53 protein-coding genes (2 of these 53 running past the window's edge) are annotated in these 57671 nt (G+C 38.8%); 16 read left to right on the top strand and 37 right to left on the bottom strand.

Annotation, left to right across the window (positions count from 1 at the left end; translation table 11 throughout):
- Positions 1-962: the 5' portion of a sigma-54 dependent transcriptional regulator gene (locus ND2E_RS10195; RefSeq protein ID WP_052056550.1), read on the bottom strand. The gene continues 559 nt to the left of window position 1, outside the view; 962 of the gene's 1521 nt are visible here — the first part of the coding sequence; the start codon lies at positions 960-962; the stop codon falls past the left edge of the window.
- A gap of 389 nt (positions 963-1351) precedes the next feature.
- On the opposite strand from ND2E_RS10195, the gene ND2E_RS10190 reads away from it, so the two are divergent.
- From ND2E_RS10190 to ND2E_RS10180, 3 genes are all read left to right on the top strand, one after another.
- Positions 1352-1636: a hypothetical protein gene (locus ND2E_RS10190; RefSeq protein ID WP_033094014.1), complete on the top strand. Its 285-nt coding sequence runs from the start codon at positions 1352-1354 to the stop codon at positions 1634-1636.
- Between the two features lie 97 nt (positions 1637-1733).
- Positions 1734-2132 carry a flagellar export chaperone FliS gene (gene fliS / locus ND2E_RS10185; RefSeq protein WP_033094015.1) on the top strand — a complete coding sequence of 133 codons (399 nt, stop codon included), beginning with the start codon at positions 1734-1736 and terminating at the stop codon, positions 2130-2132.
- Positions 2132-2515: a hypothetical protein gene (locus ND2E_RS10180; protein ID WP_033094016.1), complete on the top strand. Its 384-nt coding sequence runs from the start codon at positions 2132-2134 to the stop codon at positions 2513-2515. Before fliS ends, ND2E_RS10180 begins: the two co-directional genes overlap by 1 nt.
- Before the next feature lie 56 nt (positions 2516-2571).
- On the opposite strand, the gene fliD is transcribed toward ND2E_RS10180, so the two are convergent.
- The 17 genes from fliD to ND2E_RS10095 all read right to left on the bottom strand — a co-directional run bounded on the left by fliD (position 2572) and on the right by ND2E_RS10095 (position 22465).
- Entirely contained in the window at positions 2572-4017 is a 1446-nt protein-coding gene (gene fliD / locus ND2E_RS10175) for a flagellar filament capping protein FliD (RefSeq protein ID WP_033094017.1), read from the bottom strand.
- Between the two features lie 68 nt (positions 4018-4085).
- A complete protein-coding gene (locus ND2E_RS10170; RefSeq protein ID WP_033094018.1) occupies positions 4086-4490 on the bottom strand; it encodes a flagellar protein FlaG in 405 nt (134 codons plus the stop codon).
- 189 nt (positions 4491-4679) lie between these two features.
- Complete coding sequence (locus ND2E_RS10165) at positions 4680-6200, bottom strand: flagellin (RefSeq protein ID WP_033094019.1); 1521 nt, start codon at positions 6198-6200, stop codon at positions 4680-4682.
- Between the two features lie 429 nt (positions 6201-6629).
- Positions 6630-8153, bottom strand: a complete 1524-nt coding sequence (locus ND2E_RS10160; protein WP_033094020.1) for a flagellin — start codon at positions 8151-8153, stop codon at positions 6630-6632.
- Positions 8154-8353: 200 nt separating this feature from the next.
- Positions 8354-9592, bottom strand: a complete 1239-nt coding sequence (gene flgL / locus ND2E_RS10155) for a flagellar hook-associated protein FlgL (RefSeq protein ID WP_033094021.1) — start codon at positions 9590-9592, stop codon at positions 8354-8356.
- 9 nt (positions 9593-9601) lie between these two features.
- On the bottom strand, positions 9602-11593 hold the full coding sequence (flgK, locus tag ND2E_RS10150) for a flagellar hook-associated protein FlgK (RefSeq protein WP_033094022.1): 1992 nt from the start codon (positions 11591-11593) through the stop codon (positions 9602-9604).
- Positions 11594-11793: 200 nt separating this feature from the next.
- Complete coding sequence (gene flgJ, locus ND2E_RS10145; protein ID WP_033094023.1) at positions 11794-12933, bottom strand: flagellar assembly peptidoglycan hydrolase FlgJ; 1140 nt, start codon at positions 12931-12933, stop codon at positions 11794-11796.
- Between the two features lie 371 nt (positions 12934-13304).
- Complete coding sequence (locus ND2E_RS10140; RefSeq protein WP_033094024.1) at positions 13305-14396, bottom strand: flagellar basal body P-ring protein FlgI; 1092 nt, start codon at positions 14394-14396, stop codon at positions 13305-13307.
- A gap of 87 nt (positions 14397-14483) precedes the next feature.
- A complete protein-coding gene (gene flgH / locus ND2E_RS10135; RefSeq protein ID WP_081962043.1) occupies positions 14484-15194 on the bottom strand; it encodes a flagellar basal body L-ring protein FlgH in 711 nt (236 codons plus the stop codon).
- Positions 15195-15229: 35 nt separating this feature from the next.
- Positions 15230-16018 (bottom strand): flagellar basal-body rod protein FlgG, encoded by a 789-nt coding sequence (gene flgG / locus ND2E_RS10130; protein ID WP_033094025.1) that lies wholly within the window; start codon positions 16016-16018, stop codon positions 15230-15232.
- Between the two features lie 75 nt (positions 16019-16093).
- On the bottom strand, positions 16094-16837 hold the full coding sequence (gene flgF, locus ND2E_RS10125; RefSeq protein WP_033094026.1) for a flagellar basal-body rod protein FlgF: 744 nt from the start codon (positions 16835-16837) through the stop codon (positions 16094-16096).
- A gap of 219 nt (positions 16838-17056) precedes the next feature.
- On the bottom strand, positions 17057-18550 hold the full coding sequence (locus ND2E_RS10120) for a flagellar hook protein FlgE (protein WP_033094027.1): 1494 nt from the start codon (positions 18548-18550) through the stop codon (positions 17057-17059).
- Positions 18551-18657: 107 nt separating this feature from the next.
- Positions 18658-19383 (bottom strand): flagellar hook assembly protein FlgD, encoded by a 726-nt coding sequence (locus ND2E_RS10115; RefSeq protein ID WP_052056553.1) that lies wholly within the window; start codon positions 19381-19383, stop codon positions 18658-18660.
- 69 nt (positions 19384-19452) lie between these two features.
- A complete protein-coding gene (gene flgC, locus ND2E_RS10110) occupies positions 19453-19884 on the bottom strand; it encodes a flagellar basal body rod protein FlgC (protein ID WP_033094028.1) in 432 nt (143 codons plus the stop codon).
- Positions 19885-19886: 2 nt separating this feature from the next.
- Positions 19887-20285, bottom strand: coding sequence for a flagellar basal body rod protein FlgB (gene flgB, locus ND2E_RS10105; protein ID WP_033094029.1), 399 nt, complete (start codon positions 20283-20285; stop codon positions 19887-19889).
- A 150-nt stretch (positions 20286-20435) separates the two neighbouring features.
- Positions 20436-21266 carry a CheR family methyltransferase gene (locus tag ND2E_RS10100; RefSeq protein WP_033094030.1) on the bottom strand — a complete coding sequence of 277 codons (831 nt, stop codon included), beginning with the start codon at positions 21264-21266 and terminating at the stop codon, positions 20436-20438.
- 269 nt (positions 21267-21535) lie between these two features.
- On the bottom strand, positions 21536-22465 hold the full coding sequence (locus ND2E_RS10095) for a chemotaxis protein (RefSeq protein ID WP_033094031.1): 930 nt from the start codon (positions 22463-22465) through the stop codon (positions 21536-21538).
- 201 nt (positions 22466-22666) lie between these two features.
- Between ND2E_RS10095 and flgA the strand changes: the two genes are divergently transcribed.
- From flgA to flgN, 3 genes are all read left to right on the top strand, one after another.
- Entirely contained in the window at positions 22667-23362 is a 696-nt protein-coding gene (flgA, locus tag ND2E_RS10090; RefSeq protein ID WP_033094032.1) for a flagellar basal body P-ring formation chaperone FlgA, read from the top strand.
- Between the two features lie 160 nt (positions 23363-23522).
- A complete protein-coding gene (gene flgM, locus ND2E_RS10085) occupies positions 23523-23831 on the top strand; it encodes a flagellar biosynthesis anti-sigma factor FlgM (RefSeq protein ID WP_052056555.1) in 309 nt (102 codons plus the stop codon).
- A 47-nt stretch (positions 23832-23878) separates the two neighbouring features.
- The gene (gene flgN / locus ND2E_RS10080) at positions 23879-24325 is read left to right on the top strand and encodes a flagellar export chaperone FlgN (protein ID WP_033094033.1); all 447 of its coding nucleotides are present in this window, start codon (positions 23879-23881) and stop codon (positions 24323-24325) included.
- A gap of 100 nt (positions 24326-24425) precedes the next feature.
- Here the strand turns inward: flgN and ND2E_RS10075 are convergent, their stop codons facing one another.
- Both ND2E_RS10075 and ND2E_RS10070 read right to left on the bottom strand, forming a co-directional pair.
- Positions 24426-24893, bottom strand: a complete 468-nt coding sequence (locus ND2E_RS10075; protein ID WP_052056558.1) for an LPP20 family lipoprotein — start codon at positions 24891-24893, stop codon at positions 24426-24428.
- Between the two features lie 83 nt (positions 24894-24976).
- Positions 24977-25621, bottom strand: coding sequence for a FlgO family outer membrane protein (locus ND2E_RS10070; RefSeq protein WP_033094035.1), 645 nt, complete (start codon positions 25619-25621; stop codon positions 24977-24979).
- A gap of 271 nt (positions 25622-25892) precedes the next feature.
- Here ND2E_RS10070 and ND2E_RS10065 point away from each other — a divergent pair, with 271 nt between their 5' ends.
- Positions 25893-27065 carry a flagellar assembly protein T N-terminal domain-containing protein gene (locus ND2E_RS10065; protein ID WP_033094036.1) on the top strand — a complete coding sequence of 391 codons (1173 nt, stop codon included), beginning with the start codon at positions 25893-25895 and terminating at the stop codon, positions 27063-27065.
- Between the two features lie 107 nt (positions 27066-27172).
- Here ND2E_RS10065 and ND2E_RS10060 read toward each other — a convergent pair whose 3' ends face one another.
- From ND2E_RS10060 to ND2E_RS23095, 3 genes are all read right to left on the bottom strand, one after another.
- A complete protein-coding gene (locus ND2E_RS10060) occupies positions 27173-28078 on the bottom strand; it encodes a M14 family metallopeptidase (RefSeq protein ID WP_033094037.1) in 906 nt (301 codons plus the stop codon).
- A gap of 131 nt (positions 28079-28209) precedes the next feature.
- Positions 28210-28785: an elongation factor P-like protein EfpL gene (efpL, locus tag ND2E_RS10055; RefSeq protein ID WP_033094038.1), complete on the bottom strand. Its 576-nt coding sequence runs from the start codon at positions 28783-28785 to the stop codon at positions 28210-28212.
- Positions 28786-29101: 316 nt separating this feature from the next.
- Positions 29102-29239 (bottom strand): hypothetical protein, encoded by a 138-nt coding sequence (locus ND2E_RS23095; protein WP_190277834.1) that lies wholly within the window; start codon positions 29237-29239, stop codon positions 29102-29104.
- 280 nt (positions 29240-29519) lie between these two features.
- On the opposite strand from ND2E_RS23095, the gene ND2E_RS10050 reads away from it, so the two are divergent.
- Positions 29520-30554, top strand: a complete 1035-nt coding sequence (locus ND2E_RS10050; RefSeq protein WP_033094039.1) for a lipid A deacylase LpxR family protein — start codon at positions 29520-29522, stop codon at positions 30552-30554.
- Positions 30555-30607: 53 nt separating this feature from the next.
- Here ND2E_RS10050 and ND2E_RS10045 read toward each other — a convergent pair whose 3' ends face one another.
- Complete coding sequence (locus ND2E_RS10045; RefSeq protein WP_033094040.1) at positions 30608-31165, bottom strand: pyridoxamine 5'-phosphate oxidase family protein; 558 nt, start codon at positions 31163-31165, stop codon at positions 30608-30610.
- 175 nt (positions 31166-31340) lie between these two features.
- Here ND2E_RS10045 and ND2E_RS10040 point away from each other — a divergent pair, with 175 nt between their 5' ends.
- The 4 genes from ND2E_RS10040 to ND2E_RS23100 all read left to right on the top strand — a co-directional run bounded on the left by ND2E_RS10040 (position 31341) and on the right by ND2E_RS23100 (position 35605).
- Complete coding sequence (locus ND2E_RS10040; RefSeq protein ID WP_033094041.1) at positions 31341-32705, top strand: NAD(P)/FAD-dependent oxidoreductase; 1365 nt, start codon at positions 31341-31343, stop codon at positions 32703-32705.
- Between the two features lie 192 nt (positions 32706-32897).
- Positions 32898-34127, top strand: a complete 1230-nt coding sequence (locus tag ND2E_RS10035; RefSeq protein WP_033094042.1) for a M24 family metallopeptidase — start codon at positions 32898-32900, stop codon at positions 34125-34127.
- A 128-nt stretch (positions 34128-34255) separates the two neighbouring features.
- Positions 34256-35185: a collagenase gene (locus ND2E_RS10030; protein WP_052056560.1), complete on the top strand. Its 930-nt coding sequence runs from the start codon at positions 34256-34258 to the stop codon at positions 35183-35185.
- Positions 35186-35437: 252 nt separating this feature from the next.
- Positions 35438-35605: a hypothetical protein gene (locus ND2E_RS23100; protein WP_190277828.1), complete on the top strand. Its 168-nt coding sequence runs from the start codon at positions 35438-35440 to the stop codon at positions 35603-35605.
- A gap of 51 nt (positions 35606-35656) precedes the next feature.
- Here ND2E_RS23100 and lhpI read toward each other — a convergent pair whose 3' ends face one another.
- The 7 genes from lhpI to ND2E_RS09995 all read right to left on the bottom strand — a co-directional run bounded on the left by lhpI (position 35657) and on the right by ND2E_RS09995 (position 44866).
- Complete coding sequence (gene lhpI / locus ND2E_RS10025; protein WP_033094043.1) at positions 35657-36607, bottom strand: bifunctional Delta(1)-pyrroline-2-carboxylate/Delta(1)-piperideine-2-carboxylate reductase; 951 nt, start codon at positions 36605-36607, stop codon at positions 35657-35659.
- Between the two features lie 53 nt (positions 36608-36660).
- Positions 36661-37743, bottom strand: a complete 1083-nt coding sequence (locus ND2E_RS10020) for a M24 family metallopeptidase (RefSeq protein WP_033094044.1) — start codon at positions 37741-37743, stop codon at positions 36661-36663.
- A 55-nt stretch (positions 37744-37798) separates the two neighbouring features.
- On the bottom strand, positions 37799-38866 hold the full coding sequence (locus tag ND2E_RS10015) for a proline racemase family protein (RefSeq protein WP_033094045.1): 1068 nt from the start codon (positions 38864-38866) through the stop codon (positions 37799-37801).
- 121 nt (positions 38867-38987) lie between these two features.
- Positions 38988-40805 (bottom strand): MFS transporter, encoded by a 1818-nt coding sequence (locus tag ND2E_RS10010; RefSeq protein WP_033094172.1) that lies wholly within the window; start codon positions 40803-40805, stop codon positions 38988-38990.
- Positions 40806-40959: 154 nt separating this feature from the next.
- On the bottom strand, positions 40960-42492 hold the full coding sequence (locus ND2E_RS10005) for an aldehyde dehydrogenase (NADP(+)) (protein WP_033094046.1): 1533 nt from the start codon (positions 42490-42492) through the stop codon (positions 40960-40962).
- Positions 42493-42578: 86 nt separating this feature from the next.
- Positions 42579-43592 (bottom strand): 4-hydroxyproline epimerase, encoded by a 1014-nt coding sequence (locus ND2E_RS10000; RefSeq protein ID WP_033094173.1) that lies wholly within the window; start codon positions 43590-43592, stop codon positions 42579-42581.
- Positions 43593-43951: 359 nt separating this feature from the next.
- Positions 43952-44866 carry a dihydrodipicolinate synthase family protein gene (locus ND2E_RS09995; protein ID WP_033094047.1) on the bottom strand — a complete coding sequence of 305 codons (915 nt, stop codon included), beginning with the start codon at positions 44864-44866 and terminating at the stop codon, positions 43952-43954.
- Between the two features lie 192 nt (positions 44867-45058).
- Here ND2E_RS09995 and ND2E_RS09990 point away from each other — a divergent pair, with 192 nt between their 5' ends.
- Positions 45059-46342, top strand: coding sequence for an NAD(P)/FAD-dependent oxidoreductase (locus tag ND2E_RS09990; RefSeq protein WP_033094048.1), 1284 nt, complete (start codon positions 45059-45061; stop codon positions 46340-46342).
- Positions 46343-46479: 137 nt separating this feature from the next.
- On the opposite strand, the gene ND2E_RS09985 is transcribed toward ND2E_RS09990, so the two are convergent.
- The 3 genes from ND2E_RS09985 to ND2E_RS09975 form a co-directional block, all read right to left on the bottom strand.
- The gene (locus ND2E_RS09985; RefSeq protein WP_033094049.1) at positions 46480-47448 is read right to left on the bottom strand and encodes a DUF438 domain-containing protein; all 969 of its coding nucleotides are present in this window, start codon (positions 47446-47448) and stop codon (positions 46480-46482) included.
- Positions 47449-47582: 134 nt separating this feature from the next.
- Positions 47583-47897 carry a DUF2956 domain-containing protein gene (locus tag ND2E_RS09980; protein ID WP_033094050.1) on the bottom strand — a complete coding sequence of 105 codons (315 nt, stop codon included), beginning with the start codon at positions 47895-47897 and terminating at the stop codon, positions 47583-47585.
- Positions 47898-47929: 32 nt separating this feature from the next.
- Positions 47930-48454 carry a phosphatase PAP2 family protein gene (locus ND2E_RS09975; RefSeq protein ID WP_033094051.1) on the bottom strand — a complete coding sequence of 175 codons (525 nt, stop codon included), beginning with the start codon at positions 48452-48454 and terminating at the stop codon, positions 47930-47932.
- A gap of 397 nt (positions 48455-48851) precedes the next feature.
- Between ND2E_RS09975 and ND2E_RS09970 the strand changes: the two genes are divergently transcribed.
- Positions 48852-50915, top strand: coding sequence for a M13 family metallopeptidase (locus ND2E_RS09970; RefSeq protein ID WP_033094052.1), 2064 nt, complete (start codon positions 48852-48854; stop codon positions 50913-50915).
- Between the two features lie 141 nt (positions 50916-51056).
- Here the strand turns inward: ND2E_RS09970 and ND2E_RS09965 are convergent, their stop codons facing one another.
- Together ND2E_RS09965 and ND2E_RS09960 are read right to left on the bottom strand one after the other, a co-directional pair.
- The gene (locus ND2E_RS09965; RefSeq protein WP_033094053.1) at positions 51057-52982 is read right to left on the bottom strand and encodes a methyl-accepting chemotaxis protein; all 1926 of its coding nucleotides are present in this window, start codon (positions 52980-52982) and stop codon (positions 51057-51059) included.
- A 352-nt stretch (positions 52983-53334) separates the two neighbouring features.
- Positions 53335-55413, bottom strand: a complete 2079-nt coding sequence (locus tag ND2E_RS09960) for a S9 family peptidase (protein ID WP_033094054.1) — start codon at positions 55411-55413, stop codon at positions 53335-53337.
- Between the two features lie 242 nt (positions 55414-55655).
- Between ND2E_RS09960 and ND2E_RS09955 the strand changes: the two genes are divergently transcribed.
- Together ND2E_RS09955 and ND2E_RS09950 are read left to right on the top strand one after the other, a co-directional pair.
- Complete coding sequence (locus ND2E_RS09955) at positions 55656-56135, top strand: CreA family protein (RefSeq protein ID WP_033094055.1); 480 nt, start codon at positions 55656-55658, stop codon at positions 56133-56135.
- A gap of 544 nt (positions 56136-56679) precedes the next feature.
- Positions 56680-57408, top strand: a complete 729-nt coding sequence (locus ND2E_RS09950) for a PEP-CTERM sorting domain-containing protein (RefSeq protein WP_033094056.1) — start codon at positions 56680-56682, stop codon at positions 57406-57408.
- A gap of 78 nt (positions 57409-57486) precedes the next feature.
- On the opposite strand, the gene ND2E_RS09945 is transcribed toward ND2E_RS09950, so the two are convergent.
- Positions 57487-57671 carry the 3' portion of a S8 family serine peptidase gene (locus tag ND2E_RS09945; RefSeq protein ID WP_033094057.1) on the bottom strand. Its footprint extends 1630 nt past the window's final position, so the window shows 185 of its 1815 coding nt (coding positions 1631-1815); its start codon lies off the right edge, out of view; it ends in the stop codon at positions 57487-57489.

Genomic DNA, 57671 nt, shown 5'->3' on the forward strand with positions numbered 1-57671 from the left:
TCTTCTTTTCGATCACGTAATGCTGGCGAGTCAATCGGGAACACATTCAAGCGATAGAATAAATCTTCTCTAAAACTGCCCTCTTTGATCATTTCTTCTAAATCTTGATGTGTAGCAGCAACAATCCGAACATTAGCCTTAATACTTTTACTACCACCGACCCGTTCAAAAGTGCGTTCTTGCAAAACACGAAGTAGTTTTACTTGCATGGGTTGCGGCATATCACCAATTTCATCTAAAAAGAGTGTGCCACCTTCAGCTAATTCAAAACGACCTTTGCGAGTAGAAATAGCACCAGTAAAAGCACCTTTCTCATGGCCAAATAATTCACTCTCAAGTAGTTCAGCTGGAATAGCCCCACAATTAACCGGGACAAAAGCTTCGTTCGAGCGCTCAGACAAGTTATGAATATTTCGTGCAATCACTTCTTTACCTGTACCTGACTCTCCCAGTACTAAAACACTAGCGGGTGTCTTCGCTACTTGTTCAATCAAAAATCGCACTTGCGCCATTGGCTCACTAATTCCAACCAATGAACGAAATAATGCACTGGAATTAAGCTTGGTACCTTTTCGTGGTAACTTGTTGTGATATTGATGACAGTGATGAATTTGCTCGGTAAGCTGAGCATAATTTAGGGGGGCAGAAAGAGTACCTATGACATTAACATTGATAATAAGGTCGTTGGCGTCAAGTACATCATGCAAAATAAACGGAACACTCGGGTTAACTCTAATTAAAGTAGCACACTCGGCGCTTACATTGCCTGTTAAAATTACCGTAAGAATGTGACTACAATTGGTGAATTTTTCGATGGCTTGCTCTTGCGAGCAATGAATAAAGTGCTCTCCAACAAAAGCCAGTACAGTACTGAGTTGCTGGCTTCTCCCTTCGTCGTTATCAACGACTAATATTTGTTTATGACCTGTTACTACAGAGGTAGCTACTGAATTATCACTCATACTTAAGTCTTCACGGTTATTGCTAACGTGCTATTTTTAATCTTGTTTTATAGCGGTTAGGCAATTCTAGTCATTAATTAATTTTAAGCAACAAAAACTTGACGCACAGTCGTCATTATATTGTCATATATCAAGATGCGAGAATATCTAAAATGGTCAATTATATAAAATCGATAACGTTTTTTTAATGTAGCTGTATTTGCTCGAACTAATACTGTCAAAAAGTTGATAAATAGAAAAAATAGCGCTTTCCCTTCTGTTTCCTATAAAACTAAACAGCTAAAAATCAATAACTTAAACATAAAAGCAAATAACCATAAAACTGGCATAAAAAAAGCATATGTATATTTTGAATACTAACAACCATTTTTTGAAAATAGGATAATCAGATGTTGATCATAAACGGTACTGCTGAATTAATGCACGATAATGAAGAGTTTACTAAAGGAACTCGTCATGAATTCAATATGTTCTCACGAGATATGCCTTTCGAGCAGCAACTCAGCCAAATTGAAGAGTATTTAGTTAATCGTGGTTGGGATAATATCGAAGTGTTGGATAACGGCGTTATTACGAATGAAGAAGATATAACACATAGCGTCTTACAACAAGCTTATAAAAAAGCCAAAGATGAAGGTCTTGCGGTAACTGTAAATAACCAACCTTTAAACTAGTTTAACCTAACTTATTTTAGCCTAGTTAGGCCCCAAAGCTATTGTTTCAATTATATAAGTTTTCTATACTCAAGTTATAGTAAACTAGGAGGTGTCTATGACACACGCGTCACTTAAGAAGTATCAACAAACCACTAAAAGCACGGCACAGCAAGCATCACCTTATCAGTTAGTAGCAATGTTATTCCAAAAATTATTAGGTAATATTGCGACTGCGAAAGGCGCTATCTCACAAAATAATTTTGAAAAAAAAGGTACAGAGCTGTCTAATGCCATTGCTATTATTGGCGTTTTAGAAGGCTCTCTCGACTTTAAAGAAGGCGGTGAAGTCTCAGAAAACTTAGCATCGTTATATAAATTTTGTTCCGAACAATTATTAGTTGCCAGCACCAACAATGATTCTGATAAATTAGAGGAAGTAATCCAAATTCTATTGCCAATAAAAGCAGGTTGGGACTCTATTCCTCTAGAAAATCAAACTCAGGTTAGCTTTTAGTGACTAATGATATCAAAAGTTCACTTGAACAAATAAATGAAGTATCGCGACAACTATTGTCGCGAATGCTTAGCCTGTACAATCAAAGCCAAGTATCACCAGAAAGTAGTAATGAATTATTAAGCGATGAGTCAACTAGTAATAGTGAAATACTAGAAAATAAACTAACTGACTTGATGGCCAACAGAGATAGTTTGGTACGCAGTTTATTTGAGAAAAATACCCACGAAGAAATAACAAAAGAACTTAATTTATTGAACGAAATGATTTCACTTGATAGCGAGTTATCAAAGCAATCTAAAGCTTACAAACAGTTATTAGCAGAACAGGTCATTAAGCTTAAAAAAAGTAAAAAAGTTTCTAAATCTTACCAAAAATATTAACCAAAGCTTCAGTTGGTCTTCCTTGTCACCTTTTTAATATAGTAGTTCTTTGAAGATTAACTTTCCTTCCTTACTACACCTGGCATATTATCTAATTGAGCAGTAATATAACTTCCTGTTGCGGTTAAATTAGCAACGATCAAATCCATCGCATTATACTGAGCATACAACCGAGCTTCCAACGATTCCATTCTTAGACCAAACGCAACGCGATCGTCATCTAATCGATCTAATTGAGCTGTTCGACTATCAATACGCGTTTGAATAAGACCATCTGCATCAGTATAGAAACTAGTCAACTCTTTAATTGAGCTAGCAAAACCATCAGCTGAGTCAGTACCAACAAAAAGTTGTTGAACACCACTAATATCACTTTCAATTGCTTTATCCAGCTTTTCAGTGTCTAAACTCAACACACCGTAACGGTCACTTTCTAATCCAATCTCAGCTAAAGATAAGGTATTGCCATTTCCTGTATCAAAACTATTACTAAGCTCCTGTCGCAATTTGCCCATTACACCGCGTAACAACGAATCACCAGCCAAGGGGCCATTACCCGATTCTCCTGCTACACCCAGTTGCTTATTTAATTTTTGTAATTCATTATAACTTTCAACAAATTTTTCTAAACCGGGTTGGATATTACTGTTATTTTCACTGACATTAATGCTACTAATATCATCATCAACGTCATGCTGTTTTTTGACGGTAATATCGACTCCATCAATAGCATCTTTAAACTCATTAGTACCGTTAGTAACTACAAGCGTGCCATCGATAGTGATTTGAGCATCTAACGCTTTGGTAACTTCAGATAAATTTTTGATATGATTGAGGGAATCTGGGTCTGAAACATCATAAGCAAGTCTAGATAAGCCAGCATTATCAGTATTATTGCCATCACCATCTTGTACCGTGACTTTAATAGCATTTGAAAGTCCTGTTTCTTTACTCGTTAACACTAAGTGTTGGCCATCATCACCTGTTATAATCGTCGCTATAACAGAGTCATTTTTATCACTACCGACTAATGGACCATTATTTATTTGGTCTCTTAAATCTTCAAGGGTATTAGTTGGCGATAACATAGTAGAAAAACTATTTGATCCTACTTCAATAGTTACCATACCAATACCATCACTGATGTGCTCATCTGCGGCAAATGCCCCTGATGATAACTTATGAGCTTGTGCTAAGGCATCGACTTTTACCGAATAATTACCTATTTGTGCATCTTTACTTGCACTTAAGCTAACAAAGCCGTCTGAGCCCTGTGCTGTTCTCAACTGAAAGTTATCGGCATCCGCTAAATCACTAATGGATTCAGTTAAATTTTCCAAGGCTGACTTTAGTGCACCAACAGCGGATATATCAGTGGTTATTTCTGCTTGCTGTTTATTCGATCGAGAAACATAAGGAGCGGTTTCAGCGCCAACAATAGCACTAACAATTTCACTAACCTGTAAACCAGAACCTATTCCTGTAAACGTTAAATCAGGCATAAGCCCCCCTTAAAATTTTAGATATAAAAATCTATTATGACTAGACAAACAAACGATAAAGCAAAAAATTAGACTTTCGCGTCAACAAAACCACCGACCATATCTGATAGCTTAGCCACTAAGGTCAAGACTTCTTCTGATGGATATTGCTTGACGAGGTCACCACTACTTTTATCGATCACTTTAATGACATCACGGCCAGAGTCTTTATCGACTGAAAACTCTAAACCACGGTTCATTTCACCAACAAAATCCTGCAATTGTTGCGCCACTTTTTCAAGTTGTTGTGGTGTTAATACCGCTTGATTTGCAGCTAAATCCTTTTCATTCTTATTATCGACTTGATCTTTTTCGTTTACTAAGTGCTGTTCAATTTTAATATTATTCACTGGTACCGTTGAATCAGCAGTTTTTTGAAATTCTGAAGTTAAGTTAGCCAAATTAACATCAGCTCTATTTTCTATAACACTCATCATAGACTCCTTATGTCATTTCAACAGCTGATTTAGACTAATGAGAGGTATTATCTAAACATGAAATAACTAATATTAATAAACAATTAATTAAACACAAAAAGGAAGAGGTTTAATAGCCCCTTCCTTTTATTTGTTTTAGGCTGGACCTAAGCTACTTTATTTTAGCATTAAGCCTAAACCTCGTAATTAACCAATTAAACTTAATGCAGCTTGTGGTAACTGATTTGCTTGCGCTAAAATTGACGTACCGGCTTGTTGCAATATTTGGTTTTTCGTCATTTGCGCTGTTTCCACTGCGAAATCAGTATCTTGAATACGACTACGTGACGCTGATACGTTTTCTGCGATATTTGCTAAGTTAGTAATGGTGTGACCAAAACGGTTTTGCAAAGCACCTAAGTCTGCACGACTGTTATCAATTTGCGCTAACGCACTATCAATAATAGCTAATGCATCTTGTGAGCCATCAATCGTAGATAAATCAACAGTATCAACATTAATAAGCGCTGAAGTATTCGTATTTGTATCTGCGGCTAAGGTTGTGCCACTTGCAGTAGCAGAGAATGTTGCATCAGAAGACAGTCTTACTGTACCTGCGAAAGTAGCAGATACCGCTTCACCTGCAGCTGCATTATCAGCACCAGTATCATCTTCTAATGTCATACCTGTTGTTTCGGCAACGCCTGACGCATCAAGTGCATACGCCTCAATAGTTCCGCCATCAACACCGCCATTAATTGCCACATTAGTAATTTTAATATCATCACCATCTGAGTCAGACATTATTAAATCACCAGCATCATCAATGGTTGCCGTTACACCAGTTGAAGAAGACTTGTCATTAATCGCTGCAGCCATTGATGTCATATCTGTAGAGCTAGCATTAGCTGAAACAGTTTGACCATTTAAATCAAAAGAAAATGTACCTCCAGCACTTAATGTACTTGTGTCTAATTTAACACCTGTTTTAGCCGTGGCAGTAACACCTGTTGCACTTTTCTCTGCATTTATTGATTCTGCTGCAGTTTTAGCACTGTCGTTAGCGTTAACGGTAATTGTTTTAGGTACTAAACCATTAATATCAATAGTACCTGTAGCACCATTACCCGGTGCAGCCGCACCAGCTGTTGCAGCACCAACACTTTGACCAAAACCTCCAGGTACACCCTCTGCAGCTTTTAAGTCAATCTGTCTAGCACCTATTTGGTCAGCACTAATGTCACCAAGTGACATAGAGATACTTTCATTGGAATTAGATCCAACCTGAAATGCTTTGGTACCAAAAGAACCATCAAGTAATTTTTGGCCACCAAAAGAGGTAGTTTCAGCGATACGTGTTAACTCAGTTTGTAATGCAGAAACTTCTTTTTGTAGAGCTTGACGATCTGAATCAGCATTTGAACCATTGGCAGATTGTAATGCTAATTCACGCATACGTTGTAATATATCGGTAGAAGACTGCATTGCACCCTCTGCCGTTTGTGCCATTGAAATGCCATCATTAGCATTTCGCTGTGCAACGCCTAAGCCATTTATTTGTGAGGTCATACGGTTAGCTATTTGTAAGCCCGCCGCATCATCTTTAGCGCTGTTAATACGCATACCTGATGATAAACGTTGCATAGACTCTTGTAAGCCAGCACCGGATTTAGTTAAATTACGTTGTGCATTTAAAGACGCGGTATTTGTTACTACTGATATAGCCATGTTAAAACTCCTGCTTACAAAAAAATGTAATGTTAATTAGTTAGTAGATTTTGGAACTATCAGTAGCGCATCAAGTTCCCGTTCTACACACCTTAACGGCAGCAAAAAAATTAACTTTAATCTTTTTTACAAAAAACTTTTAAAAGAATTTAAAATAACAAATTAAAGCGGCACCAGCCTTAACTCAACTATAAATGCAACGAATTCAATAACTCATTTAGTCTCGAGTTTTTCCAACGTAAAGACATCCCCTTGACTAAGCAAGCAACTAACTAGACATTTGACATATTTGGGTAATTTTAGCAGGTAAGTGACACCCAAATAAAAAGGCTGAATGATTACTCATCCAGCCTTTTACTATTTTGTCTTCTGTTTCAAACCTTTATTTTTTAATTTGACTTTCTTTTATAGAAAGGATTAGCACTAAAACTAACCACCAATTAAACTAATAGCTGCTTGTGGTATTTGGTTTGCTTGCGCTAAAATTGAAGTACCGGCTTGTTGCAATATTTGGTTTTTCGTCATTTGTGCTGTTTCTACCGCAAAATCAGTATCTTGAATTCGGCTACGTGACGCTGATACGTTTTCTGAGATATTCGCTAAGTTATTAATGGTATGACTAAAGCGGTTTTGTATTGCACCTAAGCTTGCTCGACTGTTATCAATTTGCGCTAACGCACTATCAATAATAGCTAATGCATCTTGTGAGCCATCAATCGTAGATAAATCAACAGTATCAACATTAATAAGCGCTGAAGTATTCGTATTTGTATCTGCGGCTAAGGTTGTACCACTTGCAGTAGCAGAGAATGTTGCATCAGAAGACAGTCTTACTGTACCTGCGAAAGTAGCAGATACCGCTTCACCTGCAGCTGCATTATCAGCACCAGTATCATCTTCTAATGTCATACCTGTTGTTTCGGCAACGCCTGACGCATCAAGTGCATACGCCTCAATAGTTCCGCCATCAACACCGCCATTAATTGCCACATTAGTAATTTTAATATCATCACCATCTGAGTCAGACATTATTAAATCACCAGCATCATCAATGGTTGCCGTTACACCAGTTGAAGAAGACTTGTCATTAATCGCTGCAGCCATTGATGTCATATCTGTAGAGCTAGCATTAGCTGAAACAGTTTGACCATTTAAATCAAAAGAAAATGTACCTCCAGCACTTAATGTACTTGTGTCTAATTTAACACCTGTTTTAGCCGTGGCAGTAACACCTGTTGCACTTTTCTCTGCATTTATTGATTCTGCTGCAGTTTTAGCACTGTCGTTAGCGTTAACGGTAATTGTTTTAGGTACTAAACCATTAATATCAATAGTACCTGTAGCACCATTACCCGGTGCAGCCGCACCAGCTGTTGCAGCACCAACACTTTGACCAAAACCTCCAGGTACACCCTCTGCAGCTTTTAAGTCAATCTGTCTAGCACCTATTTGGTCAGCACTAATGTCACCAAGTGACATAGAGATACTTTCATTGGAATTAGATCCAACCTGAAATGCTTTGGTACCAAAAGAACCATCAAGTAATTTTTGGCCACCAAAAGAGGTAGTTTCAGCGATACGTGTTAACTCAGTTTGTAATGCAGAAACTTCTTTTTGTAGAGCTTGACGATCTGAATCAGCATTTGAACCATTGGCAGATTGTAATGCTAATTCACGCATACGTTGTAATATATCGGTAGAAGACTGCATTGCACCCTCTGCCGTTTGTGCCATTGAAATGCCATCATTAGCATTTCGCTGTGCAACGCCTAAGCCGTTTATCTGCGAGGTCATACGATTTGAAATCTGTAAACCTGCAGCATCATCTTTTGCGCTGTTAATGCGCATACCTGATGACAATCGCTGCATTGACGTAGATAAACCTTCGCCCGATTTAGTTAAATTACGTTGCGCATTTAACGACGCGGTATTGGTTATTACTGATAAAGCCATAATAGTGCTCCTAATGCTTACATTTACTTGTGTTATTAGAAGCTTGTTAAAGCAAGCCTCTTCTCTTTACGATTAAAAAATGCCATGGATAGTTTTCTTAATTTCTAGTGACATTTTTTTGTTGTTTGGTTTATTACTTTGTTCTCAAATATTAACAAAGCATAAAAGGTGCCATGTTTTAAAATGACAACAGCTCTTATTTATATATAATTAAATAAAGTCAAGCCTTGCACTTTGCTAAATGCTTGTTGTGAGGCCTGTAAAGCGATTTTCGATTGCTCAAACTGTGATATTGCTTTAGCAAAGTCGAGATCTTCAATATTTGCTTTTCCTGTCGAAATACTCAGCTCAGAATCTAGGTGTCGACTCTCTTGACTCTCAAGTACTTGCAGGCGAACACCCGCATCTACCTGTCTTGAAGTCATATGAGATGTGGCAGTACTAAGTTGATCTAATATGGAGTTATAATTTACTTGGTGTTGCTCAGTATTGGTTGAAACAACCCCTTGCTCCATCCAGGAAATGGCATCACTAACAACATCAAAAATACTAATCTCAGCTTGCTCATTTATAGTAAAACTTTCACCCGGCAATGGATTGCCGCTTAAGGTAACATCAATACCGTCAAAGGAAATGGTTTGCCCTGCTACATATGGGGCAGGAAGTGTTGGCAGTACAGGGAATACCGTAGCACCTCCGCCGTCGGTAACTGTCAAATCATTTGTTATTGGATCGGTGGTAAAAGTGTGTGGACCTGTGCTTGTGTTATAGGCACCTCTGTCAATTATGTTGGCACTTTCAACAGCGACGCCAGAGGTATTAGCATTAAGGGCTGTAGCGTTTGGTGGATAACTCACACTAAAATCGCCTATGGCATTATCTACTTTCATAAAAGCAGCGTCGCCCGTTTGATTGGTTGGTATTTTTATATTTTTTGCTATTTGTAACTCTCTAACGCCAGAGTCGCCACTATAGGTAACACTACCGTCAACTTGTTGACTAAAAGGCTGTTGTTCAGTTTGATAACCAGAGAAAATATAGTCACCATTTTCATTTTGACTGTTTGCTAAATCGAATAATTGATCTAAGTTATTTCTAGTTTCTTTGGCTATAGCTTGTAAATCTTCACTAGACATGGCGCCATTATTTGCTTTTAACATCTGCTCTTTTATTTTATTGAAAATATCCTCAGCATTAGAAAAAGCAACCTCTTGCAAGCTATTGTGGCTTTCTGCTTGAGTGATATTACGCTTATATTTTTCAATATTCGCTAAATCATCTTTATAGCCAGCCAATGTGCCATAAGATACCGCATCATCTTTAGCCGTTAAGACACGCTTACCACTGGTTAAATAGGCCATTTGCTCATTAACATCTGAGGTTTTGCTGCTCATTTGTTGAGAGCTTTGTAAGTAAAACTGTGCTGTCGATACGCGCATAAAAATTCCTTACCTTACTGCTGATAAGATAGTGTCAAAAAGTGTATTAGCGGTAGATATAATTTGTGAAGCTGCCTGATATGCTTGTTGATATTTCAATAAATTGGCAGCCTCTTCATCAAGATTAACGCCGGAAGTTGCTTGGTTACGATTGTACGCTTGCGTAAATAGTGCCTGTGCTGTATCAGCTGTTAAATTTGCATTACTCGCTTTTGAACCAACAACAGAGGTTGAAACTGCTAAACTTTTACTAAAGGTCTCCTTACCACCATTAGTCACACCTTCTTCCTGTGTTTTAGCCATTGCAACTGCATGATTACCATTACCAACACCAAAAGCATTGCCTAATGTGAAGGTTTCTCTCGCATTTGTACCTGCTCCCGAAAGATCACCTTTGATTTCAATTTGAAAATCAGGGGTGCCTGATGGGATATCGATAACAGCACTTGAGCCAGCTGCATAACTACCTGTGGCAATCGATGGTGCTGGAGGGGGGGTCGCCGTATTAAAAACGCGATAGCTGAAAGTACCTGGTGCACTTTCATATACATCAACTGTCACATCATAAGCTTTAGCTGCTTCAGGATTAGTAACATTAGTTATCTCTACTTTTCCATCACTGACGTTATTACTTGATGGGGTAACTCCAATTGCGGTGCTGGCAGCAATAGCATTACCATCAGTTAACGTGGTCTCCATTAAGGCTGCACTATTTTTGGTTGGTACAATGGAGAAGGTATCACCCGCCTGAAGTGGTCCGGTGCTTGTTTCGACAAATGAAAAACCTAGATCAGGCGAAGGTGTATGGGTACCGCTAGGCGCACCTGGAGGCCCTAGGTTTTCACTGGTACCTGACGTTAGGTTGTTCAACATAAAGTTTGTACCATCGAAACGGATTTCATACTCATCAGTTGTTAACTTAGAGACATCTGTAATAGTAATTTGTGCTTGTGTATTACCGCTATTATCTGAGTGCTGTAATACCCTGCCTTGTTGTAGCTGCGTACTATTAATATCAGTAAAGATATTGGCACCTTGAAGTGCATTCAAATCTAAGCCGCTCGCTTGACTGTCATTCAAGGTAGAGGATATCGCCATAGCTAAACGGTCTATTTCAGTACGAGTTTGGCTTAAGTGCTCATCTCTAAATTCGAAACTTGCAGCCAATGATCCACCTAAAGCTGAACCATTAAGTGCAACACTACTACTACCACTGACTAATCTTAATTCGGTTTGTTGGGCGTCAGGATCACCTGCATCAACTTGCAGTGTCATAGGGGTTATACCAGCAACAAGTGTTGTACCTTGACCAATCATAACCGTCATAACGTTATTGGCATCTTTTACCGTGGTTACCCGAGTATATTCACTTAACTCACCTACGAGTTGATCACGTTTATCAAGTAAATCATTAGGTTGCCCTGCTTGCGTCGGGCTTTGTGACTGCATTATAGTTTCATTAATTTTGGCAAGCTCTTTTGATATTTCAGAAACTCTATTAGCTACTTGTTCGATTTCCCCATTAATTGACTTGTTCATATTGTCAAAGTTTTTAGCTAACTCATTAAAATCATTGCTCAGCACATTAGCTTGATTAAGTACTATGCTCCGAAGCCCTGAGTCATTAGGATTATCAGCAACACCATTAAGTGCTTGGTAAAACTTATCTAATGAACCAACAACGGCATTGCCTGAAGTAGACATTACTTGATCAAGTTGCGTTAAACGCGCATGAAGTGAGTCAGCATTACCTAAGTTACTTTGATTCATCAATTGCTCTTTATGAGAAAATTGATCATAAAGACGCGTGATGTCTTGAATATAAGTACCACCACCAATATAGTTATTGCCATTATTAAGACCGACCGCCGCATTTTGGTCTGCACGTTGGCGGTTATAACCGTCAGTATTTACATTGGAGATATTGTTACCGGTTGTCGCCAGCTGTTGTTGAGCAGCTAATAGGCCACTAACACCGGTTTGGTACAAACTCACTGACATAATATTCTCTCCGATAACAAAGCATACGGGTAAGCAGTCAACCAATATTTAGTTGTATGCTTGCTATAAATAATGTTTCATGAAAGGTTGTAGCTATAAAACTTTATGCCCGCCTAATGGCGCAACCCTTCCCTAAAATACTCAAATAACTTACTAAATTAGTTTACTGAGCCGGTTTACATAGCCTAGTTAATGGCTATTTATTTAACTAAAAGGTTTGTAACAGTTTTCAACGTGCCTAAAATTTTATCAGCGTATTGAGGATCTGTTGCGTAACCTGCTTTTTGTAAACCTTGCAGGAAGTGTTCCACATTGCCTGAATCTTGCAATGCGTCTTGATAGCGTTCGCTAGTGGAAAGGAAATTTATGTAATCATCAACACTATCGCTGAGTGATTGATAAGTTCTAAAAGGCTCTGATTTCTTGATCATAGCACCTTGTTCAAACTCTAAAGTATCTTTAGTAATTTTATCGCCAGCCCAACGGGAGTCGGCTTTAATGTTGAAAAGGTTATTCGAACTGTCGCCATCTTGCTTTTTAATCATTTTTTGTCCCCAACCCGTTTCAAGAGCGGCTTGGGCAATAACAACTTCAAATGGAACACCTAAGGTTTTTTGTACTTTTTGAGCAGGTTCAATTAATGCAGTCACGAAGTCTTTCGGTTCAGTAAAGTTGTGACTTGACAAAGCTGTTGAATTATTGACGCTTTCTGATTGGCCACTAGTTTGTTTCGTTCTTTTTTCAAGCTCTCGGATAGCAAATTGACTTACAGTACTATTCAATTGACCGTTAGATATATGTTGAGCTTGATAGCTACCCGCAAAAGGAATATCTATATCAGGTTTAATTTGATTTTTATCCGCCAGCATTTTTTCTATCAAGGAGTTATGTTGGTTATCTGTACGACTTTGGGTGGCTTTATCATCAGGAGAATTAGCATTGTTAGATACCGCCAAATTTCCATCATTACGTAACACAGAGCTCGGTTTAAAACTCCCATCATCGCCACCGAGTTGCCTAACAATTAGGTCAGTCAAACCTAATGATCCATTAGAAGATAGCTCTACCGCCATTTGTTGGTCATGCATATCGCGATAGAACTTGGTTGATTGAGAGTTAAAGGGACTATCCGACTCCAATACTTCTTGCGCTTTACGCATACTCGACAACAGCATTTTCATAAAAATGCCTTCAAATTGCTGAGCTGCTTCTGTTAAAGCTTCCTTTTTGGCCGCGCCATTTCCAGCTCGTGATTGTTGGCGAATATCATTTAAACCATTGAGATCAAGGGCATTTCGTGCCTGATCATAATTTTGTTTTTGGCTTGAATTGATATCCATTATTTCACTTACCTAAAAATATAATTAATTACTGTTTATACAAGTATCATGCCTATATTATTAATTCAGGTTTTTGCGTGACCGTAACCTTCGAAGTATCTAGTCAAAACCAATCAATTTTTGAAACTGCCCCCCGATTAACACAACTTGAATGACACTCCTCAAGCCTATGTATAAGCACGTAAAACAGTAACTTTGACTTTGACTTTAACTTTAACTTTTGAACGATTAACAATTGTCAGTTCAGTTATTAACGATTTAACTTTAAGTTGTATGACTCAATTTAAAGGAAAAAGCACGGAGTTGACGCTAGTCAATGAGTACTTTTGTCGCCTAAATAGGGTTATACAACGACAAGGTAAATCGTTAATTTAAATAATGACTAACTCACCTCGTATAGCACCAGCTTGATCCAGTGCTTCTAATATAGCCATCACATCACCAGGGCCCGCACCAACTTCATTAATTGCACGAACTAAAGTTTCTAAAGTAACACCTGGTTTGAAGACAAACATTCGAGCATCAGAGTTACTGATGTTTATATCAGACTGGTTGGTCACAACCGTTTCGCCTTCTGCAAACGCATTAGGTTGAGAAACATCTTGAACTTCATTGATGGTGACTGTAATTCCACCATGAGTAATCGCAGCAGCAAGCAAGGTTACTTCTGAGCCAATAACAATAGTCCCGGTACGTGAATTAACTATGATTTTTGCCGCGGGAGATGCAGGTTCAAATTCAAGGTTTTCAAGTACTGACAAAAAACTGACTCGGTCACTAATATCTCGAGGGGCTCTTACTTGTACAGAAGTTGAATCGATTGCTTTGGCCGAGCCTTCAATAAGTTCATTAATAGTGTCAGACAAAAGTTTCGCTGTAGTAAAGTCAGAGTGACGTAAATTGAAGGTAATATGATCGCCAGTAGCAAAGGGAGACTTAACTTCCCGCTCGACAATGCCGCCGTTAGCAATACGACCCACGGTTGGAATATTCACCAAAACTTGGGAGCCATCTAAACCTTGTGCTCCTAGACCACTTACAACTAAAGACCCTTGAGCTACCGCGTAGGCATTGCCATCAATCCCCATTAAAATGGTTTGTAATAACGTACCACCACGTAAACTTTGTGCACTCCCCATACTAGAAACAGTAACATCAATTGTTTGGCCAGGCTTGGTGAAGGCACTTAACTCGGCATGAACAGCAACTGCGGCAACGTTTTTAATTTTAGGTTTTAATTTATCTGGCATAGTAATACCAAAGTTACTTAGCATAGTTTTAAAACTTTGCTCGGTAAACGGGCTTTGTTCACCTGTTCCAGGCAAACCAACCACCAAACCATAACCAATTAATTGGTTTGAGCGTACACCAGCTACATCAGCGAGATCTTTGATACGCTGAGCATTGACTGACAATGAAGTAAAAAAGGAAAAGATGATGAATATATTTATGACAGTTTTCATACTTTAGTACCTTAAACAATACCTTAAACTAAGATCTTTCTTTCAGATCTTAAAACAACAGAAGTCAAAATTTACCGTGTGGTTTAACTAAAATGGCCACCAAGTGCTATTGAAAAACTTAACCAACCAACCTTGTTCATTGGTATCAGCAAAACTACCCGTTCCTGCATATTGAATACGTGCATTAGCGACTTTGTTAGATAAAATAGTATTATTAGAATTAATATCTTTTGAACGAATGACTCCGGTTAAACGAATATACTCATCGCCATTGTTTAGCGTTAACCATTTTTCACCGCGAATCATTAAATTACCATTAGGTAAAACTTTTAGTACGTGCACTGAAATGTTACCGCTTAAACTATTCCCTTGATCAGCTTTAGAGTCACCTTTAAAGTTCGAATCTTGGCTAATGCCAAACTGTAATGACTCACCATTAATGGTAACAGGGGCACCGCCTAAGCCGGTTACCGCATCTAATTTAGTTTCATTTTCTTTTTTCAATTCTGTTTTAGCATTTTTCTTTGCTTGAGTTTTCTCACTCAAAATAACCGAAATGATATCGCCAACGCGGTGTGCTTTAGAGTCAGAATAAATATTATTAACATAATGTGGCTTAAATAATGAACCTGAAGGAACAATACGCTCTTCTTCTTCCTCGGGCATTATTGGCGCAAAGTCAGGATCATTAGGTAGAGCTTTACTTAATTCGACGGTATTACTACAAGCGGTAGTAACAGCAATTAATAAGCTGATTGAAAGTAATTTAATTGTGTTTAGCCTATTGTTATTTTTCATCACTGCCTTCCATTTTTTAGATTACGAAAATAATGCTACATTTGTTGGTTGATATAACTCAGCATTTCATCAACAGCTGATATCACTTTCGAATTCATTTCATAAACACGCTGACTTTCAATTAAATTAACCAACTCTTCCGTGGTATTTACATTAGATGTTTCTAAGGCGCCCTGAACTAAAAGGCCATATCCTTCTAAGCCCGGAACCCCTTCTTGAGGAGCACCACTAACCGCAGTTTCGGTATATAAGTTTTGTCCAATTGATTGAAGCCCTGTCGGGTTAACAAAGTTAGTTAAGTTGATTTGGCCAACAACCGCTGGATCAGGTTGTCCTTGCAGTGTCACTGACACTTCACCATCTTGGGAAACAATAATACTCAAAGCATCTTCTGGAATTGTCACTTGTGGCTGAATCATGTAACCAGCACCAGGAGTGACCATGTTACCTTCATCATCCATAGTAAATTGACCATTACGGCTATACGCTGAACTACCGTCTGGCATCAGTATTTCAAAAAAACCCTCACCTTGAATCATTAAATCAAGGGCGTTATCTGAAGTAATCATGTCACCTTGGGTATGAATTTTTTGAGTAGCAACTACTTTGGTACCAGCACCTAGCATTAAACCGGAAGGTGCTTCCGTATCTTGCGCCGTTCTGCCGCCGGGTTGATTGATATTTTGATAAAGTAAATCTTCAAATACTGCTCGGCTTTTCTTAAAACCAATAGTACTGGCATTTGCTAAATTGTTAGAGATTACCGCAATATCTTTGGTTTGCGCATCTAAGCCTGTTTTACTTATCCATAATGCTGCGTTCATACATCACCTTTAATTGAGTAGTAGCGTTTAGCTAAATTTTTATTTAGGCTAAACATGACTAATAGATTGCTATGCTTAGAAAGCACGTAATAATGAAGAAGCACTTGAATCAATTTCTTCCGCTGTTTTCATCATTTTTAGTTGCATTTCAAACTGACGCTGTAAGGCAATCATGTCTGTCATTTCATTAATAGGGTTTACATTACTCGACTCGAGTGCGCCACCAAGAACATTGACATTAACATCGGCAAATAATTGCCCACCATTTTTCGCACGGAAAAGGCCATCGTTGCCTTTATCAATAAGTCGTGTATCAGGGTTAACCAGCTTTATTCGACCAACTTCCTCTTGAACACTACTAGGTGCACCTTCTGGCTGTACCATAATAGTACCGTCACGAGAAATTTGAATATTGTTAACCGGTAATGGCAAAGTAATCGGTCCGTTCTCACCTATCACTAATTCGCCATCATTAGTCTCTAAAGCACCCGTTTCAGTTAATCGAAAGTGGCCACCTCGCGTATAAGCCTCTTGACCATCTTCTGCTTGAACCGCAAAAAAACCCTCTCCTTCGATAGCCATATCTAAAGAGCGGCCCGTATGGAGGATAGAGCCAGAGTCAAAATTTTGGCTAGCACGTTCTGTCATTGAAAAAACACGAGAAGGTTGTCCTTCGCCAAATGCTTGCATACTTCTAGCTTGTGCTAAATCGGCTTTAAAGCCTGTCGTTTTAGCATTCGCCAAGTTGTTGGCATTAACTGATAAGGCTTGCATGTTTTGTTTAGCGCCACTCATAGCGATATAAAGCAACTTATCCATAGTGTATTTCCAAAAAAGTAAAAGGTTATACCAGGTAAATGCAAATAGAGTGCCAGCTATTATAAATTTTATAGAATGGACAAAGTGTATAAAGATTTTTGAAATTCATGGGCTATCACAACAAAAAAACTGCTAGATAAGTACATTATACTTAACTAGCAGCTTGAATATTTAGAGTAAAATCAGCATTAGCTTGCTAATAAATAACTTATTTTGCTATTACCTAATTTGTAGAATAGTTTGGTTTAGTTGGTTATCAACTTCTAACGCTCTTGAGTTAGCTTGGAAATTTCGCTGAGCCGAAATCAAATCAATTAACTCTGTTGTTAAGTTAACATTCGATTGCTCTAGCGCAGAAGAATTTATAGTACCAAAAGTACCTGAGCCTGCTTCACCAGCAAGTGCTTCACCTGAAACAATACTCTCTTTCCAACTGGTACTACCTATTTGTGACAAACCTTGCTCATTAGCAAAATTTACCATAGCAATGCGAGATAATGGTTGTGAAGTACCATTACTGTATGTTGCTCTTACAAGTCCATCAGCACCGATATCAATACCAGTTAACCTGCCTACCGCTAAACCATCTTGATTTAACGCTGTTACTTCAAAATTTGACGCGAACTGAGTAGGCTCATTTGGGTTAGGGGCCGCGGGGTCTAAATTAAAATCAATTTTCACGGTTTGGGTCGAATCAGCACCGTTTGGTAAGTGGTTGGAAAAATCAACAGTTCTGATGCCACCATTAGCAGGTGATGGTGACTGAGAAATAAAATCACCCGAGGTGTTATAGGTTAAACGCGCCCCTTTAATTCCACTACCACTTTCAGGCGTTGTTGCTGCAATAGCATCGGCCAGCGCTGTTTTTGTTGCATTAAGTGTCGCCAAGTCTGCTGCAGATGGCGCAGGAATGGCATCATAGACACCTTGTGCAGTTGCTACATCAGCAGTTCTAGTAACAACTAAAGCATCAGCTGTTGCCTGAATAGCAGGGTCATCAGCTAAATCAATAGGTTTACCGTCAACAGAGGCAAACATCATCCACTGATTTGGAGCGGTTGCTGGATTATCTTTAACAAAAAAGTAAGTCATTATATGACTATCACCTAATGAATCGAAAATAGTGACTGAGGTAGAGTTATTGAAGGTTAATGGATCTTCCGGATCAAAATTAGTAGGAGCATCAGTAATATAACTATCACCCGCAGGCAAGTTCATTCTCACATCAACTTCACTCGTTTTGGTCGGTGCACCTGATGCAGTAGGTATACGAATAGGCTCTGCAGTACTTAAACTTACTGAAGCAGATGAGCCATCAGGATTGACTGGAAAACCTAAAAGATGACCACCCTGTGAATTCACAACAAAATTATCTGAATTTAGTTGAAACTGACCCGCGCGTGTATAGGAAGTTTCTAAAGAGCCAAGCTCTGGTACGGTCGCAAAAAAGCCATTACCAGTAATCGCTAAATCCAATGCATTATTAGTAAATTGAATACTACCTTGAGAAAATTGCTGGGCAACTTCTGCAGTTAAAACACCATCGCCTACTTTAGTTTTACCCGATGCTAATAAAGATGCCGCATAAACATCAACAAATTCTGCACGAGACTCTTTAAAACCAACGGTATTGACATTAGCAATGTTATTTGATGAAACGTCTAAATCTTTTTGTGCGGCATTTAGCCCGCTTAATGCAATATTAAATGACATAATTTAATCCTCTTAAAATTTGCTATTTGACTTAACACCTGAAACGCTCAAGTCTTGTGCTGTCAGGTAAAGTGTATAATTTTTGCTTAATTTCTTTTATAAAATACTTAAATGTCGCCTTCAGATACTTCAACTACATCTTCTAATGCCATCGCACTGCCACCATTCAGGTTAAGTACTATTTTTCCACCAGTACCAGCTAAGGTAACACTATCAACTTTACGGTAGGTTTGAGCTTCTAACTCAGATGCTTCGCCTTCAACCAAGCCGACAATTCGAAAGCGGTAAGCGCCAGCCTCAGCAGGCTCACCTTTTGCCGTTTGCCCATCCCAATTAAAGGTAAAGCCGCCAGCAGCAACACTACCAACGGGGACAGTTTGAATAACTTCACCGGCCACATTCTCAACATAAATATTCACATTACTGGCAGGTTTATCAGAGACCAACTTGCCTTTTACTGTTTCACCCTCTGCCATACCAAAGACATTGTCTTCAACGAGCACACTCCTTCCCACAAGAGAAGATGCTTGTAATGCTTGACTAGAGGTCATCGACGTAGCAAAACTATCAAATGAAGAATTAAGCTGCTGAACGCCATCTGTTGTTGAGAAGGCAGTCATTTGAGAGATCATCTCATTGTTATCAACGGGTTTAGTTGGATCTTGATTAGCTAATTCTTTAGTTAACAAGGCAAAAAAATCTGCTTGCGTTAACATACCTTGCGAGCCATCAGACTCTTTAATGTCTTGCTTCGCTAAATTTTCTTTTATTTGTTTTTGTTTTTCTTCTAAAGTTAAAGGCGTGAATGAACTCGTACCACTTACTGATTGCATTTTCTTCCCTCCCTTCTAATTCTTTGCCAGGTAACAGCATTTTTTAAGCATGCTTTAGCTAACTTCATATTATCTTTGCCCTAACTGTAAGGTTTTATTCAACATATTCTTGGCTGATTCAGCTAACTGGACGTTGGTTTGATAGGAACGAGATGCTGAAATCATATTGGTCATCTCTTCGATAACATTAACATTTGGCTTGTAGATATAACCGTCTTTATCAGCCATAGGGTGACTCGGTGAATATTCCACATTCAGCGGTTTATCACTTTCAACAATGCCCAATACATTAACACCAACGCCGCTTTCATCATTTTTTGCCTGCCCTGTGGCAGCTTCTTGCATAGCTGCGGCAAAAACAGGGTGCCTAGCACGGTAAGCCTTATCGGCACTGCTACTAACACTATCAGCATTGGCAATATTACTCGCTGTAGTATTAAGGCGAACTGATTGTGCGCTCATACCACTACCGGTAATATCAAATACGTTAAAAAGACTCATAATTATTGACCTCCGCTGATAACTTTCTTCATGGCTTTAATTTTTCCATTTAGAAATTGAATACTTGCTTGATATTCCATTGAGTTTTTTAAATACAAGTTTCGTTCCACTTGTACATCAACAGTATTACCGTCACCCGTATCAGGTTGATTAGGTACACGATAATCGACAGAATTATTTAACTCTGTTCGTATATCAAAGTGTTTATCATTAGTGCGAGACATGCCCATTTGCTGCTGAGTTGATGCTTTCGCTAGCGCTTGCTTAAAGTCTAGCCCTTTAGCTTTGTAGCCAGGCGTATCTGCATTGGCAATATTGCTGGCAATAACCTCCGCACGTTGAGAGCGAATAAGCATGCCCTGTGTATGCAATTGAAAGCCTTTATCAAATCCTATAGCCATATTAGCCTCACAATGATTAACGTTTAGCTAAAAGGAATACAAAATTTATGCCAACAAAAATTTGAGCAGAAGGAGAAATGTAAAAATGAGAGTAGAATAAAATGGCTAACAACAAGGAAGGATAGCTGTTAGCGAGGAGTCTAAGCTATGCTATTTTTTCTGATAAACAATGCCGGGATTACAACGAAGCATAGTAAAATCTTGATTAATGCCGGATAAAGACTCCGAAGCCCCTAAGAATAAATAACCATCATTATTTAACACGCCATGAATTTGACTAATTATTTGCGCTTTTATTTTCGGAGAAAAATAAATTAAAACGTTACGGCAAAAAACAATATCAAATCGGCCTATTAGGTTATAACTATTGAGTAAATTAAGTGGCCTGAAACTAACCATTTTTTTTACTTCATCCTTGATTTTCAACATACCATTGTCACCCGGCTCGAAGAAACGTTTTTTTCGCTCTGCTGATAAGCCACGCGCAAGTGCTAGGCTGTCATAGTGACCATACTTGCAGTGTTCTAACATAGTCGTTGATATATCAGTACCAATAACTTGCACACCCCGTGGGAATGAACCAGGATTCTTTTGTTGATACTCTAGCACAGACATAGCAATAGAATAGGCTTCTTGACCAGAAGAGCTTGCCGCAGACCAAATTTTAACAGGTGTTTTACGATCTGAAAAATCAGGTAATAATTTGCTTTGAAGTAACTTGAAAGGATAATCATCACGAAACCATAGCGTTTCGTTGGTGGTCATAGCATCAATAACAGCGGCACGCATTTGCCGCTCAACTGGCGTTAATGTACGATTAACTAATTCGGTCAGTGAACTGAGTTCAAATTTAGCCATTAATGGTGCTAATCTACTTTTGACTAAATACTGCTTATTTTCACCGAGCACTATGCCACATTGCTGCTCTAAAAAGGTTCTAAACTGGTTGTAACTTTTCTCGTCGAGTTCTCTTGCTGACACTATTGCTTCCTACTTATATCTTATTTTCCTACCCCCTCGACAAACAGAGGGTCGTCGTTAGCTCTCGGAAACGACTATTCAGCTATATACCCGCTCCAGTTGAATATGAGTAATCCAACTGGAATTAGAAACGCCTAAAGGCTAGGTAAATTATACTCTGCTTTACATTTATTTTTAAGGAAATAACTTTAAATAAAAATTTGCCTTAATTATAAATCGCTCAGAGCTCCAGAAGCGAGCATTTTCAAGTAGAGCGAACATCGTCAGAGTTAATCTTCTATTTTTAACCATTTCTTCACAGCTGTGGCTAGCTCATCAGGGTGAAATTTCGGAATAAAATCTTCTGCCCCCACTTTTTCCACCATCGCATTATTAAACACGCCACTTAACGATGTATGCAAAATAATTGGCATTTTCGACATACGATCATTACCTTTTACCTCTGCAGTTAAAGTATAGCCATCCATCTCTGGCATTTCGATATCAGAGATCATTAGCGCTACTTTTTCTGTGATACTATTTTCACAAGTCGCTTCAATGGTTAATAATTGCTCCAGAGCATCACGACCATTCTTGGCTAAAATCATATTAATGCCTAAGGGCTCTAATGCTCTTCTTACTTGATTTCGTGCAACGGTTGAATCATCCGCAATCATCACCAACTTGTCACCTAAATCTTCCCCAATCGACACATCAATGATCTCGTCACTCACATCTGTGGAAACAGGACTAATTTCATTTAAAATTTTCTCAACATCAAGTATAGAGACCATCTGGCCATCGATCTCTGTCACAGCAGTTAGGTAGCTAGATTTACCGGCACCTTCTGGTGGCGGCATCACATCAGCCCAACTCAGCGTAACAATACGCTCGACACCAGCGACAAGAAACCCCTGTACACTACGATTATATTCGGCAATGATAATATAGCTTTCTGCTGTTTGCTCAATTGCCCTACCTCCCGTTGATTTACTTAAATCGATGACAGAAATAGTTTGTCCCCGGATATGTGCAACCCCTTTGATAAAACCATCTTGCTTAGGTAACAGAGTCAACCGTGGACAAGGCATAACCTCACGCACTTTAAAAACATTAATACCAAATCGTTGCATTCCGTTGAGTTTGAAAAGTAACAATTCCAACCTATTTTCACCAACAAGTTGAGTACGTTGGTTTACTGAATCGAGTATGCCTGCCATATGAACCTCATGTAAGACTGCATTACTTATTATGTTTAATCGAATAAACACATAAGGCACAGTTCTTGAATTGTATTATTATATAGAGTTGTTAATCACACTAAGCGTCTGAAATTTGACGTGTGATCGAACCTTATTTCACACTGCTGACCCAGGTTAAGCATAGACGACTATTTGCATTTACTTAAGATAGAAAAAAATATGCGCCTTACCAAAATCATTTTTACTTTTATATTTTTATTGCTAATTAAACAAACAACAATTTTTGCAACTGAACTAGATAGTGCTTTTATCGAACGGTTTGCAAAAAATTATTTGATAGAGCAGTTTCCTTCTACTGAGGACGAAAAAGTCCTTATTTCTGTTGCTCATTTAGACCCAAGAATTACGATTAAGCCTTGTAAAATTCCTTTAACTGCAAATATACCTGAAAAAAATCGTGCTATAAATGTAAATGTTAAAATTAGTTGTGATGAATCAATACAACAGTGGAAAATATATTTATCGGCAAAAGTAGAAATAACTAAAGCGGTTTTAATTGCAAAAAATACAATTAGCAAAGGCGATGAACTTGATGAGAGTAATGTTGAACTCGCCTTTATACCTATTAATAAAATTCGCGGTAACAAACTAACTGATACAAAAGTTGTTTTTGGCGCTAAAGCAAAAAAGCGAATTGCCAAAGGCAGAGCCATTAGTAAAAGAAGTATCTGCTTAATATGTAAAGGTGATGCTGTAACTATTATTGCCTCATCTGATAACTTTAGTATCAAAACTCAGGGAGTCGCGTTAAGTTCAGGTAATATTAATGAGCAAATAAGAGTTAAAAACACGCGTTCAAAGAAAGTGATTACCCCTCGCATCAAAGGTATTAACCAAGTGATAATTAATCTATAATCAAAATATATAGGTTGGGTTAGCAAAAGATTTAACGGTTGACCTACTCAAGATATTATTTATATTTTAATCTATTTTAGCTAAAGTTATTCAGCCTATGGCCGATAACAATTTAACAGAACTCTATTAAAATATCATTTCATTGTTAAAGGATGAAATTATGGCCATAAATATCAACAACTTGAATGCTAGCAATCAAGTTCAGCAAGCTCAGCAAAATAAAGTAAAACAGCAATCTACGCAAACAGCATCGAGCAATGCTCAAGTAAAAAGTTCAGGGCAAGATTCGGTGTCGATTACTCCGCAAGCCAAACAACTTAATGAATTACAAAAAAAAGCAGGGGATGCCCCCGTGATTAACCAAAAAAAAATTGATGAACTTAAAAAAGCCATTAGCTCTGGTGACTATAAAATAAACCCAGAGAAATTAGCTGCTAGCATTGCGAACTTTGAATTTAAACTTGTTTAAGGATAGACTGTAAATAAATCATTTATAGTCAAATCAAAGGCAAATTTATGTCCGCAGGGCCAGATCCTCAAGGATTAACATCCAATGAACTGCTAGCGCAACAACATCAGCAGTTAACCACACTTGCCCAAATCATTGCTAACGAAAAGCATATTTTGCAGCAGCATGATCCTCATGCGCTGCTGACCATCAGCCAAGAAAAAAATGCATTGTTAATTGCCATTCAACAGCTTGATCAAACAATTGGTCAAAACCAGCGCTTTGCTCAAGATAAAGCCGCAGGAAAGTTAACGCAAGAACTTGCTGAAATTACAGAGTTATTAACCCATTGCCAACAACAAAACTTAATCAATGGTCAAATTATTCAACAGTCTCAACTGGCTGTAGAACGTATGAAAACCAGTTTATTAGAAAATCATAATAAAACCGCCATCACTTATGATAACAAGGGTAAAAAGAGTGCTGGACTCTCAAGCCTAGGGTTAAAAGCATAGAGTTAAAAGATTAGAAATGCTTATTAATCACTGATCAAAACTAAAAAGGCGTTAACTCTAAGGTTAACGCCTTTTTAGATACTTTATTTAAAGTGAGAAATTAAAAGTGTGTCACGTCTTTGATTTCTTTTCTATTCTGGTTTGCTTGGTAAATATTATAAACGTCTGCAAAATTAAGCTGCAGCTCTGTAGTATACACATCCCCTACAGGGTAACTTTTCACCACTTTGGCACCGCGAATAACTCCTTGTATCGACGCACTAAGCTGCTGATCTTCAATGAGCAAGTCTGCCATAGTTACTTTACTAGAAACTTGTTGCCCGTATACTTGTTCCGCTAGCTCTGCATAGGCGGCAATTTTTGACGCCTTAATGGCCATCAACATCCGCTGAGTTTCATTAGTCGATTTTTGCATGCTGATAGGAGCAAATCCTGTAGCATAGAGAATAGGAAAAACCTCAGGCTCAACCGTTTGCCACTGTACATGCTTATCATAAATAAGGGAGCATGCACTGGTCAACATAAGCGCACTCAGAATAAGGATGGCTCTAATTAGTGAGCTTCTCATAGATACCCCTTTAATAAAAATAGCTGGTAAAACAACATTATAATGTCACTCTTTTGATAAATAGTTGAAAAAGTAAAGTGATACTAATTTTGTATAACTACTGCGCGTTCATCGTTATGCAACATGGCATTATCACGAATAATCATACCGTCTTTCATTTTTACTTTTTCGCTATGACTCATTTCATCACCCAGCACCCAACTAGGGATAAATGACTGTGCAGTAGCAACAACAACTTTAGATTGAATACCTATCATACGGGCATTTACTAAAATTCCATCTTCCTGCTCAACCATAGTGCCTGAGACTACGTAGTCAATTATCTGACGTTCAGGCAACTCTTGCCAATCTCTGCTAAAAACATAATCACCTTTTTTAGTGACGCGAATATGCCCTGTCGTTTTATAATCGATTACAACTAAACCATGGCGTTGTAACTCATGTACAAAGCTTTCTGCAAGCTGATTACCAAGCCAATTTGTGGTTTCAAGATCTTTAAGATCAACAAAAGAAGCTACTGCTACAGGAGTCTTCGCATTCACAAAACTACTACTAGTTAACATTTGATATGCCAAGCCCTTTACTACGTCATTAATGGCATGTCGTGGTAATTCATAACTATTAATTTCACCTTTTTCAATATGAGTAGTTTGATAAAACCCCTCATCAGGAGTGGACTCACACGAGAGTAAAGCTGGCAGAATCAATGGTATAAGCCATTTTTTCATGATATTCCCCTTTAAAACTAAATACTATTTTGTTAGTCGCAGTAACTGTATGTTGATTTACACATTTATATACGCATATATAATTCAATGCACATTTTAAGCCAATTATCTCTACCATCATAAAACCAACATAATATCTGCAACATAAAAATATAAGGCATGAAATATGCAAGAGAATACACATATAGTTATCATACTGTATTAATGAGTGCTAGTGCGACTGACGAACAATTGATATGACTAAAACCACGTTAGGAAAAGAACCAATCTTATGTATAAATTCATCACAACATTAGCTCTAACCATCTGCCTTTTAGGTAGTTTTACTGCCAGTAGCCAATGGTATGAGACACAAGGTCATGCTAGAACCAATGATATTAGTGTTGAACTTGCACGGACCAAAGCAATGGAAAATGCGCTTAAGAAAGCACTGCTTGTATCAGGTGCTAGTGTGTCGAGTGTTCAACAAGTAGTCAACGGCTTGTTAACGCAAGATCAAATCAGCATAAGATCAAGTGGCAGTGTTAATTCTATTGAGTTAGTTGATGAAATACACAGTGATAATTTAATTACGGTAACAATTCGAGCTGATATATTCCCGCAAGAGAAAAAATGTTTTGCGGTAAATTTTAAAAAGTCATTACTTATCACTCGAAGCCACTTGTTGCAAAGGGAACAAGCTAATATAGGTGAAATTTACCGCATAGATAAAGCAGCTATGCGTAAACTTGCTGCGCAACTTAACCAACAAAGCACCTTTACTAAATCAAGCAGTATACTCAACAACAAAACTGAGTTTTCACGCCTTAACAATAGCTTAGCAAGTGATGAAATATCTTTATTAACTCGATCTTTGAGTGATAGTACCGATAGTCAATACATAATGTTCAGTGAAATTTCTAATATATCATTTGATAAGCAAGCGACTAATAGCTGGTCATTCTGGCAACAAGGTATATACCCAAGAAATTTTGGCATTACTTTCTATCTATATAATGGTGTTAATGGCGAGTTGCTTTGGCAACAGCATTATCAAAACTCTGCACCTTGGACCTTTACTAAACGGATAAAAGTTGATGTTGACGGCAATGCTTTTTGGCAAAGTGAATATGGTGTGATGGTCGAGAACATTCTCGATGAAGTAATTAAAGATATCGATGAAAATATTATGTGTGAGCCTAGTCGAGGTAAAATCATTCAAGTCGAAGGTAATAAAATCATGATAAATATTGGTCGGGATCATGGCTTAAAAATTGGTGATGAATTTAGCTTGCTGCACTTAACCAATTTTACCAGCAACTCAGGTAAAGCTTACGCAGGCTATAACGTAAGTCCTTACAAGGTGAAAGTGACTAAACTTTCAAGACAAACCGCTACAGCATCAACTCCAGATGGTCGCTTATTTGGTAATATTCAAGTAGAAGATTTAGCTGTTCGTTATTAAAACGACTAAACGTTTACTTATAAGAGGTAAACTGATTAAGATAGTAAAAGGCGACTAAGTTATACTTGCTCGCCCTTTGATATCTGTCTATTTGCATTCAAACACCATTAAATAAAGTTAATTGCCGCCGTTATTGCAGCAACTTGTGCCTTGATACAATTTTCATCATCAACTAAAGGACTATCAGGGTAAACTTCGGTTGTCGTTACATAAGGCGCATCAGTTAGCCCCATGCATAACCCTAACTCTCTTGCGGCATAATTGATAACGCCAAATTGTTCTATATCAACACCGATTAATTTACCATTTTTATCTTCTGGTGCAATATGAGTGACTTTTGCAACGGCTTGATTAATTGCACGTTGAAAAGCAGGTTCAGGTTTAGTTGAATCCCCTACCAAATAGAAACCATCAGGAATATTCCAGTTCTTTTGTTCAATAGCATCACGTGCAGCAAGTGCTGGTCTAAACTCACTATTATCAGTATCAGTGGTTTCATGTAAATCAATATGCATAGCGATATCAACATCAAGGTCATTAATAAAAGAAATTAATGCCGCAGACTCTTGCGCTGGACTATTTGGGTAGAATGAACGGTTTGGATCAATTGTCTTATTATTCCAACGATTTATGGTTTCATATCCCCAAGGGCTAACACACGGTACCACCACAATATTGAACTGTTCACTGAGCTCTTTGGCGCTTGTTTCTAAAAAGCGGATAGCACCTTGAACACCACTAGTTTCATAACCATGAACACCGCCGGTAACTAACACCGTTTTGTGATCAGTTTGCCAGTTTTTACTTTGCATGACATATAGCGGGTATCTACTTTCATCAATCGTTAGACTGCCATACTGAGTCATTGTAAAAAAAGAGGTTACTGACTCAAGTTTAGACAGCACTTCATCTTGATAACAACGTTTAATAACTTGCTTGCTAAGCCACAAATCTTTATCTTCGCCTGTCCAGGGCTGCCCCTGAGTTCCGATAACATAAACAGAATCACTCATGATTTAACTCCATTGTTTAATTAGTTATAAATAACTGGTAGCTATATATCTTTTTCAAAGATCAGAAATGCCCGAATATTCGGGCATTTATTAATTCGCTACTCACTTAAAAGTAACAAGGCAAAAACGCTTTATTTTGAGTCAGCTCTGCCCATAAACTTGCGTTCTTCTGTATTTACTTTAACTTTATCGCCTGTTGAAATATGCTCAGGTACCTGAATAGTTAACCCAGTAGATAGCAATGCTGGTTTCGTACGAGCACTGGCTGAAGCACCTTTAATAGAAGGGTCTGTTTCTGTAATTAACAATTCAACACTAGCAGGTAGGGCAATGCCAACCGGTGCATCATCTACGATGATCACAGAAAGCCCCTGAGTTTCCTCGTCGATAAAAAGTATTTCATCGGCAATTGATTCTTTATTCAAGTTATATGGTGTGTAATCTTCGTTATCCATAAAGACATATTCATCACCATCAATATAAGAAAACATAGATGGACGACGGCTTAAATCAGCAAAGTTCAACATATCTTCAGCTTTAAATGTTTCGTCTACCTTACCACCGGTAACTACATCATATAAACGCATTCTATATAAACTTCCGCCTGCTCTACCTTGCGGTACTGAACGGGTAATATCTCTAACAATTAACACTTTACCGTTGTGCTCTATTGCTGCATTTTTCTTTATATCACTAGCCTTTGGCATTAGATGACTTCCTCTGAATTTATTGTATATCCATGTTACATCATGGCTATAAACAATATTGTTTTAAACACAATGCAGGGAAAATAGCATGAACCCACGAATATGAAAATAACTTATGGGGTGAAAAATGTTTTTTTCCGACAAAACACCAGTTAAATCAAAATAAAAGGTAACAGATAAAGTTGAACATGCCCAAAAGCAAAAAAGACAAATATATGAGCTATATTTGTCTTTTCGATCTAATGAGCTTTTGTGATGTTTACTCGCTAATTAATGACTAGGTAAAATCAACAATCAGTGAAGTAAATGCAAGAAGTTACTCGTAAGAACGCTCAAGCCAAGCTATTTGTAACTTTAACTCTTCAATTTCATGGTTAGCGGCGGCTAATTGTTCTAGCGCGGATTTTTGATCATTATCAAGATTATCTACACAAGCATCAGTATTATTTGACATATTACGTCTATCCTCATGGGCCATGTTAGCCTCCAAAAAAATTGTTACTACACTTGTATTATTACACAATAACTTACATATGTAAGCTTTTGGCTGAAAATCAAGCTTAAATTTTCCATAAAACTATAAGGTTAATGGCATTATCGCGCGTTATTTTTGACACAAAGCCAATCAGTGTTTCTTTCATATCCACATCATTTCACCAAACTTAAACAACGTTTACAGCAAAATATATTTTGCCTCACTATACTTTATAGTGTTCCATCGGTAGGGATTTATTATGTTAATAGCGCACTATTATAAAAATAGATTAATTCCTTATATCTTTTTTATATTCATTTTTCCTATGCTATCAGCACACGCAGGGCAATTAAATATTCTATTTGAAAATGATGGAGTATTTGCCACAGATGGAAATTATACCAATGGTTTTTCATTATCGTGGGAAAGTAAACCTGAGCTTGCCAAGCTGGATTCTCCTCCCGAAAACTTGCCGAAACTCTTTTGGCTGCAAGACATAATGAGATTACCGATAGCACAAAACCACAGACAAAGCGCCTGGGGTATGAAGTTATCTCAACGAATATGGACACCAAATAATATCAGGATAGTGACACTACAAAGTAACCAAAGACCTTACGCTGGTCTGTTTGAAATAGAAAGTTACACCGCTGATTATGGTTCAACTTTAGCTCAAAAGAATTGGCTCGCAGTAGGAGTTACCGGAGTAAAATCTAAAGCTGAATACGTTCAAACAAAGATCCATAATTTAATAGGCTCAATTCCTCCGCTAGGTTGGGAGTTTCAAGTTGAAGAACAAGTTACTGTCCAACTAGCCTATGAAATTGATGCATTATTATTTAGGTCCAAAACACACAGCAACAATGACTTAAACAATAAGCAATGGGAAGTGAGTAGTTATAGTCACTTATCCTTAGGCAACTTTAACACAGAGGCATCAGCAGGTTTATTAATTAAATGGGGAACAGGGTTACACAACACCTTTGGTCGTTTAAGTAGTCATTTTGGTCACACAGGCAATACCACACAAGTTAATAGCAAGGATAACTTTAGCATCTACTCAAGATTTCAGTTAGGTTACCGCTTAAATGACTTAACTATCGAGGGAGAGCTGCCCTATGAATCGCACCTTGATATCAAGCACCAACAAGCTAAAGCAGTGCTCGGCATGCAATGGACAATAGATAATTATGCTATAAGTTGGAGTTTAAATAGCTACACCCGTGCCTATAAAAGTGATGATAAGTCTTGGTACAGTTACGGTTCATTAAGCTTAAGCTGTACGTTATTTTAAACTGAATACATTTCTCAACTCTATTCCATGCGTTATTACCGTTATCGGCAGTTTTACTCAATAGCTGAGCGTTCAACAATTTCAGTATCAAAACCATCAATACTCTGCTGATTTTTTTTCACCCAATATTTTTCAATACCTTCTTTTTTTTGCTTTTCTGACCATTTAGCCAAATCGTTACGGTCAGATTCATAAGAAAAATAAGGTACAGACATTCCACAAGAGGATTGTACTTTCGCTATATCCAGTAAAAAAACCTGTCGTGAAGCAATACTCTTCGGAAATAATTTTATGTACTCATCCCATTCCATATCTCCTTTGTGCAACACTTTCGCATTGCCATAGGCTCGAAGAATGAGCGGCGAACCTTCAAACGCACAAAACATAACCGTCATGCGTGGATTTATTAAGATATGGGCTGCGGATTCATTACCGCTTCCGGTATGGTTTAACCAAGCAATTGTGGTCGAATTAATAACCCGTAAACTATCTCCTCCTTTAGGAGATAAATTGACTGTACCTGTATCTGCAGCAGTACTAACAAAATAAATTTTTTGTGCCGCGATAAATTCAATATGCATTGGTGATAATTCAGAATACTGCTGTCCCATAAGATCCCTTCCAATCCTTTCGTCAAAATATAGTTAATTACTAATCAGGCTAGTACCGTTATATTTACAAAATACCTGCCCTTTTTAAAGGGAAACTATCACTTTATACTGATTTAACCTCAAGGGTTGTTTAAGCTATCACTTTATAAATCTACAGCGTTACTTTGGATGAGATATGTACGACCCACTTCTTGATGAATCACTCGGCTGTAATGCGCCCTACCCTACTAGTTATTGGGCTGATGTATCAGGAAAAGCCCCTAAAAATGACGGTCAGTTAAAAAAAGATATTACTGCGGATGTTGCCATTATAGGTGCTGGCTACACTGGTCTTTCAACCGCACTGCACTTAGCCCGAGAACACGGCATTAAAGCAACCGTCTTAGAAGCTAATCGTACAGCCTGGGGAGCAAGTGGCCGGAACGCAGGGTTTATTTTAAAGTCATCAGGACGAAAGCCCTATGCGAGCATGCAATCTCAATGGGGTGAAGAGGTGATGCGTGGTATTTATCAAGAAATGTGCGCAGGCGTCGATACAGTCAAAAGTTTAATCGCTGAAGGCATTAATTGTGACCCACAAGAAAGTGGCTATATTCGCGTAGCCCACAAACCCGCTATGCTAAAAAGTTTACTTGCCACCGCAGCATTACAAAAAAAGATGTTTGGCTATGATATCCAAGAAATAAGTCGTGAGCAATTGCATCAAGATTATATGGCAGATCAGAATGCTTATGGTGCCATACGGTATAAAGATGGTTTTGGGATAAATCCATTAAAACTGGCATGGGGCTACCAAAAACTTGCTCAACAAGCCGGTGTGACCATTCATTGTGATAGCCCAGTCAATAAATGGCATCAAGAATTATCCAATAAGAAAGGTCGTCAAAGCCAAACCCTGCAGGTATTGCACACTCCGGCAGGTATTGTAAAAGCGAAGAAAGTTGTTATAGCGACTAATGGTTACACTGCTAAAAACTTCCACCCTATAATTAAAAATAAGAGCCTACCAGTGCTCTCACAAATTATTGTTACACAACCCTTAACACAAGAGCAGTTAGCCGCTTGTAATTTTTTAACCCGCAATGTAATCATGGATACGCGTGCATTAAAATATTACTACCGAAAATTACCTGATAATCGTATTTTATTTGGCGGTCGAGGAGCTATAACAGGAAAGAACGCTGAAGATCCATACTACGCAAAGCGCTTACTCACGGTATTGAAAACAAGTTACCCCTCATTATCACAGTTACGCTACGATTATGCTTGGTCAGGCTGGTTAAGTATGTCATTGGACGACATGCCTCGTGTTTATCACAATGAACAGAAAAATATTTTTTATGCTATGGGCTATTGTGGCAGTGGTGTCTCCTTTTCAGTGCAAGCTGGCAAACGTTTGGCGGAAAAGGTTGCAGGGGTTGCTGTACCAAACTTGCCCATTTACCAAACCCCATTAGCAACATTTCCCTTCGCACCATTAAGGCGTGCAGGTCAGTGGGGCTATTTTCAATACGGTAAAATCAAAGACCGTTGGTTATAATCTATACATTACCTTGCCTTTTTACAGGACAAGCCTATCAATACTCTCAAATAGACAAAGCTATCGACGTTGCGATTATTACACAAATTAATTGTATACAATATACTTAAAATCTATTATTCTTCAATCAAGATAAAGCCTGAATCCTTCAGTATGTATCCACACAAGGTTAATTGTTAAAAGGAAAATAAAATGTCCATTGGTATTGGTGGCTCTACAGCCGAAATTGAATTAGATAAATTAACCGATATGACAACTGATGTTGCCCCGATCTCATTAGATGAATATCAACAACGTATTACTAAAGCACAACAGTTGATGCGGGAACAAAACATTAGCGCTTTATATCTTAATGCAGGCACTAATTTGACCTACTTTACTGGTACCGTTTGGTATGCGTCAGAGCGATTAGTCGGCGCCATATTACCTGCACAAGGTGATTTAATTTACATCGCTCCTTGGTTTGAAGTCAGTACATTATCTGGTTTTATGCAAATCAAGTCTGAAGTTGCTAGCTGGCACGAGCATGAATCACCTTATCAACTAGTCATTGATGTATTGAAGAATAATAACTGCGTACAAGGCACCATTGCAGTAGATGAGTCTACCGCTTTCTTTGCCGTTGACGGTATGATTAATGCGGCAAAAGATCAGAACCTTTCTTTAGACTTTACCAGTAGCAAAAGCATAACCGCGGGTTGTCGCATGATCAAGTCAGCCAGCGAAATCGCCTTATTGCAACGCGCAAAAGACATAACGATGGTTGTGCACCGAGCGGTAGCCAAAATATTGACTGTTGGTATCACCACTGCAGAAGTTACCGATTTTATCAATAGAGCACATCGTAAACTTGGTGCGCCTAAAGGTTCATCTTTTTGTATAGTTTTATTTGGCCAAGACACCGCCTACCCTCATGGGGTAAAAGAACCTAAAACTCTCGACAGTAATGATATGGTGTTAATCGATACGGGTTGTTTGGTGCAGGGATATAACTCAGATATAACCCGTAGTTATGTCTTTGGTGAAGCCAATGAAAAGCAACGCGCTGTTTGGTTACATGAAAAAACAGCACAAGCACAAGGTTTTGCTGCCGCAAGAATATCATCTCCATGTGAAACAATCGATATTGCAGCGCGCGACTATCTTGAAACGCAAGGCTACGGGCCTGATTATCAAGTACCAGGACTGCCTCATCGTACAGGCCATGGTGTAGGCTTAGACATTCATGAATGGCCATATTTAGTCAGAGGCGATAAAACACCATTGGCTGCTGGTATGTGTTTTTCAAATGAGCCTATGTTGTGCCTTTATGGTGAATTTGGTGTGCGCTTAGAAGATCATTTCTACATGACAACCTCAGGTCCAAAATGGTTTAGTGAACCAGCCCACTCTATTGATGATCCCTTCGGTTATGAGGCCTAACTCATTTACCTTTAAACAATTCCCTTTGCAGGTAAAAAAATTAACTAAGTGAATTTGCTCTAGTGACGTTGATTCGTCATAGAGCGATTCATACCATGTCAAAATGCTTATCAAAAAAAGTGCTACCAATGAAAAAAACCAACAAACCATTGCTCACTGCTTTAAGTTGTAGTTTTGTTTTCACAGCAAACTTTATCGCAGACTCCGCAATAGCAAATGAATTTTCAGTAACAACGCAGAACAAAGCGACAACTAATAAGCAGCTTGCTCCTATTGAGCATGTTTTAAAACAAGTTCATCATTGCAGCAAGTCTATTACCATCCGATCACAAGCTTTATCTCGAGAAAAAGTAGCAATGGCCTGTAAAGAACTCATTGCTCAAGAAAATGAATTCCATCAAACCTTCAGTACTCGTAATAAACCAGTTCATGATGACAATAACACCAGTTTGCGCGCCAATTTTTATAGTTCAAATGCAGAATACGTAAAATATGCTACTGAACATTTTAATATGCCTACTAATAATGGCGGCATGTACTTAGAAGGTTACCCGGAAAGGCAAGGTAACCATGCTGAATTTGTTGCCTTTGAGCGCAATGGTGGTTTATGGAATTTATCCCATGAATATATTCATTATTTAGATGGTCGCTTTAATCGCTATGGCGATTATTGTAACGGTTTACATGATGATCATGCAGGACCTGAATTTTGTCCTACACCTAACTCATCATACCCGCACGGCGTTTGGTGGTCAGAAGGTGTTGCCGAATATATTGCTTGGGGTAGAAATAATCCCAAAGCAATAGCGATTGCAGGCAGAAAAACGTATGCGTTAAGTGAGCTATTTAATACTAGTTACAATAACAATAATGGCAGCGAGCGTATTTATCGTTGGGGATATTTAGCGGTACGCTTTATGATGGAAAACCATCGTGATAAAATCGAACAAAGCCTGATCTTATCACGTCAAGGTAATTGGGCTGGATATCAAACATTAATGCGAACTTGGTCAACTTCAATGGACCAGCAATGGTTCACTTGGTTAGACAAGCTTTAGAAAGATAAATCAAGTGCAAGATAAAGTATTTTGTAGGTTAGTTTTTGATTAATAAAGGGTTGCGCTCTCTACGAGTAACACCTTAATAGTCTGCAAAATATCTTCCACCAATAGGGCTAATTCTAGTTTTCCTGTACATGTTTGATTAACAACAAAGTTTAAGCTTTATTCTGCCGTTTATCTCTTTTTATTCTTGCTGATAACAAAGCTATTCGGATATATTGTGCCCGAATATTTTTAAGGATTATACACATGCAAGTTACAGCTAAAGTAACCGAGATAACGGTTATGTCAGCAACGGATCGCGCTGCAATTGAAAGCTTCTTATCTGGAGCAGGAATTATAGTCTTAGCTATCGTATTTATTTACTGTCTCTACCGATGGAAAAATTCGAACCGAAAAGATAGGCCATTGAATTAATAAGCGATGCCTGTATCTGTTTAGTCATTATTGCATCGCCTTTTAAGTGAATTATTTTGCTAGTTTTACAACCACGCTGTGTGCTGCAACCAAATCACTAATCGCTGTACCTACTGACTTAAATAACGTTATTTCATCGTTGGATTGTCGTAGTATTGCTGGCGTTTTACACATATCTGCTAATTCGCCGACAATTTCATTCTTGTTAAACGCACCTTCAGCCATGGGGATCAGTAATTCGCCTGCTTCATTTAAGGTATTCGTCAAACTATCAACAAATACTCTAGCACGCGTTACTGTTGTCGTATCGCATTCACGCGCATCCGTCATGTGATTACCCAAGCAATCAATATGACAACCTGCACTCAAACGATTGCCATCAAAAAGCGGTGTTTTTGCACCCGTAGCGCAACATATAATGTCAGCACTTATTACCTCATGGTTAACATCAGTGCTGGCTTTAAAAGTAACAGCTGGATACAACACACTAAAGCTGTCAATTAATTTTCTCACTTTTGCGCTATTACGCCCCCAAAGGGTCACTTGCTTAATATCTCGCACAGCTAAATGGGCTTTGACTAAATAGCTTGCTAAGTTGCCAGTGCCAAATAACATCAGGTTTTCGCTATTTTCTCTAGAAAGTAATTGGCTCGCTAATGCTGAAATAGCCGCTGTCCGCCAATAGGTAACACTCGTACCATCAACCAGTGCTAACGGCTCACCAGTTTGACGCTTAAACAACATTATTTTCGAAAATAAACCCGGTAAATCATGCTGTTGAGCATTGTCAGGAAAATAAGTAAAAGCTTTATTACCAATCACTTCTTCATTCCATGAAGGCAATAAGGCAAACGCGTCATGATTTTCACTTTGCTCAGGCGCAAGTGAATAAACCCGACGCTGCGGCATAGTAAATGGACGACAAAAGCTTTGTTTTAGTAAAAGGATTAATTCTTCAAAGTTAAGATTCTGGTGTACTTGTTCCGCATTAATAATTTTCATCGGGATCTCATTTTCACTGTTAATTATGTAAAGTTATACTTGGGTTAAACTCACTAGAGTTCAATTAAGTTCTTAGGTGATTTAGTCAGAATTTTTAACCCCTTATCTGTTAGCACCACATCATCTTCTATGCGCACCCCACCCCAACCTGGCACATAAATACCCGGCTCTATAGTAATAACGCAACCTTTCTCAATAGCGGTATGACAATCAGGTCCAATAAATGGTTGCTCATGTAACACTAAGCCAACCCCATGCCCTAACCCTTCTCCAGCATATTTTTTATACTCGCTGTTAAGTAATATATTTGCTGATTGTTGATATAAATGACTGCCTAATACTCCTTCAGAAATTTCATCAATTGCTGCTTGTTGTGCGGATTGCACCAATTGATAAATATGTTTCTGCTCTGCACTTGCTTGTCCAAACACAAAAGTACGTGTCATATCTGATCGATAACCATTAACCACAGCACCAAAATCGATGAGTATAATATCACCATGCTTTAATTGTTTGTCTGACGGGATACCATGGGGTAAAGCACTGCGTTCACCAAATAATAAAATGGTGGCAAAAGATACTTCTTCTGAGCCGAGTTTTGCCATTTGGTAATCAAGTTCAATAGCCAACTCTCGCTCAGTGATACCCGCTTTAACCGAATTCAGCATGATTGCCAAAGCTGTATCTGCTATTTTTGCCGCTTGCTCTATTGCAGCAATTTCACTGGTCGATTTAATAAAGCGTAATGCTTCAACTGAACCACTGATGGGCTCTATTTTACTCAATTTGTTTAATTGGCTGATCTGTTGATAAATTTGTTGCCATTGCATCACACTTATATGTTCACTTTCAAAACCGACATGCTGACAGTCATCTTGAAACAACAAGTCTTCAATGAGTGAAGCTAAGCTTTGATTGGCTCTATCACGACAGATAACGGTAAAGTTCGTCGCTTGTAATTTAGCTTGCTCAAAGTAACGGTAATCGGTCAGTAAATAGTTACCTTTGCTTGTTAATAACATGGTTGCTGCATGGCCAGTAAATGCTGAAAGGTAGCTGATATTGATATCACTAAAAATCAGCATGGCACTGTGAGGCTGCGTTAGTCGCTGCTCTCTAAATGTTGCTAAGCTCATAATACTCCCTAAATTATAATTCTAATTTATTAACACTTATTTTTTATAAGTATGATTATCTTAATAAAAACCCATACTTCAACGGATCTTCAGCGTTAATAAGCCACTGCCCTTTTCCGCAAATATAGGCATCGCCTGTTACTTCAGGAATAACCGCATCAAAACCGGCAAAGGTCAGGTTTTCTCTTGCTTGAACACTAAATGGGCTACCTAAAATACTCTCTATGATAATTTTTTCATTTAGCGCAACTTGCTGTTTAGCATAATGCAAGGCAATACGCCCACTCACGCCACTGCCTGTCGGGCTTCTGTCTAATTCGCCATCAGCAAAAATACAGACATTACGTGAATGCACATCTTTATTAGGTGAGTCATCAATAAAAATCACGCCATACAAAAAGCTCAATTCAACGATTGTTGGATGATTAATTTCAAACAGAGACATAATGGCTTGTTTAATTTTACGGCCATAATCAATGAGTTTTTCTTGCTGATCTGGTACCAGTGACAAACCAAGAGAAGATGCTTGTACATAGGCATAAAAAGCACCACCATAAGCAATATCGAAATTAACCTCACCAATACCTTCAACAACAATTTTCTGCGCTTTGGCATAAACAAATGAAGGTACACAATGAAAGCTAACTTTTGTTACCACTTCATTTTGACTGTAAGCCAAGGCGTGAATTTGACCACAAGGCACATCAATAATAACTTGAGTAATATCACCTGTTCTAGCAACCACGCCAGACTCTATTGCACATTTGGTTAAGGCAATAATTGCGTGCCCACACATAGTGCTATATCCTTCGTTATGAATAAAAATGGCGCCAAAATGGCTATCTTCTCGTTCAGCATCAGTAATAATAGCGCCATACATATCCGCATGACCTCGTGGTTCAAACATGAGTGCTTGACGCAGCTCATCATAATTTTCTTTACATTCTTCAACTTTCGCTAAAATACCTTCCCCTTTAAGGGCCGGAAAACCACTAGTGATAATGCGGAGGGGCTCGCCACCGGTATGACACTCAAGCGTGTTAATGGTTAAATAACTTTCTTGGTTAGCTTTAGGTTGCCACTGTTCAAATTTTTCAGCGGCTTTATCTACATTAACTGTCATGGTATTTACTCTTTTTTAACGCCTATGGCTGCTATACATTTATGTGTTTACTTAGCGTGATAACAAACGGTAATAACAAATGTAAGCAGCCGCTTCTGTGGTTTAAATTTATATTGTTTTGTTAGGTAGCAACTTGCTCTGGTTGCGCCATTTGTTGCCCTTTAAGCTCGTCAACATAGTGCTTATTAAATAAATAAAGAGCCGCACTAGTCGCTACACCAAGTAAGCCTATAATTGCCCACATTAGTGTCGGGTTATTTAAATCAACGGCAAAGAAGCCATACAACCAACCTGAAAGTAAACCGCCAAATAAGTTACCTAGCGCCATGGAAACAAAGTAATAGCCCATAAACATGGCCGCTTTATCTTTTGGTGCAAACGTTGCTACATATTCTTGGCTTTTAGGCGAAGCAGTCATTTCGCCAACCGCAAAAACAATCACTGAACAGCTCACTAGCAAGCCACCAAAAATAACACCGTGAGCAAAACCTTGCATCAACATAGAAAGTGACAAAATAGCGGTACCAACTATAAGTGATGGCAGTGGAGTGAACTTATCTATAAAGCGACTGATGAAAACTTGAAAGATAATAATCATCAAAAAATCTACGCTTAAAATTGTTGCTGGATTAACTTGGCGGTACTGTACAGACCATTGCTCGGCAACGTCCATACTTACCCCTTGAGCACTTGTCATATCACTAGCATTGATTGACAGGCTAATTTGGACAAAATTGTTGATAATTTCTTGTTGCGGAATACGAACATCTAAAGCAGACAGTGTGCTCGTGATTTCTTTAAGAGCGGCTTTACTTTGCAACACATCAACGTCATTAAACTTAGCAGCCAAATGCATGATCTCGCCTGATAAGGTATCAATATTTACCGAGGTAAAAACGTCATAAAGCCATGGGCTGATGGTATGCATTAAAGAGACTAAATCAGAGCTATCAACAAAATCTCGAACATAAACAGGCAAGGTGATAAATATTTGTAAATATACGGTCCAAAAGCCTGTCAGTATTAACAAGTACAGCATAAAGGGCTTGTTACCCAACTTCATTTTTTGTAAATACCATAGCAAGCTAGCCGGCGATGAAAGGCCAGGCGCTACGCCATTATTTTCTGCTACTGCATGACTATTATGTTTAGCAACCGAAAAATCCCAAACGATGGCACTAACAACTAATATTGCCACCGTAGCTAAAGTCACTTCAGAGCCAATAAAACCAGCATAGAAACCAACTAATAATACTAATAAAGGAACAACGAGTAAGGCTAAACGCATATTGCCTAGCACTTGCTGCATTTCTTGAAAGACTTGTTTCAGCGGTTTGTTTTTTGAGTGGCACTCTGGCTCTTTATAGAAAAATAGTGCGGGAATAAAGTTAACTGAAATCCAGATACAAGCAAAGGTAAATACCCATTCCCAACCATAATTTTTTTGGACTATAGGTGCTAATACAGGACCTAAAAATCCGCCAATATTAACCATCATATAAAAAATCCCAAAACCCAAACCTCGGTTGCTATCATCTGTGGTTCGACTGATTGTTGCGATAACGACAGGCTTAAAAATACCAGCACCGAGCGCTATCAACATAAAAATGCTCATAAAGCTGGCCAAGTCTTTTGCATAACCTAAAAAATAATAACTCGGTGCCATCAGCGTGAACGATAATAAGAACATTTTTCGATAGCCAAACCTGTCAGCCAGTGCACCAGAAACCACAGGAAAAAGGTAAAGAAAAAAAGGTACTACGCCCATTATCAAACCACGCTCGGTATTACCTAAACCAAGGCCACCTTGTGTAGTGGGTGTCATAATATAACTAGCAAGTAGTGTGTACATACCGTACCAAGCGAGTCGTTCAAAAATCTCCATGGTATTGGCTACGTAAAAGGATTGCTGAAAAGGACTTCGTTTGGTTAGGCTCACTATGTTATCCACCATTTTTATTATTGGTTCTTGACCATTAACAATATTAATTCTGTTTAAAGCACGGTTTAAAGTTCTTCATAAATTTATATCGAAGGTAAAGTAAAAAAAAGCCAAGTACATTGTCTGCACTTGGCTTTAAACTTAACTTTTATTAGTCTTGTAACAAGCTCGGTAATAACTCTGCTGGCATATTTTGATAACAGATGGGACGTCTAAAACGCGTAATGGCCTCACTACCGACTGACGTTGTTCTTATATTAGTTGATGCTGGGAACGGACCACCATGGTTCATTGAAGCACACACTTCAACACCAGTGGGCATTTGATTATAAATCAAGCGACCAACTTTATGGGCTAGGCTCAAGCTTAGCTCTTTTGATAAAGCTAAGTCACTGTCTACGCCATGAATACTGGCGGTTAAATTGCCTTTAATTAAAGAAACAAACTGCATCATTTCTGCTTCGTCAGCACAGCGAACAACTAAAGCGCTAAAACCAAACACTTCTTCTTGCAATAAAGGTGTTTTAGCAAAGGTCGCGAAATCAGTAGCAAATAAAGACGCTGAACATTCTTGTTCATTACCCGATTGACCAGTTGCAAGCAAAGTAACACCTGCAACTTCTTTACGCTCTGCAACAGCAGCTTTATAACTCGCACACATGGCGGGCGTTAGCATAACACCTGCAGGTTGCTGCGCTAATGCTTCGCTTGCAGACTTAATAAAGGTTTGGTAATTTTTACTTTTTTCACCACCAGCAACAAGCCAAACACCTGGGCTGGTACAAAATTGTCCTTGCCCCATCATTAATGAAGCAACTAAAGCTTGCGCTATTTCAGCGCCATCTTGTGCCACTTTATTCGGCATTATAAATTGCGGGTTGATGCTACCCAGTTCACCATAAAAAGGAATGGGCTCAGGCCGTTGATGAATTTGCGCTTGTAAAATCATGCCAACACGTTCAGAACCGGTAAATCCGACTGCTTTGATCAATGGATGAGTCACCATTTGCGTAGCAATAGCATAGTTTTTACCTTGAATAAGGGAGAACACTCCACGGTCTACTTCGCAAAGTTCAATCGCTTTTAAAATTGCTCTTGCGACTAATTCAGCGGTAGCTGGATGTGCGGCGTGCGCTTTCATCACCACTGGACAGCCAGCAGCTAATGCTGAAGCCGTGTCGCCACCGGCAGTAGAGAAAGCCAGAGGAAAGTTACTCGCTGCAAAAACACCAACCACACCTAAAGGTAAATAACCTAAACGCGTATCAGGTTTCGGTAACGGTTGCCTGTCATTATCAGCGTGTTCAACGATCCCTTGATATTCCCCTGCTTCGAGTAAATCGGCAAACAAACCAAGTTGAGCAATAGTTCTACCGCGCTCGCCTTGAATACGCATTGCAGGTAAACCAGTTTCACCACAAGCCGTTTCGACAAGTTCATCACCTAAGGCAAGTATTTCAGCACCAATAGTACGTAAAAACGTCGCCCGTTGTTTAGCGCTTAACTGACTATAAGAGGTGAATGCTTCATTGGCGCGCGTTATCGCCGTGTTTACTTCTAGCGCTGTTGCATCGGCAAACTCAATATCAATAGCGCTATGTGTTTGGGCATTAAAGGCTTTAAATCCATCTTGAGTATCACCAGACCATTCGCCGGCAATTAAATTTTGTCCTGTTATTGTCATCTTATTACTCACTTATGTTGCTTATCTTACTTATGCTTCTTTACGTATTTATCGCTCATTTTCACTGACTTCGATTTATATTTAAGTTAGTTAACACTAAAACCGAAGGCATAGGGATCATCGTCATCAATAGTGATACAGTTTTTTGCAAACACCTTTGCCCAACCTTGTATGCTTGGCATTATTGCGGTGGTAGGATTATCTTGACTACCTAACTCCACAACCCCTTCAACCTTGCCAGTAAACTGACTACCGATATAACTCTCATGAACAAAACTATCCCCCAAAGCTAACTCACCTTTGGCAAATAATTGCGCCATTCTCGCGCTCGTGCCAGTACCACAAGGAGAACGGTCAATGGCTTTATCGCCATAAAAGACCGCATTGGCTGCGTCTGAGCCTTTGGTTTGCGGTTTTCCAGTCCACAAAACGTGACTAATACCATTAACACTGGCATCTTCGGGATGAACACAATCAAGTGTTTTGCTCGCCACATCACGAATAATAGGACTCCACCGTAATATTTCTGCTGCACTCCATTGGTCGATACCGGGGAAGTTTTCTTGTGGTTCAACAATCACATAAAAATTACCACCGTAAGAAACATCGACAGTTAACTGACCTAGCTCAGGAATAATTAGCCTAATATCTCTGTGTGCTAAATAAGAGGCGACATTGAAGATTTTAACGTTAGACACATTGCCATCACTTTCTTGATACTCAATAGTGACTTGTCCTGCAGGTACATCAAGAATGAGCTGACCTGGTATTTTAGGCGTAATAATACCGCTCTCTAATCCGGCGGTAACTGTGCCGATAGTGCCATGACCACACATTGGCAAACAGCCAGAAGTTTCAATAAATAAAATTGATGCGTCAGCATTTTCACTACAAGGTGGATACAAGAACGCACCTGACATCATATCGTGACCACGCGGTTCAAACATTAACCCTCTACGGATCCAGTCATAACGCGCCATGAAATCGAGTCGCTTTTCACTCATAGTTTCACCCACTAAAAGAGGGTGTCCACTGGTGACTAACCTAACCGGGTTGCCGCAAGTATGTGCATCAATACAAAAAAATGTACCCTTAACCATATTGTCCCCAAGCGCTGTTTTACTGTGCTTAAATAGTAATACCAATTCCAATAAGTTTCTTCCCACTCAGCGAGAGTTAAAAGCCTTAGAGGCAAGGCATTGATTGAAGAGAATGGTAATTCCCTTGTCAAAATCAATAACGCCGCATATCAGCCTTTTAAACTCGCCCTTTGGGAGCTTTCCAGCGATTCGATAACCGCACAGAATTCCTTTCATATAGAGTAACTATATACAAAAAAATTCTATTTGTTCTCAAACCGCTGGCAAGCTCTGAGTGGGAACTAACTTAATGGATTTGGTATAATACGCGAGCACTAAAATAAGGCTTCAATACTCGCGAATTAACCTGAAATCGAAAATTAATCTAAGTTGAATTTACTTAAATCGATACGATTAGCGACCGCCTCATTATAGATACGTTCAACATTTGCACGCTCATCACCAACGAGAGGCATGCGTGGAGCACGTGTTAACTCGCTACCACGTCCGGCAAGTTGTTCACATAACTTAATGCACTGCACGAGTTTAGGTACGGTATCTAAACGTAATAAAGGTAAGAACCAACGCCAAATTTCTAGCGCTTCAGCATAACGTCCTTGCTCTGCTAACTTGTAGATAGCAACTGACTCTTTAGGGAATACGTTAGTTAACCCCGAAATCCAACCAGTACAGCCCAACATTAATGATTCGAGGGCAATATCATCTACGCCGCCAAAAACAACAAAACGGTCATCAAAGGCAGAGAACAGCTCAGAAATACGACGCGTATCTTCAGTTGCTTCTTTAACTGACACAATATTGTCTTCCTGCGCTAAAATTTTCATGCCTTCAATGCCAACATCAACCCCGTAAGTAACCGGGTTGTTGTAAATCATAATAGGTAAACCGCAATTGCGGGCAATTTGCTGATAATGATTGACCGCTTCGCTTTCATCAGACTTATAAATCATGCCAGGTAAAACCATTAAGCCATCAATACCGATTTCTTCACAGGCCTGTGAAAATTCAATGGCAAACTGAGTAGAGGTTTCAGCAACCCCAGAAAGTACCGGTACGCGCCCGGCAACAACTTCTTTTACCGCTTTTAAAATAGCGATTTTTTCTTCACGGCTATGTGAAGCATTTTCACCCACAGTACCTAAAGCAATAATGCCGTTAACACCTTCTTTGATAATGGTATCAACCATATTCGTCGTGGCTTCAAAGTTAATTGATAAATCGTCGTTGTATTGCGTTGTTACCGCTGGATAAACACCTTGCCAGTTTACATTCATAATATTCTCTTTCATTTTTCGTGATTAAAATTCAATCATGCGGGTTCACAATTGGATTTGATAAACTATTGCTAGTCAGATTTAAATATATTGTATACAATATTTTCTTAGTGGCAAGTATAATTTCAAATTTACAATCACGCTAGCAAAACTATTGAATTGAATTCCCAGTTATCACAAGGTATTACTTAAATGAACACAGCAATTGAGCAAGAATCAAAAAAAACAAAACAAACTGTTGCCGTTGTCGGTGCTGGAATTATCGGTATAAACTGTGCCTTAGAATTACAAAGCTTAGGCTATCAAGTAACCTTACTTGATCAGGAAGGTATTGGGATGGGGTGTTCTAAAGGAAATGCTGGACATTTTGCCACTGAGCAAGTCTTTCCACTTGCTGAAGCATCGCTATTATGTCAGATGCCAAAACTATTACTCGATCCACTTGGCCCCATTGCTTTGTCTGCCTCTCATTTCATTAAAGCTATTCCATGGTTTATGCAGTTTTTTAATAATATGCGGCCAGCACTGCGTGACAAAAACAAAAAAGCGCTGCAAGCACTCAATCAAAATGCCATTCACTATTATACAGTATTACTGAAGGCTGCTAAGGCCGAACACTTGATCAGCTTGGATGGCTCGTTATTAGTATTTGAAAGCAATGATCGAAGTAAAGTTGAGCTGATATACCAGCAATATTTAGCTGCGGGTATTGCGGTAAAGCTTTTAGATAGACCACAAACTCTTGAGTTAGAGCCAAACTTAAGTGGCAATATCAACTATTCGCTTTATTTCACCGATGTTGCCCATACCATTGATCCCCTAGCACTGAGTAAAACATTGGCCGAGTTTGCTATGGGTAAAGGCATGACCTTTCAACAAACAGCCGTAACTGCGGTTACACAGTCTACGTCAGGCATCACCTTAGTGACAGATGAGCAACCTTTACAAGTTGATCATTGTATTATCGCCTGTGGCGCTTGGTCTAAAAAACTACTCAACGGCTTAAATTATCAATTACCTATTGAAGCTGAGCGTGGTTATAGTTTGAGTTTGCCCACTTCAACAATAGACAGTGGCTTCTTGTCTCGCCCTGTCGCTTCTGCTGAGCGTCGCTTTATTATTACGCCAATGGATAAGACATTAAGGTTAGCGGGCACTGTGGAATATGCCGGACTTCACGCTCCAGCAAATTATAAACGCGCTGAAATGTTAAAAGATAATGCCGCTTTTATTTTAAAGACTGTACCTAATAACGATAAAAAGCAGCACGCTTGGATGGGTTGTCGTCCATCACTGCCAGACTCCTTACCAGTGATTTGCCAAGCGCCAAATCATGATAAAATTTTCTTCGCTCTTGGGCATCAACACTTAGGATTAACACAAGGGGCGATCACAGGAAAACTTATTGGTCAGTTAGTGACAGGGCAAACACCAGACATTAACTTGGAGCCCTTTTGTATCAGCCGCTTTAATTAGGTCGAGTTAATGAGGTCGAGTGAATTGAGTTATCTTAAGCGTCTGTACTGAATGTAAAAGGGCAAAAGGCAAAGTGAAGGTAATCCCCCCTGCCTTTTGCATGTTGATTAAGTGTTTGCTGTCATTAAAGCTAAAAACTACCCCCAATCCAGTAATCGCTGTTGGCCTTCTATTTTCATAATCTCGGTGATATCTTGCGACATTTCAATAACACCTTTATAAACACCGTCTTTATCTCTAATGGCAAAGTAACGAATATGAATTTTCTTTTCTCTAAAATTAATCCAGAATTCAGCCTTATCTTGCGTGCCTTTCTTAAACTCTTTAAGGATTTGTAAAACACTATCAACAGATTTTGGCGGATGGCAGAACTTTACCTCTCGGCCAATAATACCAGCAGAGCGTGGGAAGACACGATTATCACCTCGATTATAAAAAACCACGATGTCATTTTCATCAACATAGGTAAGGTCTATCGGCATAAACTGCAACATCAGATTTAACTGCTCGGTTGAAATATACCCTTCGTCAAGACGTATTCGGTCATCGGTCGAAAAAGGTAAGCGGCGCTTACGTCTATCTTCACCTGGATGCACGTACTCTTCTGCAGGGTAAGCTACGGGATCTTCAGCTAACATCCAACCAATCTCCATATCGCCTTCTCGCATCTCTTGCCAATCTTCTTCACTTAATAACTCAAGCGCATGTGGAAACAGTCTGTGCTCTTCAATTTCCATTAAATGAAATAATTCACCCGCAATACGTTTGACAATTCTCGTGATTTTATTCAACGACTTTGCTTCTATACAAGCTCTGACTTCACGGAGTAAATCGCGTATTTCATCGTGAAAAGCCCACATTCCTTGGCTAGGTCCTGTCCAACCATGTTTTTCTAGATAAGGAAAAAGCTGGTTTTCTTTGCGGGTAAAGCGCTTATCAATTCCAGATAGTTGATTAAATATATTAAAAAACAATTCAAAATCATCTTGCACATCAATTGCACATATCTGGGAAAGTAAAGATTGAATTAACTGATTTTCTTCAAAGTAAACTTTTACAGGATGCCCATCAGGTAAAACGGTTACGTATTCTGGCCAAGAACTCATCACTAGACTCTATTAGAATTAAAAAGGCATTCTTACAAATTCACAGTGTTCATGCTTAGGCTTAGATCATAAGTTTTCTATTTACTTGTACTAAAGTAAACCAGTAACAGATCAATAGAATTAACGTAACCCCATTAGTTCAAGAATATATAGCCAATAAAACCAAGCCAACTGACAGCTAATAAAATCCAAGGTAAATAATTAGAACTTGGAACTTCAGTGGGTTCAGTTGTCTCTTCAACAAGACGCTGTTTTTGCTTTATTTGTTGTTTACGCTCTTTATCTCGCTCGCGTGACTTTTTACTTTGTTGTTTTTTATACTCAGCAATACCTTTTTCTATGCCCTGGGCAATGAGTTTGGTTTGCTCTTTCGTTTGCCCTTTTTTTTGTGTACCTTTAGCCACTTTAAGCGCTTGCTCTTGCGTTTCTTGCGATACTTTATTATTCATAGATAAAACCTCTTTTTCTAATACCGAACGGGTTAAAAGGTGCCGCTAAAATTAATACCGTAATGGCCACTTTTAGCAGTAGGAGAAATGGTTATGCCGGAGTAAGGTTCGGTGAAATAGAGCCCTGAAATAATACCTATGGCAGCGCCAGCGAGAACATCTTCTACATAGTGTTTATCACTGTCAACTCGAGTATAACCAACAAAAGTCGCGCCAATATATGCAGGAATCCCCCACTTCCAGCCATACCGTTGCTGAATAAAAGTTGCCGCTGCAAAACTATCAGCCGTATGTCCTGACGGAAAAGAGTCATCACCTGAATCGTCTGGACGGTCTTTATCAACGGCATATTTTAATCCTTCCACCGCTACACGAGAAACAACACCTGTTTTTATAAGCTGCCAACTGCCTTCATAATCATCCTCTACTAGTAGTGTTGCGCCAAGGGCCGTTGCAGGTAGAAGTAAGTGCATGATATCACCTGACTTTTCTAAAGAAGATTTTGCAAACACAGGGCCAGCTGCCAGTAACAAAAGTATAAAAGAAAATGTTTTCACCAAGTTAACTCTTAAAATAATAAATCATGGCCGTCTTTATACCTAGCCAAGTCATCAATTGCAAAGGTGATATGGCGAGATTGAAGGATAATTCACAAAAGACACTGTGTAACGATTTTTGCTTCGGCCATCAACAAATATCGATGGGTAACGATAGATTGACACTAACCTCGTCGAGTAAACCCTACCGTTAAACGTATCTAGGTTGACATTTTATTAACATACGCGAAAATGTCAGCGTTCAAGTGGTACCGGTAACTGTTAATTATATTAGAAAAATAAATAGTTAAACAACGTAATAAAAAAGCCACAACAGCCCAGTGAATAGTTAAATTCAGGTTGTTTTTAATGTCGCTATAAACCGTATTACTAATTAATTTAAAAAGAGAGTTATTCTATGAAAAAAACTTTGATAGCCATTGCTTTAGCAACTACCGTTCTTGGCGGTTGTGGTGTATTTGACACAAGTAATGACAGTGACAATAAAAGTGCCAAGGTAAGTACTGCCGAACTAGGAAGCTTTGGTGTAGATTTAAGCGCTCGTAATAAAGATGTCAAACCTGGTGATGATTTCTTTATGTATGCGAGTGGCACTTGGTATGACCACTATATAATGCCTGCCGATAAAACACGCTTTGGTGCATTTACTGGTTTAGCTGAGCGCAGTGAAACACAAGTAAAAGAAATAATTGACGATATTACTAGCCGCAGTGATTTAAACGCTGACGAACAATTAGTGGCAGATTTTTATCAAGCCTATATGGACACTGAAACCATTAATAAATTAGGTATCAGCCCTATTCAGTCAACCTTAGATCAAATTAGTGCCGTAAAAAATACTGAAGATCTAACCAAAGTATTTGGTGAAGCATGGTTAACCGGTGCTAAATCTCCTATTGGCGGTTATATGTGGTTTAACCGTTTAAACCCAAATCAATATGAGATGTCAATTGGCGCTGGAGGTTTGGGTCTTCCTGATCGCTCTTACTATTTAGAAGAAAGTGAACGATTTGAAAAAACACGTAATGCCTATGTAAAACACATAGTTACTATGTTGAGCTTTGCTGGCATTGACAATGGTCAAGCACGTGCTGAACAAATTTTAGCGCTAGAAACCAAAATAGCGCAAGGCCATTGGCCACGTGAGAAAAGACGTAATCGTGACTTAACTTTAAATCAGATACAACGTAGCGATTTAGCTAAACAATACCCAGGCTTTGACTGGGATACTTACTTCGCTCAATCTGGCTACAAAGTACCGCAACTTAATATTTCGCAACCTGAGCCAATTAAAGCAATGATCGCTTTGGTAAATTCAGAGCCATTATCCGTTTGGCAAGACTACTTAACCTTCCATACTATTAGCGGTAATGCCGACTTATTATCTGAGGACATTTATGCAGCTAACTTTGCTTTTTATGGCAAAGAGTTAAGCGGTCAGCAAGAGCCTCGTCCACGTTGGAAGCGCGCTATTGGTGAAATGTCTGATACTGAATCACTTGGTTTTGCTATCGGTAAAGTCTATGTCGCACGTTATTTCCCTGAAAGCTCAAAACGTCAAATGGCGCAACTCGTGGAAAATTTGCGTACCGCACTAGGCCAACGTATCGACGGGCTTGACTGGATGGGTGAAGAGACTAAAGTTAATGCTCACGCTAAACTTGCGGCATTTAATCCTAAGATTGGCTACCCTGATGTATGGCAGGAATTTGATGGCGTAACCATTGCAAAGAATGACTTGATGGGTAACATCAAACACCTTCGTCAATTTTTTAACGCGCAGAGTGTTGCCAAAGAATTAGAGAAAACCGATCGTAATCGCTGGGGTATGACACCTCAACGTGTGAATGCCTACTACAACAGTTCATTTAATGAAATTGTTTTCCCAGCAGCAATTTTACAACCGCCATTTTTTGATCCAAATGCCGACGCCGCCGTTAACTACGGGGCTATTGGTGCAGTAATCGGTCATGAAATGGGCCACGGTTTTGATGATCAAGGTTCAAAGTCTGATGCTAACGGTATTCAGCGTAACTGGTGGACTGATGAAGATCGTGACGCCTTTGATGCGAAAGCAGACCAACTCGTTGCACAATACAATAAGTATGAGCCTATCCCTGATAACTTTGTAAACGGTCGTAATAGCTTAGGCGAAAATATTGGGGATGTTGGTGGTTTATCTATGGCCTACCACGCTTATAGATTAAGTTTGAAAGGCAAAGAAGCTCCTGTTATTAACGGTGTTACCGGCGATCAACGTTTCTTCTTAGCTTGGGCTCAAGTATGGAAAGAGAAACGCACTGAAAAAAGTATGCTAAACCAGCTTCGTGGTGGTACACATGCGCCGGGTCGTTTTCGTGCTCAAGCACCACGTAACCATGATGCATGGTACAAGGCGTTTGACGTAAAACCTGGTGATGCTTTGTATTTACCAGAAGATGAACGGGTTCGTATTTGGTAATAATACCAATCGTATTAATTTATTGTTTATTAAGCGATAATTAAGACTATAAACAAAAATGCCAGTCAGCTATCTGATTGGCATTTTTTATTGCTCAAAATGATCTATGAAGCAGTTTTATTTAAAGTAACTTATCTTCTATTAGTTGAACTTAAATCGTGAGACTAACTCATTTAAATGAATGGCTTTATTTCTAAGCTCACTGCAAGCAAAAGAGGTTTGCTGAACAATATCGCTATTAGCTCGTGAAATATCGGCAACCGCGGTAACATGCGGATTAATTTCACCCACAACATTAGACTGCTCCCCGGTAGCAGTAGCGATTTGCAGATTCATATCATTCATTATACTTATACTCTCAGAAATACTTTCTAAGTGCTCACCTGAGTGACCAGCCTCAGTTTGACTGCGAGTGCTAAGCTCTGTGCTTTGAGAAATAGCCGTAACCACTTCCTCCGTTTTGGCTTGCAGTTTCTCAATAATCGTTCTAATTTCTTTAGTGGAATCATGACTGCGTGAGGCAAGTGTTCTCACTTCATCAGCAACAACGGCAAATCCTCGACCTTGCTCTCCAGCACGTGCTGCTTCAATAGCGGCATTTAACGCCAATAAATTGGTTTGCTCTGACACACTGCGTATCACTTCAACCACAGTATCAATAGAGCGCGCATCCTCAGCGAGTTGAGCGATCATCGTACTGGTAGAGACTAACTGCTCGCTCATATCAGAAACGCTGGCGATAGTTTGCACCACAGAGTTATTACCTTGCTGCACAGTTTCATCGGCAGATTGTGCACTTTGCGCGGCGTTATTAGCACTGCCGGCAATTTCTTCTGCCGTCATGCCCATTTCATGCATCGCGGTGGCAATTTGCTCAACTCTACTCACCTGCTCATTTATCTCAGCTTCCATCGATTTCGCTTGAGAATCTATTTGTTCAATGGCAACGGCAAGTTCACTTCCTGTGTTAGACACTTGTTGCAGTAATTCACTTAAATAACTGACAAATTGATTATAACCTCTCGCCATAATGCCCGCTTCATCTTGACGAGAATCATCTAAACGATGGGTTAAATCACCACCACCTTTACCTATTTCAGCCAACATATCAGCAAGCTGGCCAAAAGGTGCAATTAATCGAGATATAAGCCAAGTACTAACAAATGCAAAAACACTCGCAATAATAACGCCCATCATTACTAAGGCCCATGTCGCTTGTGTTAAGCCACCCAGAACTTCTTCTTTAGGTACTTCAGCAACGACATACCAACCAATACTTTTTAAATATCGGCTGGCAATAAGAGTTTTAGTACCCTTTAGAGTAAATTCAGCTGAACTAAATTGCGCTTTTGCCAAGAGCTTTTGACTGTTATTAACACCAATATCAGCCAAACTTTTACCAATTTTTTGCGTATCAGGATGAAGTTTTATCTTGCCTTGTTGATCAACTAAAAACACCTTACCGGTTTGTGCAATACCATACTGGCTGATACTGTTTGCCATATTCTCAAGTGATAACCCCACGCCAACAACAGCGCTAGGTTTACCCGAAACCATCATTAAATAATTAATAAATAAGGTCGGTATATTGGTTTCTTCATCAATATCTAAACTCAGCTCATATTCTTTGCCACTATTAATAAAACCATAGAACCATTGATCTTTACTTTCCTCTGGCGACAAGGTTTTGAAAAGGCCACTTGGTGTAAAGTATTTTCCGGAATTAGCAGAAACTAAAAAGGCACTTATGGTATCAAACTCACTCTGAATATTTTTCAAATACAGCAGCACTTGTTGGTGAATAGTCTCTGGTTCGCCACTAGCGATAAACTGCTGTGTGTAATGATTGCTCGACATCGTTTGCGCCACGGTGATCGGTAACAATAATTGTGCATCAAGATTATTAGCAACTTCACCAAGCGTTGCGGGCAATTCTCGTTCAATTGCAGCCTCCATTATAATGGCGCGGCTTGAATTAAGCGCAAAAGCACTAACAATCAATATTGATAGCACCACAGCAGCCAAGGTTGTTAGTACAACTTTACGACGAATAGTTAAATGCAGCATAGATAAAGAGCTTCCTTTGGAGTAAAAGTAGAATAAAAATTGAGGCTATTTCCGCACTGAGAAATCTGACTACCCGTATTCTTCATGTATTTAGTTAAAGGACTTAGCCAATTTAGCTAAAGAGCACATCACATCATAGTTTTTAAAATATTCTTAAGCACTAACTGCTGATTTCATATGATGAAATGCAATGCCACTAACAGGATTTTGAATTAGTCTCCTTAGTTCAAAAAAAACACAAAAAAAGACCAAGCTAAATGAATACCAAAAGGTATCGCTTGGTCTTTTCTGTAATGCGCTCTAGTTATATGAGAACATTCAGGTCCGATTTTTTTGAATAATTTTTGTTATTCTACTCGGCTGACTTGCTCTTATATTTTTCGAACCAAGCAAGAGTATGTTCAATTTTAGTGATCATTCTTGACGGTTTTCCCGCAATACCATGAGGTGAGCCAGGCACTTTGACTAACACAGTATCAACTTTTTTTAATTTAAGCGCTTGATAGAACTGCTCCGTTTGCGCCATAGGTGTACGTAAATCTTCTTCACCCGTCATCAACATAGTCGGCGTCGTAACATTACCGACTAATGACATTGGAGAACGTTTCCAATAGTGTTCAACGTGCTCCCAAGGCATTCCAGGAAATTGTGTCGGTATTTGCCCTAAACCACTGTCTGCCGTTAGCACTTTACTTAACCAGTTAATAACTGGCTTAACGACTACTGCAGCAGAAAAACGATCGGTTAAGCCAATCGCATAAGCCGTTGCAATACCACCAGCAGAGCCGCCGGCAATAAACAAATTCTCTTCATCAATAAAGCCCAAAGCCAACATAGCATCGACACCAGAGTTATGATCAGCAAAGTCTTCTTTCGAGCTATATTTATACTTTAATAACATGGCAAAACGCTCACCGTAAGAACTACTACCGCGATGGTTATCATAAAAAACCACATAACCTTGGGCTGCAAAACGCTGAAGTTCAGCAGAAAAATGTGGGCCGTAAGCTAAATGTGGACCACCGTGGATCTCTAAAATAAGGGGATACTTTTTCTTAGGATCAAAGTTTGGTGGGGTAACATACCAACCTTGAATAGGCTCACCATCAAATGATGATTTATAATTAATTTCAGTAACTTTACCTAGGCTTTTATGCGCCAATAGGTCTTCATTTAATTGTGTGAGTTTAACAAGCTTTTTACGCGTATTAATAACGGAAACATCTGCTGGGCGTGAACTACTGCCTTGGGTAAAGGCCATATAACCTTCACTTGAGGCAGTAAAACTACCACTGATATAAGGACGACCAATGCTACTTCCCACTAAGGTGTCCGTTAGGTCTTTTACTTTGCCTTTAGTGGAAATAGTTGCCAATTTACGCTTACCAAAATCGTCATAACTTATGGCTAATAACGAGCTTGATAACCATTGTGGGTCTTGGATAGAGCGGTCAAAATCACTTGCAACCTCTGTCGATTTGTTAGTCTTCCAATCCATAATATTTAACTTGGCATTACGGTAAGGATTCAAAGCATTAGAAGTCGTCAAAAAAGCAAGTTTTTTACCATTTTCAGAAAATACAGGATTAAACTCTTTACCCGGTGTCGAGGTTAACTGCGTTAGTTCACCATCATTAACCATCACTTTAAATAAATCACCTTCCAATGATTTATATTCCCAATCTGAAATACGATTTGCTGAAAAAACTATCGCATCACTTGCCTTATTCCAAGCAAGTTTTCCTTTATGATGAAAGTCCCCATGGGTGACCTGACGTGGAGTGCCTCCTTCACTTGGTAAAACAAAGATATGCTTGTAGCCAGGCTTGAGTAAGCCGCGACCATCTGCTTGATAATAGGCTTGGTCAATAACAACGACAGGTTTTGACCATTTAGCGCCTTTAGGCTTTTTCGGCATCTTGGCAATAACCGTTCTTTTATCGGCAACAAGTTGTGTAAACGCCAGCCATTTTCCATCTGGTGACCAGGTTAAACTGCTCACACCACCTTGCACTTGACTGACAAGAGCTGTGCGATTCTGTTTAAGATAATGCACGTGTATTTGATAACTTCCCGTTAAATTACTGACAAAAGCAATTTTTTCACCATCAGCTGACCAACGCGGTTGTGAATACTGTTTGTCATCAGAAAAAAGTGGCATCTGCTTTTTACTGTCAACATCAATCAACCATAGATTTTTGTTTTTTCCATCGGTCATAATATCGTTAGAGTTTCTGATATAAACAATTTTTTCGCCATCAGGAGATATTTGCGGATCACTGGCATATTCCAATGAAAAAATATCTTTAGCTTCAAAGAGGTTGTTCGCCGTAGTACTAGCAGAGCTAGTATTTGCCGCTGTTATGAAGGGTGTCGCTAACACACTAACAGCCAAAGCTAATCGACAAGAAAAGCGAGAAAAAGAACGCATTGGTTTACTCCAATATAAAAGTGAGCGTTGAAGTTGGCTCACCTAATGAAAATTAACAAGTTATTATTGTATACAAAATATTTTAAATTCACAGATCATTTACTGGCTTTTATCTTATATCTTGGTGAGTTAGTCGCAACTACTATGTTAAATTTCTTAGTAGACAATTTTAATAGTTAACTTTTCACTGTGATACACTTCCTATATTTGCTTATCCAATATTTATTCCTCAAGGAAAATCTATGAAAAAATTTATGCTGGCCGTTGGTTTTTCAACACTGCTTATGGGCTGCTCAGATAATGAAGTTGGTGATGTGTCATTAGGCATGTTTACGCTCAAAGATATTAAACTCAATACCTTAGTTGACCCGATAGTACCCGGTGTTACTTGTCATATAGCAAGTGTTGAAGCAAATTTGAGTTTATCTGATCCTAGTGACAGCTCAATTTCTTGTCGTCAAACAGGAGAAATAACCGCAGCGATGGTAGCCCAAATAGATAAAAGTAAATCTGGCGAGGTCGTCTTTAAAAAGTCAAAAAGCATCTTTTTTAAAACCATGAAAGTAAGACGTATTTATGACGCGCAAAATCAAACGTTAATGTATTTATCTTACGCAACGAAAGAGACCTCAGGCAGTTTTAAGCATAGTCTTTCTACCGTTCCTTTATGGGGAACTAAAGCCTATCCCCCTCCACAAATCACATTAAAAAATAACGGATAAATCCTCAATAACTAATGAGAAAATTCAATCGTTCGGTGACTAGTTACTCCACATAATCATAGAGTATCTAGTCACCGAACCAATCAATCGCTTCTTCGATGGGACTAAAGCGCTTTATGTAGCGTTATTCATTTGAACAATGGCTCAACCATTGCCGACTAAAATGTCTCACCTAAAGCGTTTTGCTTTTGATGGGTAAAATTCTTTATTGGAGCCAACTTACCCGTTTTAATGTGCTTTTCACACGCTGACGTAGACGTGTTGAGTCACACACAGACAAGTTCACACTATTTGCACGACAGCTATTTATCACTTTCAAGTGATAAAGTGTCAGCTTTTTTTACACAGTGTTCCCACACTTTTGTTGTTTGTTATTTAACCACCTAATAAATGAAGTAAAAATATAGTAGGTATGTAATTTGCTTCTTTAAAGCTTATGCCATAGGGACTAAAAGGAGTTTATGGCTAAGTATACTTTTTAACAATAACGTGTGAATAATCTCTTTTGAATTTGTATATTGGGATTGTTAATAAGGAATCAAATATGCGAACACTTACAAAGTTTACTAGCGCAGTGTTTATTGCACTTGCTAGCTTTTCCTATACAGCCAACGCCACTCTTATTTTAGAGTGGAATAGCAACAGTTCCTCATCCAATGCCCCTGCTACTGGCGCATCAGCCAAAGCAACACTTAATTTTTTTGATGATATGGGGTTGGTTCGGATTGATATGGTGATCAGGAACACAACGGGTGAAATAGCTAGTTTTGGCGCTGGGGCAACAACGTCAAAACTGACCGGAATAGCGTTTGACTTGATCGAACCCAACAGTGGACTGAACCAAGCTAACTTCACTGGTGGTACTTTTTTAACTACTATGATAATTGCTGCTGATGCTCAGCCATTTGGTACACTAGATTTCGCAGCCGCTGATAATAGTAATTACAACGGAGGGAACGCTAATGGTGCACTGCCTGAGGCAATGGAAGATTCTGTAAGCGTAAAAGTTGGCTTCAATGGCCTTACTGCGCTTCAAGTTGAGGCTGCGTTCAAGGCCGGATTTATGGATAATTCACTTAACTATGTAGCGCGCTTTCAGCAAGTCAATGCAGGGGCAGGCAGCGACAAACTTAACGGTGGAGATTGTTGTGGAAATGGTGGGGGAAATGGTGGTGGTCCTCCGACAGAAGTTCCTGAACCCAGTATGTTGTTTCTGCTTGGTGGCGCATTACTTGCCTTAAGCCTACGGCAAAAACGTCTTAACAATAATTGAGATAATGACCAATAAAAAGACACTGCTATGGCAGTGTCTTTTTAATTTTTTATTAAGATTTAGTTCTGCTTAATTATTCTATTTACGGCCTTTTTTTCTTGCTTGCACATTGACTTGAATGCTGGTTTGTTTTTGGTTGCCAGCAGCATCAAATGCCTTTGTTAGAATAGTATGGTACCCCTTAGCCACTTTACGGGTATTCCAACTATAAGACAATGTTGATTCAGTCGTTTGCGTTTTTAACTGACCATCAATATACAATT

This window comes from Colwellia psychrerythraea (assembly GCF_000764225.1).
Taxonomy (GTDB): Bacteria; Pseudomonadota; Gammaproteobacteria; order Enterobacterales; family Alteromonadaceae; genus Colwellia; species Colwellia psychrerythraea_D.

Excerpts from the sequence above, each read along its gene's own strand:
- ND2E_RS10065 (WP_033094036.1), top strand. The coding sequence starts at position 25,893 with ATGTATAAATTCATCACAACATTAGCTCTAACCATCTGCCTTTTAGGT.
- flgH (WP_081962043.1), bottom strand. The coding sequence starts at position 15,194 with ATGAAAAATAACAATAGGCTAAACACAATTAAATTACTTTCAATCAGC.
- lhpI (WP_033094043.1), bottom strand. The coding sequence starts at position 36,607 with ATGAAAATTATTAATGCGGAACAAGTACACCAGAATCTTAACTTTGAA.
- ND2E_RS10040 (WP_033094041.1), top strand. The coding sequence starts at position 31,341 with ATGTACGACCCACTTCTTGATGAATCACTCGGCTGTAATGCGCCCTAC.
- ND2E_RS09960 (WP_033094054.1), bottom strand. The coding sequence starts at position 55,413 with ATGCGTTCTTTTTCTCGCTTTTCTTGTCGATTAGCTTTGGCTGTTAGT.
- ND2E_RS10170 (WP_033094018.1), bottom strand. The coding sequence starts at position 4,490 with ATGAGTGTTATAGAAAATAGAGCTGATGTTAATTTGGCTAACTTAACT.
- fliD (WP_033094017.1), bottom strand. The coding sequence starts at position 4,017 with ATGCCTGATTTAACGTTTACAGGAATAGGTTCTGGTTTACAGGTTAGT.
- ND2E_RS09970 (WP_033094052.1), top strand. The coding sequence starts at position 48,852 with ATGAAAAAAACTTTGATAGCCATTGCTTTAGCAACTACCGTTCTTGGC.
- ND2E_RS09980 (WP_033094050.1), bottom strand. The coding sequence starts at position 47,897 with ATGAATAATAAAGTATCGCAAGAAACGCAAGAGCAAGCGCTTAAAGTG.
- ND2E_RS23095 (WP_190277834.1), bottom strand. The coding sequence starts at position 29,239 with ATGTCAAATAATACTGATGCTTGTGTAGATAATCTTGATAATGATCAA.
- ND2E_RS23100 (WP_190277828.1), top strand. The coding sequence starts at position 35,438 with ATGCAAGTTACAGCTAAAGTAACCGAGATAACGGTTATGTCAGCAACG.
- ND2E_RS10015 (WP_033094045.1), bottom strand. The coding sequence starts at position 38,866 with ATGACAGTTAATGTAGATAAAGCCGCTGAAAAATTTGAACAGTGGCAA.
- flgA (WP_033094032.1), top strand. The coding sequence starts at position 22,667 with ATGCGCCTTACCAAAATCATTTTTACTTTTATATTTTTATTGCTAATT.
- flgL (WP_033094021.1), bottom strand. The coding sequence starts at position 9,592 with ATGCGCGTATCGACAGCACAGTTTTACTTACAAAGCTCTCAACAAATG.
- ND2E_RS10035 (WP_033094042.1), top strand. The coding sequence starts at position 32,898 with ATGTCCATTGGTATTGGTGGCTCTACAGCCGAAATTGAATTAGATAAA.
- ND2E_RS10120 (WP_033094027.1), bottom strand. The coding sequence starts at position 18,550 with ATGTCATTTAATATTGCATTAAGCGGGCTAAATGCCGCACAAAAAGAT.
- ND2E_RS09985 (WP_033094049.1), bottom strand. The coding sequence starts at position 47,448 with ATGAGTTCTTGGCCAGAATACGTAACCGTTTTACCTGATGGGCATCCT.
- ND2E_RS09990 (WP_033094048.1), top strand. The coding sequence starts at position 45,059 with ATGAACACAGCAATTGAGCAAGAATCAAAAAAAACAAAACAAACTGTT.
- ND2E_RS10050 (WP_033094039.1), top strand. The coding sequence starts at position 29,520 with ATGTTAATAGCGCACTATTATAAAAATAGATTAATTCCTTATATCTTT.
- flgM (WP_052056555.1), top strand. The coding sequence starts at position 23,523 with ATGGCCATAAATATCAACAACTTGAATGCTAGCAATCAAGTTCAGCAA.
- ND2E_RS10005 (WP_033094046.1), bottom strand. The coding sequence starts at position 42,492 with ATGACAATAACAGGACAAAATTTAATTGCCGGCGAATGGTCTGGTGAT.
- ND2E_RS10160 (WP_033094020.1), bottom strand. The coding sequence starts at position 8,153 with ATGGCTTTATCAGTAATAACCAATACCGCGTCGTTAAATGCGCAACGT.
- flgN (WP_033094033.1), top strand. The coding sequence starts at position 23,879 with ATGTCCGCAGGGCCAGATCCTCAAGGATTAACATCCAATGAACTGCTA.
- ND2E_RS10060 (WP_033094037.1), bottom strand. The coding sequence starts at position 28,078 with ATGAGTGATTCTGTTTATGTTATCGGAACTCAGGGGCAGCCCTGGACA.
- ND2E_RS10095 (WP_033094031.1), bottom strand. The coding sequence starts at position 22,465 with ATGGCAGGCATACTCGATTCAGTAAACCAACGTACTCAACTTGTTGGT.
- flgJ (WP_033094023.1), bottom strand. The coding sequence starts at position 12,933 with ATGGATATCAATTCAAGCCAAAAACAAAATTATGATCAGGCACGAAAT.
- ND2E_RS10115 (WP_052056553.1), bottom strand. The coding sequence starts at position 19,383 with ATGCAATCAGTAAGTGGTACGAGTTCATTCACGCCTTTAACTTTAGAA.
- ND2E_RS10030 (WP_052056560.1), top strand. The coding sequence starts at position 34,256 with ATGAAAAAAACCAACAAACCATTGCTCACTGCTTTAAGTTGTAGTTTT.
- flgB (WP_033094029.1), bottom strand. The coding sequence starts at position 20,285 with ATGGCTATAGGATTTGATAAAGGCTTTCAATTGCATACACAGGGCATG.
- flgC (WP_033094028.1), bottom strand. The coding sequence starts at position 19,884 with ATGAGTCTTTTTAACGTATTTGATATTACCGGTAGTGGTATGAGCGCA.
- ND2E_RS09950 (WP_033094056.1), top strand. The coding sequence starts at position 56,680 with ATGCGAACACTTACAAAGTTTACTAGCGCAGTGTTTATTGCACTTGCT.
- efpL (WP_033094038.1), bottom strand. The coding sequence starts at position 28,785 with ATGCCAAAGGCTAGTGATATAAAGAAAAATGCAGCAATAGAGCACAAC.
- flgF (WP_033094026.1), bottom strand. The coding sequence starts at position 16,837 with ATGGATAAGTTGCTTTATATCGCTATGAGTGGCGCTAAACAAAACATG.
- ND2E_RS09965 (WP_033094053.1), bottom strand. The coding sequence starts at position 52,982 with ATGCTGCATTTAACTATTCGTCGTAAAGTTGTACTAACAACCTTGGCT.
- ND2E_RS10140 (WP_033094024.1), bottom strand. The coding sequence starts at position 14,396 with ATGAAAACTGTCATAAATATATTCATCATCTTTTCCTTTTTTACTTCA.
- fliS (WP_033094015.1), top strand. The coding sequence starts at position 1,734 with ATGACACACGCGTCACTTAAGAAGTATCAACAAACCACTAAAAGCACG.
- flgG (WP_033094025.1), bottom strand. The coding sequence starts at position 16,018 with ATGAACGCAGCATTATGGATAAGTAAAACAGGCTTAGATGCGCAAACC.
- ND2E_RS09955 (WP_033094055.1), top strand. The coding sequence starts at position 55,656 with ATGAAAAAATTTATGCTGGCCGTTGGTTTTTCAACACTGCTTATGGGC.
- ND2E_RS10000 (WP_033094173.1), bottom strand. The coding sequence starts at position 43,592 with ATGGTTAAGGGTACATTTTTTTGTATTGATGCACATACTTGCGGCAAC.
- ND2E_RS10075 (WP_052056558.1), bottom strand. The coding sequence starts at position 24,893 with ATGAGAAGCTCACTAATTAGAGCCATCCTTATTCTGAGTGCGCTTATG.
- ND2E_RS10165 (WP_033094019.1), bottom strand. The coding sequence starts at position 6,200 with ATGGCTATATCAGTAGTAACAAATACCGCGTCTTTAAATGCACAACGT.
- ND2E_RS09995 (WP_033094047.1), bottom strand. The coding sequence starts at position 44,866 with ATGAATGTAAACTGGCAAGGTGTTTATCCAGCGGTAACAACGCAATAC.
- ND2E_RS10190 (WP_033094014.1), top strand. The coding sequence starts at position 1,352 with ATGTTGATCATAAACGGTACTGCTGAATTAATGCACGATAATGAAGAG.
- ND2E_RS10045 (WP_033094040.1), bottom strand. The coding sequence starts at position 31,165 with ATGGGACAGCAGTATTCTGAATTATCACCAATGCATATTGAATTTATC.
- ND2E_RS10020 (WP_033094044.1), bottom strand. The coding sequence starts at position 37,743 with ATGAGCTTAGCAACATTTAGAGAGCAGCGACTAACGCAGCCTCACAGT.
- flgK (WP_033094022.1), bottom strand. The coding sequence starts at position 11,593 with ATGTCAGTGAGTTTGTACCAAACCGGTGTTAGTGGCCTATTAGCTGCT.
- ND2E_RS10070 (WP_033094035.1), bottom strand. The coding sequence starts at position 25,621 with ATGAAAAAATGGCTTATACCATTGATTCTGCCAGCTTTACTCTCGTGT.